Raw genomic sequence first — 57,671 nt, forward strand, 5'->3', positions numbered from 1 at the left:
ACGGTGGTGCCGTCCGCCCGGCGGCTGCCGCCGATGCGCGCGCCGCGCGGGCCGTGGCGGCCGGCGGCGCCGGGACGGCGGACGCCGGCGCCCAGGCCGTTGAGGCCGAGGACTCCGCCGACGGCCGTGCCCCGAAGCCGGGCGCCACTGCCGTGCAGGCCGACGGCCGTGCCGCGCAGGCCGGCGCCGATGCGCGGGCTGCCAAGACCGTCGCGGCGCCCGGGTGGGCGCCCGCTGATATGGGGGCTCCTGCCACCTTTGTGCTGCTGCGGCACGGGGAGACGCCGTTGACGCCGCAGAAGCGGTTCTCGGGGAGTGGGGGCACCGACCCCTCGCTCTCCGACACGGGGCGGGAGCAGGCCGAACGCGCGGCGGCCCTGCTGGCCCGGCGCGGGACGATCCAGGCGGTCGTGTCGTCGCCCCTCGCCCGGACCCGGGAGACCGCCGGGATCGTCGCGGCCCGGCTCGGGCTGGACGTGGAGATCGAGGACGGGCTGCGCGAGACCGACTTCGGCGCCTGGGAGGGCCTCACCTTCGCCGAGGTGCGCGAACGCCACCCCGACGACCTGAACGCCTGGCTGGCCTCCCCGGACGCCGAACCCACCGGCGGCGGCGAGAGCTTCGCCGCGACCGCCGAGCGGATCGCCGTCACCCGGGACAAGCTGATCGCCGCCCACCAGGGCCGCACGGTCCTGCTCGTCACGCACGTGACCCCGATCAAGACCTTCGTCCGGCTCGCCCTCGGCGCCCCGCCCGAGTCCCTGTTCCGCATGGAGCTGTCGGCCGCGTCCCTGTCGGCCGTGGCCTACTACGCGGACGGCAACGCCAGCGTCCGTCTCCTCAACGACACGTCCCACCTGCGCTGAGCCCCGCCGCCGCCCGGGCCAGTTCCTCGACCCGCCCCCAGTCGCCGCCCGCGACCGCGTCCGGCGGCAGCATCCAGCTGCCCCCGACGCACCCGACGTTGGGCAGCGCCAGATAGTCCGGCGCGGAGTCCGGCCCGATCCCGCCCGTCGGGCAGAACCGCGCCTGCGGCAGCGGCCCGGCCAGCGACTTCAGATACGCCGTGCCGCCCGCCGCCTGCGCCGGGAAGAACTTCATCTCCCGCACCCCGCGCTCCAGCAGGGCCACGACCTCGGACGTGGTGGACACCCCCGGCAGGAACGGCACGCCGGAGGTCCGCATCGCCTCCAGGAGCCCCTCGGTCCAGCCGGGGCTGACCAGGAACCGGGCCCCGGCCGCCACCGCCTGTGCGACCTGCCCGGGGCTGATCACCGTGCCGGCTCCGACCACCGCCTCCGGGACCTCCCGGGCGATGGCCCGGATCGCGTCGAGGGCCACGGGCGTCCGCAACGTCACCTCGATCGCCGGCAGCCCCCCGGCGACCAGCGCCCGCGCCAGCGGCACGGCGTCGCCGACGTCCTCGACGACGACCACGGGGACGACGGGCGCGAGGTCCAGCACGGAGGCGGGCAGGGCGGAGGAGCCGGAGGAGCCGGAGGAGCCGGAGGAGCCGGAGGAGTCGGCGGACGAGGTCATGGCGTCATCCTGCCGTTGTGGATGCAGCGTGCGCAAAGCGCGTTGCGTAGAGTGCAATGCGACTGGGTCAGTGGACCTCGTCCACCAGCACGTCCAGCGCCCACGCCTGCCCGGCCTTCGCCGGTGCCCCGGCCTCGACCACGTAGCCGAGGTCCCGCAGCGCCTCCACCAGCTCGGCGGGGGATCGCGGAGCCACCCCGGCGGACAGCAGACTCCGCACGATCCGCCCCTTCGTCGCCTTGTTGAAGTGGCTGACCACCTTCCGGGTCGGCGCGTGCAGCACCCGCACGGTCGCCGTCCGCTCCGCGACCTCGCCCTTCGGCTTCCACGCGGCGGCGTACGCGGCCGACCGCAGGTCCAGCACCAGCCCGTCCCCGGCCACCTCGGGAAGCACCGAGGCCATCGGCGTACGCCAGTGCGTGCCCAGCGCCCCGAGCCCCGGCAGCTTCACGCCCATCGAGCACCGGTACGACGGGATCCGGTCCGTCACCCGCACGGCACCCCACAGCCCGGAGAACACGAGCAGCGACCGCGCCGCGCGCCGCTTGGCCGCCGGGTCGAGCGTCGCCAGGCCGAGCGCGTCGTACAGCACGCCGGTGTAGATCTCCCCGGCCGGGCGCGCCCCCGCCGTCCGCAGCCCGGCGTTCTTCGCGACCTCGCCGCGCAGCCCCTCGCTGAGGCCCAGCACCTCGCGCGCCTTGTCCTCGTCGCCCGAGCACAGCTCGACCAGCTCGGTCAGGACCGCCTCCCGGGCCTCGGCGAGCCCCGGCAGGGACAGCGACTCCGGCTTCAGCGGCGCACCCCGCCCGGACGAGGCCTTTCCTTCGGACGGCGGCAGCAGGACAAGCACGCGTACTCCTTCGATCGAACTCCGCCGCCAGGGTACGGGGGACTCACACCCGGGCAGGGCCGAGGGCGCGGACCAGGCCGTCGGCGTCGTCGGCGTGGAAGCGGACGACCCTGACCTCGCGCCGCCGGCCGAGGAAGGAGACGTGGGTGACCGGCTCGGTCAGTTCGAGCGTGACGGTCGTCTGCGAGCCGACCTCGACGTTCAGCTCGCCGTCGGCCCGCTCGTGCGTCATGCGCAGCTCGCGCCGCACCGAGGCGATCCGGTCCAGCGGCACGCACAGGTCGACGTGCACGTACCGCCGTATCCGCAGGGTTCCGCGGTCCGTATCCAGCACGTGCGGGCGCACCACGGACGAGGCGTGCAGCCCGACGACCACGACCACGCCGTACACGTCCAGGAACAGGAACACGGCGTGCACGGCCGGGAGGTCCCGGAGCAGCACGGACAGCGCGACCGTCTCGACGACGCATACGAACGCGAAACCGGCCATCATCGCGCCCTGCCCGCGCGCGTACCCGTAGGCCGTCCCGCCCCTCGTCCCGTGCGTACGCCGGGCCGCCCACAGCACCAGGCTCACCAGCACCCGCACCTCGTGGCCCAGCAGCCTCCGGACGGCCCTCATCGCGGCCGCTCCGCTCGCCGCTGTCCGGCCAGGATCCGCAGCGCACGGCGGATCACCTCCGCCTGCGCCGGGGCCAGGTCGTCGTAGAACGCGCGCAGCACGCCGTCGTCCTCGCCGACCTCCCCGGCCTCCGGGAACAGCCCCGGCGGGATGCAGCCGGCCAGTGCCCGGGCCGCCCCCTCGACCCGCGGGTCGTCCGGCCGGGCGTCGGCGAGCGCGTCCAGCAGCGCGTACGCCTCACCGGCCCGTGCCACGGCCTCCGGACTCCCCAGCGCCTCCCCGATCGACGCCACCATCCGCTCGCGTGCGCCGGGTGGCATGGAGGTCTCCAGGAAGGCGATGATCTCGCGGTCCTTGGCCGCCATGGGGCTGTCCGTGAGATGCGCGGTCCCGGCGAACAGCGCGGCCAGCTCGGGCGAGACGGGCCCCTCCTTCGGCAACCCGCCCTCCGCCTCCAGCAGCGCCCGCAGCCGCCCGCGCCGCTCCCGGATGGCCTCCTCCTGCCGCGCCAGGTCCGCGTCCAGCTCGGTCAGCACCTCGGCGAGGTCCTTGCCGGCGTCGTCCGCGAGCACGTCCCGCACCTCGGCGAGCCCCAGCCCCAGCTCCGTCAGCCGCCGGATCCGCGCCAGCACGACCGCGTGCCGCAGCGTGTACTCCCGGTACCCATTGGCCCGCCGCTCCGGCTCGGGCAGCAGCCCCTGATGGTGGTAGTGCCGCACGGCCCGCGTGGTGACCCCCACGACGGCGGCGATTTCTCCGATCCGCATACCACCAGTCAAAACGTTGCCGCAACGACAGGGTCAAGCCCGCCCGATCGGACGAACCGCGGCGCTCTTGCCGCCCGTGTCCCCGGAATGCCCCCATGCTGCTGACGCCGAGCGAGCGAGGGAGAAGCGGTTACACCATGACACCGGACCCGTACACACAGAAGCTGCTGCTGGACTGGTTCGTCCGTCTGGACACGCCGGAGGGCTTCCGGGGGGAACTCGTCGTAGGGGAATTCGTCCTCACCCCGCTGCCGGACGGACACCACGAGCACTGCATCAGCCGGCTCACGCGCCAGCTCCTCCTCCGAAGCGAACCCGACGTCGAGTTCTCCGCGAACAAAGGGCTGAAGCTGGGGAACGCGCCCGGCTGCGCCCAGGACCACGTGATCCCGGACGGCACGATCGTCGCCGGCGCGCCAAGGATCTTCCGGGGGGCGCCTGCCTGGATGCCCTGTGCGGGAGTGACCCTTGTGCTGGAAGTGACCGGCGCCAGGTCGGAGATCGACCGGGTCGCCAAACGCCGCTGTTACGCCCGTGGCGGCATTCCGTTCTACCTGCTCGTGGACCGGGACGCCGGGGCGGCGACGCTGTTCAGTGAGCCGGAGCGCGACGACTACCGCCGTCTCGCCACCGCCGCGTTCGGTAAGTCGCTCGCTCTCCCGGAACCGTTCGCCTTCGAGCTGGACACCGCGGACCTGCTCTGATCCCCTGGGGCCGGGGGGTGTGTCATGGGGATACGGGAACGAGCCAGCTGGACCCGCGCCCGGCTGGGGCGGGGCGGGGTGCCGTTGGATCTGCTCACCGCGCACTTCGACCGGCACACCTACGCGCCCCACGCCCATGACGAGTTCACCGTCGGTGTCACCGTCGGCGGGGCGGAGGTCATCGCCTACCGGGGCGGGCACATCCACTCCTACCCCGGGTCGATCGTCGTGCTGGAGCCGGGCGAGATGCACACGGGTGGGCCGGCCGCCTCCGACGGCTACGCCTACCAGGCCCTCTACGCCGCCCCGGCCCTGCTCGCCGACGGCACCCTCGGCGGCCCGCCGCACTTCCGCGAGCCCGTCCTGCACGACCCGGAACTCGCCGCCGCCCTGCGCGCCGCCCACACCGACATCAGCGCCTGCCCCGACCCGCTGGAGGCCGAGTCCCGCCTGCCCTGGCTGCTCACCGCCCTGGCGCACCGCCACTCCACGGCCCGCGCGGCGAGCGACACCGTGCCGGGCGCCGGCCACATCGCCCGCACGGTGCGCGACCGCCTCGCCGACGAACTGCTGGACCCCCCGTCCCTCGCCGCCCTCGCCACCGACCTCGGCCTCTCCCGCTACCAGCTGCTGCGCGCCTTCCGCACGACCATGGGCGTACCGCCGTACGCCTGGCTCGCCCAGCACCGGGTGGCCCGCGCCCGGCGCCTGCTGGAATCCGGCCTGCGCCCCGCCGAGGTCGCCGGCCTCGTCGGCTTCGCCGACCAGGCCCATCTCACCCGCTGGTTCCGCCGTGTCCTGGGCGTGACCCCGGCGGCGTACCGCAACAGCGTTCAAGACACGGCGGGCTGAGACGGCCGAGACTCGTCCCATGACTGCACGCGGCTGGTTGCTGTTCGCCCTGATGGGAGTCGTCTGGGGCGTCCCCTATCTGCTGATCAAGGTGGCGGTGGACGAACTGTCCCCGTCCGCCGTGGTGTTCGCGCGCTGCGCGCTCGGCGCCGCCCTCCTGCTGCCCTTCGCCCTGCGCCAGCCGGGCCTGGCCCGCACCGTGCGGACGCACTGGAAGCCGATGCTGGCCTTCGCGGTCATCGAGATCGTCGGCCCCTGGTACACCCTGACCGACGCCGAACGCCACCTCTCCAGCTCCACCGCGGGCCTGCTGATCGCGGGCGTCCCCATCGTCGGGGTCCTCCTCGCCCGCTTCTTCGGCGCGGCCGAGTCGCTGGGCACCCGCCGGATCTCCGGCCTCGCGCTGGGCCTGGCCGGCGTGGGCGTCCTGACCGTCCCCCACCTGACCGGCGGCGACGCCTTCTCACTGGCGGAGGTCCTGGTGACGGTCGTCGGCTACGCCACGGCCCCCTTGATCGCCAGCCGCCACCTCAAGGACGTCCCGACCCTGCACCTCATCACGCCCTGCCTGGCCCTGGCCGCCCTGGTCTACGCCCCGGCGGCCGTCGCCTCGCGCCCCGCCACCCTGCCCTCACCCGAGACCCTCGTCGCCCTCGCGGCCCTCGGCGTGGTCTGCACGGCCGTCGCCTTCGTGGCCTTCCTGGAACTGATCAAGGAGGCCGGCCCGACCCGCGCGTCCGTTATCACGTACGTCAACCCGGCGGTCGCGGTGGCCGCGGGCGCCGTCTTCCTGGACGAGCACCTGACCCCGACGGTGCTGGCCGCCTTCGCCCTGATCCTGGCGGGCTCGGTCCTGGCCACGGCGGCGGCGCCGAAGCCCGCGCCACGCCGGGTACCATGGTCGACACGGCAGACGAGCCGGGCGGACGGCCGCGTGGAGTCCCCCTGACGGGGAGCTCCCCGAGGAACGTCCGGGCTCCACAGGGCAGGGTGGTGGCTAACGGCCACCCGGGGTGACCCGCGGGACAGTGCCACAGAAAGCAAACCGCCCAGCACCTCGGTGCTGGGTAAGGGTGAAACGGTGGTGTAAGAGACCACCAGTGCCTGAGGTGACTCAGGCAGCTAGGTAAACCCCACCCGGAGCAAGGTCAAGAGGAGCGCTGTGAAAGGCGCTCTGCGCGGACGACCGAGGGCTGCCCGCCCGAGTCCGCGGGTAGACCGCACGAGGCCGGTGGCAACACCGGCCCTAGATGGATGGCCGTCGCCCCGGCTCCCGCGAGGGAACCGGGGAACAGAACCCGGCGTACAGCCCGACTCGTCTGCCGCCCCTTATTTTTGCAGGTCAGAGGCCGTTTTCTCGGAGTGGCAAAGCCACTCGGGTCGATTCCGGGTCGGATTCGAACCGGACACAGGGGCGACAAGCTGACGATGTACGCCGTGTACTGCCCGTCTTGTCGCATCCATAAGGGACGGACGGGGCGTTTTGGGTACCGGGCAGTTCCATAGAGCAGTCGAGGATGGCTGCAAGACACCATCGCCCGACCGGGAAATACTGTCCGACATGTCGCCTCGGCGCGCCCTCGCCTGTAGCAAGCCGGCGTCTGGGTCTTGGAGCGCGTAGGCAGGGCGGCGGTTGCAGGCCTGGCGTACTCTCCTGGCCGGTGAGGTTTGACGGGGGAGGGGGAGAGCGCGTCCGAGTCGGCTCTTACTGCGTCACCCAGGGTGAAGATGCGTTGCCGTCGCGGTGAGAGCGGCGTGCTGACTCCCCTTCCCTCACGACCGACCAGCGGCACTCAGTGGCGGGGCTTCACCTGCTGCGTGCTGCGGTGCGCGGGCGAAAGCCTTGGTGCAGCCATGACCGTATCGAGCGGAATCGGTTCGCCAATGTTGCGGACCCGGTACCGTTCTCAAACCTCAAGGGCTCCGTGCCGTTCGAGGTGGCCCGCTCCCTGTTATGGGATCTGATGTACGACGACGATCTGGGGCGCGGGTACTTTCCGGGCCTGGTCGTGCGCGAAGCCGGGGAGATCACTGCGGTCGGCTGCTGACACTCGGATATCAGCGAGCACGTTTCCCTCTTCGGGGTGTACGTGACTCTCGTATGCTTGCGCCACGAGCCGCAATGGGTGGGGCACTTGAGGCGGCTGTTGTCGCCTGTGCTGTGCAGGGGTGCGGGCTTGTCCGGGGGGAGCTTCGGTGTACCTGGCACATGTGCGGGCCGAAAATTTTCGGATCTTCGGCCCGGCGCCGCAGCGGCAGGGAGACGACGACACGTCGCTGCGAATCGACTTCGGCCCGGGCATCAGCGTGCTGGTGGGGGAGAACGACAGCGGGAAGACAGCGATCGTCGACGCGATCCGGCTGTGCCTGCTCACGACGGCGGCTGACTTCTACCGCATCACCAAGGACGACTTCCACGCGGGACGCAACGGACGGGTGGACACGTTCACCATCACATGCGTGTTCCGGGGTCTCACCGTTCAGGAACAGGGAACGTTCCTGGAGCTGGTCACCACTGAGGAGAGCGGTGAGACGACTCTCTACGTCACCCTCAAGGCGCAGTTGATGGATCCGCTGCGGTCGAACCGAGTGTCGGTCACCACACGGACCGGGCCCGACGGCAAGGGGCCGGCGCTCGACGGCGCAGCCCGGGAACTGCTCAAGGCCACCTATCTCAGACCCCTGCGCGATGCCGAGGCCGAGCTGCGCTCCGGTCGCGGATCACGGCTGTCGCACATCCTCGCCAGCTATCCCGCCATCGCCAAGCAGACCGAAAACGACTTCGACGCAGACAACGACACAGCGACGACGCTGGTCGGCATCCTCAGCAGGGCCGAACACCACATCAGCGCCAACACCGCCGTGGCGGAGGCGCGCGACGCCATCAACACCGACTACCTGGAGAAGTTCTCGATCGGCTCCGACGTCCTGCGCGGAGAAATCGGAGTCGCCGGCGACGCCACCCTCCCCCGCGCACTGGAGCGGCTGGAACTGAAACTGTCCACGGGAGTGGGCGGAGCGGAGGAATGGACCAAGCGAGGACTCGGATACAACAACGCCCTTTTCATGGCAGCCGAGTTGCTGCTGCTCGGCAACAGCGAGACCGCGCCGCTCCTGCTGATCGAGGAACCCGAGGCTCATCTCCATCCCCAGCTCCAAAGCCGGGTGATGGAACTCCTGCAAGAACGCGCCGAGGAATCCAGCCCGCGGGTGCAGGTCATCCTCAGCACGCACAGCCCCCACCTCGCCTGCGCCGTACCGGTCCAGCACCTCACCCTCGTGGCGCGCGGCAAGGCCTTCAGCCTGGCCCCCGACTGGACACAGCTGGAGGCCGGCGACTACGCCTTCCTCTCCCGCTTCCTCGACGTGACCAAGGCGAACCTGTTCTTCGCACGCGCCGTCGCCATCGTCGAGGGGGACGCGGAAGCTCTGCTGCTGCCGGCTCTCGCCCAGGCAACCGGCCGATCCTTCAGCCGAGCCGGCGTCAGCGTGGTCAATGTTGGACACACGGGCCTGTTCCGTTACAGTCGCATCTTCCAGCGCAGCGGTGAGCAGATCCCCGTCGCCGTCGCCCGCATCCGCGACCGGGATCTGGTCCCGAAAAACACCCCGAAAGACATGCGCGGCGAACTGCGCAGCTCGGACGAGATGACCCCGGCGGAGATCGCCGCCCACCTCGTGCTCTTGAAGGCCGGGGACAGCGGCAACGTCCAGACCTACGTATCCGACCACTGGACTCTGGAGTACGACCTGGCGGCCGCGTCTTGGCCACTGGCCACCGTCATGCACCAGGCGATCCAGTGCGCCCGCATCTCTGAGCGGTCATGGCCCGCAGCAGACAAGTTGGACGAGACCGAGCGGCGAGCAACAGGCGAGGTCAAGGCCTGGGAAGCGGAAGGCATTGGGCTGCCCGAGGTCGGCTTGCGCGTCTACCGGCCCCTGCGCATGAAGAACGCGAGCAAGGCCATCGCCGCCCAGCACGCGGCTCGCCTGCTGAAGAACGTCACGCTGACGGACGACGATCTGCCGCCCTATCTGCGCGATGCCTTCAGCCACCTTTGCAGCGGGGCGTGACATGACGATTCCGTACGATCCTGCCTCCTTCGCCAAGGACCGGATCGAGGCAGCCGCCGCGCTCCTCGGACTCGACCTCCCGCACCAGGAACAATGGGACTTCATCCAGCAGATGATCTCCCTGGACCTCCAGGCCGCACCCGGCTCGGGCAAGACCAGCCTCGTGGGCCTCAAACTGGCGCTCTTAGCCCAAGGATGGAGGTCAGCGACGCGCGGCGTGTGCGTCATCTCCCACACCAACACGGCCAAGGACGAGATCACGGCCCGCCTCGACGCGGTACCGGCCGGCCGCAACCTGCTGCACTACCCGCACTTCATCGGCACCATCCAGTCCTTCGTCAACACCTTCCTCGCGCTGCCCGCCCTGCGCTCCATGAACGTCGAGATCCAGACGGTGGACGACGACGCCTACGCAGCAGCAGCACTCCGGCAACTGGACCGCCCCCGCTACCGAGTCCTCAAGGGCACATTGGAGCGCCAGCGAGACGGCCACCAACTCATCTCCGAGGCCCGCTTCGTCTGCGAAGGAAGCCAACTGACCGTGGTCACCACACGGCCGCTTCCCTTCTCCGCCGACACCAACAGCGGAAAACAATTCGACCACCTCAAACGCCGACTCGCCCGAGCCGGCGTCTTCCGTTACGACGACATGTTCGCGATCGCGGAACGCCATCTGCTGCGAAATCCGACCCTGGCTGAAGCCACGGCCACGCGCTTCCCCTTCGTCCTGCTGGACGAGATGCAGGACACCAGCTCCATGCAGCAACGACTGCTGGACAAGGTCTTCACCGACGGACACACCGTCGTCCAGCGCGTCGGAGACATCAACCAGCGCATCTTCGACGACCGCGGAGACACCCAGACCAGCCCCTCCGCCTTCCCCCTGCCCATGTCCGCCGAACTCCCAGTCAGCCGGAGATTCGGAAACAAGATCGCCGCCCTGGCCAGCGACCTCACCGTCCACCGCCCACAGCGCATCGAAGGCACAGGACACGAGGGCAGCATCGCCCTGCTGCTCTTCGACCAGGACTCTATCGACCAGGTGGTGCCCGTCTTCGAGCGCCTGGCTGGCTCTCTGGTCCCCCGGCACGTGCTCCTGCACAATCCCCCCAGGGTGCTGGGCGCCCGACGACACCCGGGCAGCTCCGCCAAGTTTCCCCAATCCCTGGCGTGTTACATCCCCGGCTTCCAGCTCCCCGGCCGCGGCGAGACTCGTGGCCTCCTCATCACGTCGGTCCGTACCGCGCGGGAGCAGCGCCGGCATGGTGACAGCCATGCGGCTGTCCAGCAGCTCTGGAACACGGTGCGTGGCGCCGTCCGCCCTTGCGCCCCAGAAGGTCTCCCTCCACTTGCCCGTCTCGACCGCCACCCCAGCACAGCCGGCGGACGCATCCGCGCATTGCTGAACTCGCTACTGACCGACCCACTGGACGATGAGCAAAGTTGGGGACGGCTGACGCGGCAACTGCTTGAGACGCTGCCCGAACTCACTCAAGCACCATGGGACGACCTCTCCGCTCTGCAAGATCCGACTGCCTACCTTCCCGAAGCAGAACCGGACGCACATCGCCACATCGACGACTCCGGCCACGTATCCGCAGTGGCCGGCACCATTCAGAGCGCCAAGGGTGAAACGCATGCCGCAACCCTCGTCCTTGAATGCCTAGACAGGACCGGCAAGAAGCACGACGTCTCGGAGGTACTGGCAGTGCTGGCCGGAGCCGGCGACATCGCCGGTGCTTCCGCGACAGTCCGCCGAGCGGCACAACTCATCTTCGTCGGAGCCACTCGCCCCACTCACCTGCTTGCCCTGGCTGCCTTGCGGGAGCGGGCTGAACCATACACCGAGGCTTTGGCCGAGCGGGGCTGGGCCATCCACCATGTCACGGATCCCTGGTTGTAGCAGAGCCTGGCCGCGAACGGCGGTGACCGTTCCCTTCTTCGTCCCAGCAGGGAGTCGTAGGTTGCTCTTTCACGCACCTTTCCTGGGGCCAGGAGCTACGCCCTGGCCCAGCTGCCCCGAGTGCTCCAGAACCCGCTGCTGGTACGGGCAGGACTGGCGCCCGCACCTCGCGCCGAGGCGCTGCGCAACGAGGCCTCCACGGTGATGCACCGGCTGGCGACGAGATCTGCCGAGTACCGCGGAGTCATCCACCGCCAACTGATGCGGGCACGCTGTGAACCGGACTCACATGCTGCGCGTAAGGGGGAAGGGAGGCGTGGTTCACCTTCGGTTGTCGAGATGGCTGGTAACAGTTCCACCAATCGGGGTATGTCACTGTCGGCGAGGTCGTGAATACGGGATGCTGTCAGTGTCATGGGGCACACTGGCAGAGCCAGACGCAGCCTTGGGGGGTATGCGATGAGTGTGACGATCAACGAGCAGTGGCAAACAGATCATGATGACGACGTTGTGATCGTGGTTTCTGATGAGGAGTACCAGGCCGCGGCGCAGCGCGCGTTAGATGAGATTGGCCTGACGTATGCTCAGCTTGAGGAGCAGGCGCGCAGCGGTTACTTCACGTCCGCACAGGCCCACGCGCTCTGGGTGTCGATCGGCGGCACGGTTGACCTCTGAGCTTGAGCGACAGGCTCGTGCATTTGCTCAGGAGTTACAGAAGACACTCAACGGGACTGTGTGTCAGCACGTACGCATTGCGGCCGTGCTCCGTCCTCGGTCCGGAGTTGGCCCCGTTTTCACTCTTGGCCACGGCCTGTCCCGCAGCAACCCGACCCAACCTCAGGCCTTTCCGCTGCGTGTCGACAACAAGAACCCTCGCGCTTGGATGAGTCTGTCTTTTCAGCTGCGTCTCGACGATGAGGGCTCGTTTCTGACGGTACATTCGTCATATTGTGCCATTTTTGCTGACCAGGGCCTGGAGTCGTGTCTCTGTCACTTTGACTACGAGCGCGAAAAGGACAGATACACCAGCGCGCACGTTCAGGTCTACGGTACGTCGCCAGCTCTGGAGGCGTTGAACGGCAAGGATGACCAGAAGCGCACTCTCGACAAACTGCATATCCCAGTCGGAGGTAAGCGTTTTCGGCCGTGCATCGAGGACGTCATCGAATTTCTGATCAATGAGCGGCTCGTCGATGCACACGTTGGCTGGGAACAGAGAGTCGAAGAAGGACGAGCCCGGTATCGGAGAAGCCAACTGAAAGCTGCCATGCGGCGCCATCCGGACGTCGTGGACGAGTACCTGCGGGAGAAGGAGCGTGCGGAGGACGGGAGCTGAAGTCGATCCGCACCTCAGCTCGGTGCGGTGCGGGGCTGAGGCGCGTTCGACGAACGCGACACGTTGTCATCTGGCGAAGCGGTCCCCTTCTTTCTGCTTCCGAGCTCGTCGGGTCTGCCGCCCTGCAGTTCTCGTCTTGCAGTCTTGGCGTCCAGAAGGCTTGAGCCGGGAGCGTGCCCCAGGGTCCCGGAGTGCCGTCTCCCCGCCGGAAGCGGGCGGCGGCTGAAGTGTGACGAGTTGAGACGGGGGCCTGAGTCTCGCGGCTCTCCCGGCCGACGGGTGCCCGTTCTTGGCCAAAGTGCCACACGTGGGTTTTTTGCCTGGTTCCTGTGTCCAGGCTTCAGCCCGGGACCCGGCGAGTGGACGCCGGCGTGACAGCTAGGGGGATAGCTTGATGGCGGTTGAGCCGACGGAGACCGCGTGGCGTATTCAGGCAGCTGTTGCCGATTGGACAGCCAAGGCTGATTCGAAGGCATCGTTTGCTCTGACGATGCAGTCCACGGCGTTGGCTGTCTTGGGTCTGCTGGCGAGCTCTAAGCGAGTGGCTGGTGATCTCAACTCCACCGTGCCGGGGCTGTTGTTGTGGATTGGTGTCCTGCTCATGGTGGGTGGAGTCAGCTGTGCGGCCTGGGCAATTTCACCCAACCTCCGCAAGGAGCGGCGAGGCCCGGAGGCCGACGACGACTTTCTGTACTTCGGACATGTACGGCACCTGAACCCGGAGGTGCTGGAAGCGGCGCTTCGGGACAAGGACCCGCTGCCGTCATTGGCCCGGCAGGTGGTGGTGATGAGTGAGATCGCTTGGACCAAGCACCGCCGGGTGCAGTGGTCGCTGATGTTGGGGGTGGCGGGCTGTGCCGCCTTCGGTCTGGCGACCGTCGTCGGATGAGGCGCTAGGAGGGCACCGCGATGAACTTCCGCTCAATGGTACCCGTCGACGTCTGGCGTGACCTGGTCGACCGCGGACGTCGACGGACCTATCCATCCAACTCCGTGCTCCTCGCGCAGGGCGAGTCGCCCGACTGCGTGATCGCATTGGTCGACGGTCTGGTGAAGGTCGTGCAGAGCAACGAAAGCGGCGACGAACTGACTCTGACGCTGCGCGGACCGGGCGAAGTCCTCGGGGAAATGGGCGTCTTACTCGGCCGTCCACGCTCAGCCACCGTTACCGCGGCGCGCCGCTGCACCGGAATCGTGCTGCCCGCCCACGCCTTCCGGGGCTACGTGGAGCGGCACCGTCTGGAGACAGTCATCTACCAGCTGACCGTGGAACGGCTGAACAGCCACGAACGCCTACGGGCAGACCTGGCGCACCTGCCCCCCACCGGACGCGTGGCCCGAGTCGTGAGTCACCTCGCGGACGAAGTCGGTTACCCCCAGGGAGAGGCCGGTCTGCTCGTGGAACTGGGCATGCCTCGCACAGAGCTGGCCACCATGGCGGCCATGCGCCGTTCGTCCGCACTTGTAGCCCTGGGCCAGCTCCAGTCAGCCGGCATCCTCACCCTCGGTCGTCGACGTCTGCTCATCACAGACATGGGCCATCTCAGGGCAGTCGCCCGGGGCGAAGAGCTCTGTGGCGTCAAAAGCAGTGAGGACGCCACGCCCGCGATGTGACTCACCGCACGCCCGTACCGTCCAATGCTGGACCGTTTCGTCCCTGCCTCTCCATGAGGGTGGCCTTCGCCGTCATTCGCGGTGAAACACACGCGACGAGAGGAGCGGTACGTGTTGCCGTCTTGGGAGCCGTTGTGGCCCTACCGGGCTGTCCTGGCCGTCGACGCCCGGAACTTCAGTGCGCTGGACAGCAAGGGCATGCAGCAGGTGAACGCCGATATCCCGCCGTTGCTGGCGCAGGCGCTCAGCGTCAGCAACGTGAGCGCTCACTGGGAGCGGCGGATGTTCGGCCAGCACACCGGCGACGGCTACGTCGCCGGCATGGACCCGGAGGTTCTGCCTGCACTGGTGGGCTGCTTCCCCGACGCGCTCCGGCACGCGCTTTCACGCCGACGTGCCGAGGCCCCCGCGGGTGTGCCTCTGCAATTGAGGGTCAGCATTCACGTGGGCCCCCTGCCGCCCAGCGGGCTTGGCGTGCCGATGGTGCACACCCACCGGCTCTTGGACGACGACGCGCTGCGGGGCCTGCTCAACCGCGCGAACCCGGAAATCACCAACACCGCAGTGATCATCTCGCAGCGAGTGTACGAGGACGTCTTCGAAAGCGGCTGCGTCAACGGCGACGTCCTGCCTGACCAGTTCGTCCGACACCTGGTGAAGGTGAAGAAGTTCCAGCAGCCGGCCTGGGTGCACATTCCCGGATTCGACTGGGGGCTCGCGGACCCAGACATCTTCGAGCGGCCCGGTACTACCGAACCGGACCGACAGCCGACGAAGGTTCCCACATCCGCGCCTTCACCTCAGTCGGCGCCTGCGGCACCTGGCGCGGTGACCTTCAGCCAGTACGGCCCCGACGGCGTCCAGGCCTACAACCACTACGGCGCCGGAAGGGGACAGGGATGACTGACCCGGAGCACGCACCACACCTCGGCACGCAGCCAGGCCCGGCACAAACCGAGCCGACCGAGTCGCAAGCTCATCCGGCAGCACCACCGGTAGCCACCGGCCAGCCGAACGGCGCCGCACAATCGGAGCCCGTCAACTTCAACCAGTACGGTGAGGGCGGCATCCAGGCGTTCAACGTGCACCTGAACGGCGACCAAGTCCTCCCAGTTCCCATCACCGGCACCGACCCTGCCCTCGCGGCGAGCGAAGACGGCAGGTTCATCCCGCCGCGAAACGCACCCCAGTGGGCACACGCCACCAAGCGTTTGGACGAATGCGGCATTGTCGTACTCTGCGCCCCGCCGGGAAGCGGTCGGCGAACAGCTGCTGTGAAGCTGCTACGCGCCGCGGGGGACGCCCGGCTGACTCTCTTCGACCTTGAACCTGAGTGGTCCAAGCCGTCGACCAATCCGCTGCCGAAGGGCTGGCACGCCGGGTACATCCTCGACCTCTCCGACATCCCCGAGCCGCCGGCCGACCGGTTCGGCGAGGACCTGGCCACGCTGGGAGCGCAGCTGCGGGAACGCGGCTCCTTCCTCGTCGTACTGGCCACGCCAGCGGATTGGTACGGCCATTGGACGGAGCCCACCCTCGCCTTCACCATCCCGCTGGAGTCTCCCGATGCGCGCCGCCTGGTGGAATCCGAGCTGAAGGCACTTCAGCGCATGGAGCGCCTGGTTTGGCTGAACCGCGCGGAGTTCACCGCCATCTGGTCCGCCAACCCGTCTGCACGCGAGGCACGCCGCCTGGCGCGCCTTGTCAATAGCGCACCCGATGAGGATGCCGTCTCAGCCCTCGTCGATGAGTTCGGCGACTGGCACACCACGGTCGAGGATCTGCTCAGCAAAGACCCGAAAAAGGACAGCGACCCGACACTGCTGTCCACCCGGGTCACGGTGTGGGCGGGCGCCCTGCTGCACGGTGGGCAGCGCAGCTCCGTCATCAAGGCAGCCGACGATCTGCTCACCCGACTCAATGTCTCGCGCGATGCCGCCCACGTCCTCACCGACGCCACCACATCGCGCAGACTGGAGGCCGCACAGATCTCCCGAGACGGCGACCGGGCCTACCACGACAAGACCAAACAGGGACTGCCGGAGGCTCTCCTGCGACACCTGTGGGATGAGTTCCCCACGCAGCACGAGCTGCTACGCAAGTGGGCCACCGACGTTGCCGCGGACCGCGGCACCCCCGAAGAAGATGCGCGGCTGGTTACTCGCGCACTGCTCCGGCTGGCGGTGCACCGCCACGACAGGGCCATCCTGGACGGCTTGGCCAACGGCCTCGCCGGTACTCGCCGCACTCTGGCGGTAGAAACCCTCACCACCGCTGCCGGCGACGCCGAACTCGGCCGCTACGTCAGGGACCGCCTGCGTCAATGGGTGGACACGACCAAGCCGTCGACAGACCGGGTCGATCTGGTCGTCGAGATCTGCGCCGGCAGGTGGGGAGTCGAACAACCGGCCCTTGCCCTGACACGGCTGGGCAAAGCGGCAGGCCACAAGGCCTTCGGTACACCTGCGTTGATCCACGCCTTCGAAGAGCTTGCCCGGCAGCGACCGAACGAGGTCCGCAAAGCCGTCGACCAATGGCTCAGCCACACAGGACTCGAAAGCGAGGACAGGCTGCGCCGGCAGACCCTGGGAGCTTTCCTGGCACTCGTCTCAAGCGACGTGGGAACAGACCTGATCCTCGATGATGCCCAGAAGCCAGAGGCCAGGCAGCGATTCGTCTGGGCATGGCAGGCACTGCTGGCCACAGACGACGCTACCAACGCGACCGAAGCGCACCTCGCGCGCTGGCGGGAGCGCTTCGAAGAAGACGCGGATCGCCGGGAAGCGGTCCTGGACCTTCTTGCTGACATCTTCACTCCGCCGCGCCTTCGCTCCGGCCTCGGACGGCTCATGGTGGCCGAAACGTCCACCCTCCACCCGTTCTGGCAGCAGGTACTCGAACAGGCCGCCCACCGAGACCTTGCGTCCCGGGAGGCATCGGCTCAGTGAAGCCAGGACCCGGCCCGTGGTGGAGCCGGCGGTACAGCCGGATCCGGTGCCAATGGCCCACATCTCTGCCCGGCATCCGATTCAACGCCAGCGGCACGCTCGCCTACCGAGCGGCGGCCCCCATCAAGGCGAGCGGCGCCGCCGCCGTCCGAGCCGCCGCCCGGCTGGCCTTGGACGCTGCCGGGCGCGGCATCACCACGGCTCATCTGCCCGAACAGCTCGACACCGCTCAAGGCAAACTCACCCTGGCAGTGGCTCAGTGGCACGCCGTCCACGACCGCCCTGGCCTCTGGCTGAGGGCACGCATCACCCTAAGGCTCAGCGAGCCGGATGCAGCCCGGGCCCAGACGTTCCAGGATGCCGTGCGGCAGGTAACGCTTGAACTCAGACAGGAGCAGGAACGACGAGAGCGGTTCACAGCAACCGTTCTGACCAAGCCAGATGCCGCGCGCACCTGGTGGCTCGAACGGCACCTTGACGACCTGAACGGTCTTGACTGGGACGCGTTCCGGGAGAAAGTGCTCCCGCTGGTCGGAGCGGCTGACGACACACACACGAAGGCCGAACGAATCGCCCGGCTACTCCTGTACGTCTGGGAGAAGCTGGGGGCCGACCCGGGACAGCATGCACGCTTCACCGCCACCGTGCGCACCGTCTTTGAACAGATGGGGTGGGCCGACGCTGTTCCCTGGCTGCCAGCGGAGGAGTCGGCTGCCGCTGCTCAGCCAGCAGAAAGCGGCGCCAAAGAGGACAAGCGAGACCAGGCCGCCGAGACGGGCGTGGGCCTATGAAGATATTCGCCCTGCGCTGGCTGCTAGACCCGGCAACCAGCCTCCTGGCCCTGCGTCTACGCGCTCAGGAACGCGGATGCATGTCGTACGACGCGGCCTGGCGGCTGGCCAGGGTGACACGTCACCCGGACGAAATAGTGTACCGCCACCACGGGCATCTTGCCGAAGACCCCCATGACGAAGCCAAATAAGCAGAAGGAGCAAGAGGGATCAACTGTTTATCCATCAGATCCTTGGCGGGCTGGAGCAGGCCTGACCTTCGAGCACAACAGGCCGAAACGAAGAGTGGGGCCTGGCAGTCCCTTCGGAAGCTCCCAGGCAGTTTTCGAGCCCAACGGTTCAGATCGCTTCAGTCTCTGGCGGCCGAAGGTCGGGTGGATAGCCCTTAGCACGGAGCCATGTGTCGAGGGCAAGAGCCACGATGTCCCCGTGCGGCACATCCGTGTCGGCGTTGTAGCGGCGAATCCGACGCTGAAGCTGGAGAACTTCTGGGACGGCGTAGTTGAGCTGGCCGCGCTTGGTGTGCCGGTTGCTGACGACTTCCAGAGTGTCCGGGTGCGGCGTAAGAGCGTCGTCGGTTGAATGGGGCTCGGCGTCGAGCGCGTCGGCGATCTCACGCAGTCGGCGGGCGTAGGGGGAGTGATCAGGCACGAGAGCTGCTCCGGTCGGCCCTGCTAGGCGGATAGCTATTCGCCTAGCAGGCTATTGGAATAGTCGGTAGGAGAGGCGGCCACACCCTGGCGTGGGGACGGCCGCCCCTCGTGCACACCGGTGAGATTCAGAAGCCGCGGGCGCTGAGCCACTCGTCCAGCGCGACCGAGACGATATCGCCGATGGGCAGGTGATCGAGTTCGTTGTCGAGCGCGAAGCGCTTGATCCGCTTCTTCAGCTTCAGGGCAGCGGGTACCGACGAGTCGAGGCTCTCTCGCGCGAGGCGTACGCGCCTACCTCGATGCTTTCGGACTCACCTTCGGCGCCTTCGATTTCGGCTTAGACCGTGATGGCGTCTGGCACTGGTATGAGTGCAACCCCAACGGCCAATGGGCCTGGTTCCCCGACCACATCACTGCTCCCATCAAGCACGCCATCGCCGACTGCCTACAGCATGGAGCCCCCGCATGACCGACCCTGCCGACCTGCGCCGCCAACTCGCCGCCGCCGTAGCTGTGGACGACCCGGCGTGGCGCACAGCCCTCGAAACGGTGCCCCGCGAACTCTTCCTGGGCAACGGCCTGTTCCAGTTCGACGGCCGCCAGTGGACCCCCGTGCACCGCGACCGGACCGATCCCGGAAAGTGGCTGAGGCTCGTCTACCAGGACACCACCTGGGTCACCCAGGTCGACGGCACCACCGCCGTCGAGGCCACCGGACCCGTCACCGGCCGACCCACCTCGTCCAGCACGCTGCCCTCCCTGATCGTGCGCATGCTCGACGTCGCCGGGATCAGCGAGGGTCACAAGGTGCTGGAGATCGGCACCGGCACCGGCTATTCCACCGCCATCCTGTGCAGCCGCCTCGGTGACAGCGACGTGTACTCCATCGAGTGCGACCCGGGCCTGGCCGTCGCGGCGGCCGACCACATCCACGCCGCCGGATATCACCCGACCCTGATCACCGGCGACGGCCTCGCCGGGCACAAGGACGACGCCGAATACGACGACATCGTGGCCACCTGCGCCGTCCGCCACATCCCCCCAGCCTGGCTGTACCAAGTACGCGCCGGTGGAACCATCACCACCACCATCAGCGGATGGATGCTAGCCTCCGGACTCGTCCGCCTCACCGTCCAGGACGACGGCACCGCCACCGGCCGCTTCCACCCCGACCAGATCAGCTACATGCTCGCCCGCCCCCACGAACGCCCACCCCGCCCCACCTTCCATCAGCATCCTGGCCACACGCGCGCCACCCGCGTGAACCCCGCACTCCTCGAAGACTGGACCGGGCAGTTCCTCGCTCAGCTCGCCGCACCGTCCGCCGAACTCATGACCACCGGCACGGGAGTGATCCTCGTGGACGTCGGCACCGGGTCACAAGCGTGGACCGAACCGGCCGGAGGCGGCTGGACCGTGCACCAGCACGGCCCTCTTCGCCTCTGGGATCAGGTGGAAGACGCTCTCACCATCTGGCAGGACGCGGGCTCACCCCCACACTCGGACCTCGGCCTGACCGTGGACTTGGACGGCACCCAACGCGTGTGGCTCGGAACACCCGACGGTCCTTCCTGGAACCTCCCGGTCTGACCTACCCATCACAAGAGCGTCCGTCACCAAGCCGGGGGCGGGTGCCGTCCAGACGGCACCGGGGCTGGGGCCACTCGTTACGTAGCCAACAAGGTAGCCATGTAAGCGCCCATCCTGCATGTTTGTGCAGGTCATAGCGCTGCGGTGACTCTCCCCGGCGTACAGCCCGACTCGTCTGCCGGCCCGCGCCTGGAGGGGGCCTCGCAGGCGTCCCGGATCAGGCAACTCGGGGCGATCGAGTGCCTTCTTCCTCCATCATCGGAGGATGCAGAAGCTAGAGGCGCACGAGATGCCCCTGCACAAGGTGTTCAGCAGTGACTACGACTTCCAGATCCCGGACTACCAGCGACCGTACGCCTGGCAGGAGGAACAGGCGTCCCAGCTGCTGATGGATTTGCAGGAGGCTCTGGATCGTAGTACGGACGAGCCGTACTTCCTCGGATCCGTCGTGCTCGTCAAGGAGGGCGGGGCACCGCAGGCGGACGTCATCGACGGCCAGCAGCGGCTCACCACACTGACCATCCTCCTGTCGGTCCTGCGCGACCTCACCGAGGACGCCGAACTCCGGGGTGATCTTGACCGGCTGGTGATGGAGCCGGGCGCCAAGATCCGTGGGCTCGCCCCGAGGCCGCGACTCACCCTGCGAAGCCGCGACGCGGACTTCTTCGAGAAGTACGTGCAGACGAAGGGCGCGCTGGGCACGCTGCTGACGCTCAAGGAGGAGGCCCTGCGCACCGACGCGCAGAAGGCCATCCTCCGCAACGCGGCGGTCCTCCACGGCAGCCTCACCGCGCTGACCGAGGAGCATCGGCTGGAACTGGCGCAGATGCTCGCCGAGCGGACCTTCCTGGTCGTCGTCAGCACTCCCGACCTCGACAGCGCCCACCGGATCTTCAGTGTCATGAACTCCCGCGGCCTGGACCTGTCGCCCACCGACATCTTCAAGTCGCAGATCATCGGCGACCTCGACGCGGAGGCGTCCGAGGCGTGCGCCACCACATGGGAAGACGCGGAGGAGATGCTGGGGCGCGACGACTTCGCCGAACTCTTCCTCCATCTGCGACTGATCTTCGCCAAGAAGCGGGCCGAACAGGAACTGCTCAAGGAGTTCCCGGGACAGGTGCTCAGCCACTACCTCCCGGACAGGGCCGAGGCGTTCGTCCATGACGTCGTCCGGCCCTATGCCGAGGCCTACGCGCAGATCAAGGAGGCCCGTTACGAGTCGGCTTCGGGCGCGGAAGCGGTCAACGCCTGGTTCCGCAGGCTCCACCAGATCGACAACTACGACTGGCGGCCGGCCGCCCTCTGGGCGCTGCGCCACCACGAGGACGACCCGGCGTGGCTGGACACGTTCCTGCGGGCGCTGGAGCGGCTGTCGGCCAGCATGTTCATCCGGCGCGTGTACACGACGCCTCGCGTCACCCGCTACGCCGAGTTGCTCCGGCAGCTCGACGAAGGCCAGGGCCTCGAATCCCCGGCCCTCGACCTGAGGGACGACGAGAAGGCGGACACCCTCAGCCTGCTCGACGGCGATCTCTATCTCGTCCGCAGGATCCGCAAGTACGTCCTGCTTCGCCTCGACGAGCTGCTGGCCCGGGGACAGGGGGTGACGTACGACCACCCCCTCATCACCGTGGAGCACGTCCTGCCTCAGAGCCCGGGCGCCGACTCCCAGTGGGTCGAGCTGTTCGACGAGGAGCAGCGTGCGCAGTGGACGCACCGCCTGGGCAACCTGGTCCTGCTGAACCGCTACAAGAACTCGGCCGCCCAGAACTACGACTTCGCAGCCAAGAAGGCCAAGTACTTCACCGGCCGCGGGGGAGTGGTCCCCTTCGCGCTGACCAGCCAGGTGCTCCACCACACCGAGTGGACCCCCGAACTGCTCAAGGCCCGGCAGGAGGAACTGCTGAGCCTGCTCGCTACCGAGTGGCGTCTGACGGAGCAACCGTAACCTCCCTCAAAAGCTCTGTGAACGACTCCGCCCACCCCGCCACCGTCTCCGCCGTGAACAGGTCCGTCGAGTACTCGAACGTGATCGTGAGCGCGTCCGCCTCCGGGGTGATCACCGCGTAGAGCTCGTTGCGGGCCACGCCCTGGACGGGGAGGGCGCGGACGGCCGTGTGCACCTCGCCGAGGTCCAGGGCCGGTGGCTCCGTCGTGATCACCGTGAACAGGACCGTCGGGAACAGGGCCTTCGTCAGGTCCGGGTCCACCAGGGACACCACGTCCGTCAGGGGGAGTTCCTGATGGTCCAGGGCCTCGAAGAGGGTGGTGCCCAGCTGGGCGGTCAGGGCGGCGAAGGAGTCCGCCTCGGACAGGCGGGCCCGCAGCAGGACCGCGTCGCCCACGATGCCGACCGTCTCCGCCCGGTCGCGCGGGAGGCGGTTGGCGCTGGACGCCGCCAGGACGACGTCGTCCGGTGCACCGCACACCCGGCCCAGCCAGGTCGCGAACGTGGCGGCCAGGACCGTGTAGGGCGTGGTGCCCAGGCGGGTCGCCGTGGCGGCGAGGCGCGCCGGGGTGTCGTCGTCGACGGTCCGGGTGTGCAGGGCGCCCCGGCCGGTCAGCGTGCCGGGGTGGGGACGGTCGTAGGGGAGGGACGGGCGCAGCGGGACGCCGGTGAGTTCCTTGCGCCAGAAGTGCTCCAGCTCCTCCCTGCGGTCGCCGGGCAGGCTGTGTTCCGCGCGGGCGAAATCGGTGAACTGATGCGTCACCGGCGGTAGTTGCGGCGTACCTCCGGTCCTGCGCGCGCGGTGGAACTCCGCCAGGTCCCGCCGGATCAGACCCAGGGACCAGCCGTCGCAGACCGCATGGTGGAAGACCGTCAGCAGGATCCAGTGGTCGTCCGCCAGGCGGGCCAGCGCGAAGCGGAACAGCGGCGGCTCGTCCATCGTGAACGGCAGGGAGATCCGGGCGGCGCACCAGTCGTCGGCCGCCCGTTCCCGGGGCGTGGCCGCCGTGCGCAGGTCGGTGACCGGGAGGTCCACCGGCACCTCGGCCAGGATCTCGACCTCGTAGGCGCCGTCAGCCCGGTGGACCGGCCTGGCGCGCAGGGCATGGTGCCGTGCCACCACGTCCTCAAGGGCCCCGCGCAGCAGCTCGGGGTCCAGGTCGCCACGCAGGTCGGTGCGGTGGGCGATGTTGTAGACGCTCGGGTCGGTGAGCGCGTGGTGGCGGCGCCACAGGCGGCGCAGGGTGGAGGGCATCGGCGCGGTGTCCACGACTCGCGTGCGGGTGGCGATGCCCCGGATCGTCGGGTCCAGGAAGAAGTCCGCCATGGTCAGGTCGATGTCCGCCGCCTCGCGCATCCGGTTCAGCAGGCGGATCGCGCTCAGCGAGTGGCCGCCGAGTTCGAAGAACGGCGTCGTGACCGGGACGTGCCGGGTGCCCAGTTCCTCGCACCACAGGTCGTGCAGCACCCGCTCCCGCTCCGTCGCCGGCTCCGAGCGCGCCGGCTCGGCAGGCGCGTCCCCCGGTTCCGGCAGGGCCGCGCGGTCCAGCTTGCCGGAGGCGTTCACCGGGAGGCGGTCCAGGGTCACCCAGCGCCGCGGCACCAGGTGGTCGGGGAGCCGGGCCGCCAGCGCGGTGCGCACGGCCGGCCAGGACGCCCCCTCCTCCAGGACCGCGTACGCCACCAGCTCGGTGTCGCCGTGGTGGTCGCGGCGCGCGAGCACCGCCGCGTCCCGGACGGCCGGCAGGGCCGTCAACGCGGCCCGTACCTCGGCCGGTTCGACCCGGTAGCCGCGGATCTTGACCTGGTCGTCCGCCCGGCCCCGGTACTCCAGGGTGCCGTCGGCGCGCCGGCGGGCCAGGTCGCCCGTGCGGTAACGCACCCCGCCCGCGCCGTCGTCGACGAACGCGGCCGCGGTCTCGGCGGGGCGGTCGTGGTAGCCGAGGGCCACCGGCACCCCGCCGACGTGGATCTCGCCGACCGCCCCGACCGGCACCGGCCGGCCCGCGGCGTCCCGCAGCGACAGGTGCGCACCCGGCACCGGCGTGCCGATCGGGGGCCACTCCTCACCCGCCGGATCCACGCGGTGCGACGTGACCACGATCGAGGTCTCCGTGGGGCCGTACTGGTTGTGGAGCGCGCAGAGCGGATGCGCGGCGAGGAAGCGGCGGAAGGCCGGGGTGAGACGCAGGGCCTCACCCGCCGAGAACAGCTCGCGCAGGGAGGGCAGTTCGGGGGCCGTCTCCATCAGATACGTCAGGGGCGTGCAGGGCATGAACAGGCGCTGCACCTCGTGGCGGCGCACCGTCCGCGCCACTGCCGCCGGGTCGTGCCGCACGGCGTCGTCGACGAGGACGAGTGCCGCGCCCGAGGCGAGCGTCGTGAAGATCTCCTGGACGCTCACGTCGAACGCCGGGGACGTCCACTGCAGGGTGCGCAGCGCGGGGTGCCGGGCGAGATGCCCGCGGACCAGGTTCGCCGGACCCCGGTGGGGTACGACCACGCCCTTCGGGCGGCCGGTCGAGCCCGAGGTGTGGATGCAGTAGGCCGGGTCCTCGGGGCCGGCGCCGTCCGGGACGGGGGTGGCGGGCAGGGTGTCGTCCGCCGACTCCACGCGCACCACCGGGAGTTGGGTGTCCGGGTGGGACGAGCCCTCGTCGGTGAGGAGCAGCACCGGCGCCGAGTCGGCGAGGAGCAGGGCCAGGCGCGGGGCGGGCAGGGACGGATCCAGCGGCACATAGGCCGCGCCCGTCTTCAGCACCGCCAGCAGGGCCGTGATCAGCCGCGGGCCGCGCGGCAGCAGGACCGCCACGCGCCGCCCCCGCGCGGCGCCCCGGCCGCGGAGCAGATGCGCCAGCCGGTTGGCCGCCGCGTCCAGCTCCCCGTAGGAGACGCGGGTGTCGTCGCCGAGCAGGGCGAGGGCGTCCGGTGTGCGGCGGGCCTGCTGCTCGAACAGCTCGTGCAGGGTGCCGGGCGGCGCGGCCGGCTCGGTGTGCTCCGGACCGGCCAGCAGCGCACGGTCGGCCGCGGTGAGGGCCGTGAGGTCCGCGAGCCGCGCCGAGGGGGTGTCGAGCGCCCTGCGCAGCACCTGCTCGACGTAGTCCACGAAGCGGCGCACCGTGGCCTCGTCGAAGAGGGCCGTGTCGTACTCGACCATGAAGCGCAGACCGCCCGGGTGACGGGTGAGGTAGACGCTGAGGTCGAACGGGGCACGCTCGCTCGGGACGTCCAGCAGGGTGGCGGTGAGGTACGGCGGGTCGAACTCCGCCCCGCCCTCGTTCTCGTACTCCACCATCACCTGGAACAGCGGGTTGCGGCCCGGGTCGCGGCGCGGATTGAGCGCGCCGACCAGCTCGTCGAAGGGGACGCCGCTGTGCTCGTACGCCGCCGTGCTGCTCTCGCGGACCCGGCGCAGCAGGGCCGGGACGTCCGGGTCGCCGGTGAGGTCCAGGCGCAGCGGAACGGTGTCGAGGAAGAGACCGACGTGGTCCTCGGCGCCCGGAGGGCGGGACGCCAGCGCCGTGCCGATCACCACCTCCTGCTGTCCCGCGAACCGGCCGAGGACCGCGCCGATCGCGCCGGTCAGCGTCATGAACAGGGTGGCCCGGTGCCGGGCGGCCAACTGCTGCAGACCGTCGGTCAGTTCGGCGTCGAGGGCGTGCGTGAGGCTCGCGCCCGCGCCCGACCTGACCGGTGGACGGGGACGGTCGGTGGGCAGGGTGAGTTCGGGTGCGCCGGCCAGGTGGCTCCGCCAGAAGCCGAGAGAGGCGGGGTCCGGCCGGGCGGCCGTCTCCGGCAGGCCGGGCAGCGGACCCGGTGCGGTGCCCCGGCCCTGACGGGCGCGGTAGTACGCGGCGAGATCACGCGCCAGCACGGCCGTGGAGGAGGAGTCGAAGACGATGTGGTGGGCCAGGAGGAAGAGCAGATGGCGGTCGGGGGACAGGCGCAGCAGCCGGGCCGCGACCAACGGGCCCCTGGACAGGTCGAGTCCGTGGTCCGCCGCGAGCGCCGACCGCAGGGCCTCCTGCTCCGTCGCACCGGTGAGGTCCTCCACCGGGCAGTCGAGCGGCATACGGTCGCGTATTTCCTGGTAGGGCACACCGTCCGTGTCGCCGAACACCGTGCGCAGGGCGGGATGCCGGTCCGCGACCCGCTCCAGCGCCCAGCGCAGGGCCGCGACGTCCAGGGGGCCGTCGAGGCGGATCGCCTTGGGTTCGTGGTACATGGCGGTGCCCGGATGGAGCTGCTCCAGGAACCAGATGCGGCGCTGGGCGGGCGTGAGGGGACGGCGATGCGGCCGGGGCCGCGGGACGGCTGCCCCGGCGGGCGGTTGCGCGTGCGGCTGCCGCGGGGGCAAGGACTCCGGGGACCGGCCCGTGCCGGGAGCCGTCCGGCGGACCCGGTCCAGCACCGGCAGCGCCGCAAGCACCTTCTCCTTCGGCACGCCGAAGTCCACGAAGCAGGCGATCTCGTCCGCCCCGGCCGCCAGCAGCCGCCCCACGGTCTCGGCGGCGGTGCGCTCGTCGCCGATCAGGGCGCGGGACGCGCAGTAGCGCTCGTAGGCGCGGCCCAGCAGGAACTCCACGTCCTCCTCGGGGGTGTTCTCCAGGTCCACCTGGAAGCCGAGGCTGTTGGTGACCTGGTCGAAGAGGGAGAGCGAGGACCGCAGATACGACAGGAACGGCCGGTAGGCCTCGGCCCGCGCCCGCTCCGCGTCCTCCTCCAGATACGTGTGCACGAGCACCACCACCCGCCCGGCCGCCGGGTCGAGGCCGTGCTCGGCACGGCAGCGCCGGTACAGCGCGATGTTCTCGGCCAGTTGCTCCACCGTCTGCGTCATCAGGTTGGTGACCACGCCGAGGTCCTCGGCGGCCGCCCGGCGGTAGCTGTCCGGGTTCCCGACGACGGCCACGTACATCGGCGGCCGCTCCTGCACGGGCCGCGGATGCAGGGTGATCTCCACGGGCGTGCCGTCACCCGCGGTCGTCTTCACCGGCTGCCCCGACCAGAGGTCCCGCACGGTCGCCAGGTGCTCGTACATCACTTCGCGGTGCCGGCCGAAGTGCTGCGGGGCGAGCGCGAAGTCGGTGGCGTGCCAGCCGCTCGCGAAGCACAGGCCCGTCCGGCCGCCGGAGATGTTGTCGACGACCGACCACTCCTCGGCGACCCGGGCCGGATGGTGCAGCGGCAGCACCACGGAACCGGCGTGCAGCCGGACCCGGCTGGTCCGGGCGGCGAGGGCGGCGGCCAGGACGGAAGGGTTGGGGAACAGCGCGCCGAAGGAGTTGAAGTGCCGTTCGGGAAACCACAGCGCGTGGAAGCCGTGCCGGTCGGCGAAGTCGGCCGCGGCCATGATCAGGCCGTACTTGTCGTGGTCGGTGTCCTCGGGGTAGTCCCCGAAGAAGTAGAGACTGAAGTCGGTGTTGCCGGCGGCGGGAGAGGGGGTGGCTGAGGGCCCCGGGCGCGGGCTGGGAACCGGAGCGGGGCTGACGGCGGTGGTCCGGGGCGGTGCCGTCCCGGCGGTGCTCTGCGGCGGTGCCGTTGTGGCGGTGGTCTGCGACGGTGCCGTCCCGGAGGGGATCCGCGGGGGTGCCGTGCCGGCGGTGGTCGTCGCGAGGACGTCGAGCTGGCGGGAGATCATCCCGCCGACCTGGTCGACGAGTTGCTCCGCGAGCCGTAGCTGCTGCCCGAACAGGGCGGTCAGGCCGTCCGGCGACTGCGGCGGCTGCGGCGGCTGCGGCGACTGCGGCGAGTCCGGCGACTGCGGTGAGGCGTGCGCGGCGGCGGACGGCACCGGCTCCTGGGCGACGACCGGCTCCTGGGCGACGACCGGTTCCTGGACCATCGGCCTCTGCACGACGGGCTCTTGAACAACCGGCTCTTGCACGACCGGCTGCTGAACGACCGACTCCTGAGCGACCGGCTCCTTGACGACCGGCTCCTCAACGACCGGTTCCGCCACCACCGTCTCCGGCGCGCGGCGTGTCGGCCGCCCTTCGTCGCCCCGCAGCTCCGCGACCCGCTCGGCCAGCCTCCCGGGTGTGTCGGCCGTGTCGAACACCTCGCGGACCGGGACGCGGACGCCGTACCGCTGCTCCAGTTCGGTCGTCATGCTCATCAACGACAGCGAGTCGGCGCCCAGTTCGAAGAAGGAACGGTCCGGTGTCACGTCGGCGACCGGACGGCCGAGCCGGTCCGCCGCCGACTGCCGTATGAAAGCGAGGATCTCGTCGTCCGGCTCCGCGGCACGCTCGGGAGCCGCGGGCGCCGCGCCCCCGAACGGCACCGTACGGCGCCGCAGCGGATGCCCCGGCAGCGGCACCCGGCCCCCGTCGCCCGTGAGCGCCCGCCAGTCCAGGACGGCGCCCCTGCGGTACAGCGAGCCGAGGGCCGTCAGGAAGCCCTGTGCCTGCTCGGCGGCCGTGTCCCCCGCGCCCTGGCCGGTCAGCCACCGGCTGTCGGGTACGCAGTGCCGCCCCAGGCCCGTGAGGGTGCGCCCGGCGCCGATCTCCACGAAGTCCCGGCAGCCCTGCTTGACGGCGGCGGCCATGGCGAGGTCGAAACGGACCGGCTGCCGGGCCTGGCGGCACAGGTACGCCACGTCGACCGTCCAGCCCGCCCGGCGCAGCTCCCCGTCGGCCGTGGTGACCAGCGGGGTGTGCAGCGCGCGGTACGTCACCTGTTCCGCGACCGCGCGGAACGCCTCCAGCGCGTCGTCGATCTCCGCCGAGTGGAACGCCCGGTCGACCGGCAGTGCCCGCCAGTGCACGCCCTCCTGGTCGAGCAGCCGCGCCGCTTCCTTCAGCGCCTGCGGCGGGCCCGACAGCACCTGGGCCCGCGGGCCGTTGACGGCGGCGAGTTCGACACCGGCGGCCGCGGCGACGCGGTGCGCCGTGGCGGCGTCGGACCGGACGGCGAGCATGCCCCCGGCCGGACATCGGTCCCGCATCAGCCGTCCGCGCCAGGCGGTGAGCCGCAGCCCGTCCTCCAGGGAGAGGGCTCCGGCCGCGTACAGCGCGGCGTACTCGCCGACGCTGTGGCCCAGCAGCAGCCCGGGCCGGATGCCGGCCGCCCGCCAGGCGTCGGCCAGTGCCGCGTGATGGGCGAAGAGGGCGGCCTGCGCGGTGTCGGTGGGCCAGGTCTCGTCCTGTTCGCCGGCACCGTCCGGGCCGGCGGTGAGCAGCGCGGTGAGCAAACTGCCGCCGAACTCCCGGACGTGCAGCTCCTCGCAGCGGTCGAGGGTGGCCCGCGCCGCGGGGTGCGCGGCGTACAGGCCCCGCGCCATGCCGCGGCGGGCGCTGCCCTGGCCGGTGAAGGCGAAGGCGACCGGGCCGAGCGGGACGGGATCGGGGTCCCGGCGCTCCGCCAGCGCGCGGGCGAGTTCACCGGCCGTACGGCCGGCCACGGCGGTGCGTGCCGCGCGGTGCGGCCGGCCGAGGGCCAGGGTGGCGGCCACGTCGGCGGCCGGCAGGTCCGGGTGGGCCAGGAGCCGGTCGCGGAGCGCGGCCGTGAGCTCGTCGAGGGACTCGGGGTCGCGGGCCGAGACGGGCACCAGGACGGGCAGGTCGGGAACCGGCCGGGGGCGGGGAGCCGGGGCCTCCTCCAGGACGACATGGGCGTTGGTGCCGCCGACACCCAGCGCGCTGACCCCGGCCCGGCGGGGCACGCCGTCCGGGACCTGCCACGGCTCCAGCTCCCTGACGAGCCGCAACGGGCCGTCGTGCAACGGCAGTTCGGGGTTGGGCCGGGTCAGGTGCGGGGTGGGTACCAGCATGCGGTGGCGCAGCATCAGGACCGTCTTGATGAGCCCGGCCATGCCCGCGCAGCTGTCGAGGTGCCCGATGTTCGGCTTGACGGAACCCACCGCGCAGAAGCCCGGAGCGCTGTCGCCGTCCGGGGTGAGCGCCCGGGCCAGTGCCGTCAGTTCCACCGGGTCGCCGAGCCGGGTCCCGGTGCCGTGCGCCTCCACGTAGGAGACCGTCTGCGGCGGCACGTCCGCCCTGCGCAGCGCCTGGCGCACCACCTCGGCCTGCCCCTCGACGCCGGGGGCGGTGAAGCCGACCTTGGCGGCGCCGTCGTTGTTGACCGCGGAGCCCAGGATCACCGCGTGCACGGTGTCGCCGTCGGCCAGCGCCCGGTCCAGGCGCTTGAGCAGCACGGCGGCCACGCCGTTGCCGCCGACCGTGCCGTCGGCCTCCGCGTCGAAGGCCCGGCAGCGGCCGGTGGGGGACAGGATCGAACCGGGGTGGCTGTGATAGCCGGTCTCCTGCGGCAGGTGCACGGCCGCCGCACCGGCCAGCGCCAGGTCCGTCTCGCCGCCGAGCAGTGCCTGGACCGCCAGGTGCACGGCGACCAGGGAGGTGGAACAGGCCGTCTGCACGCCGATCGCCGGGCCCGTGAGGCCGAGCCGGTAGGCGACCCGCGTGGCGAGGAAGTCCGGCTCCCGCCCGATGGCCGACTGCATGCCGGCGGCAGGGTCCGCCGGGTCGTACGGCGTGCCGGCCGCGGGCCGCTCCTGGTGGTCGTAGAGGTTCATGCCGGATCCGGCGAACACGCCCACCCGCACGCCCGGGGCGGTCGCCGCGTGGCCGCCCTCCTCCAGGGCCTGGTGGCAGCACTCCAGGAACAGCCGGTGCGCGGGGTGCGTGAGCCCGGCCTCCCGCGGGCTCAGCCCGAAGAAGTCCGCGTCGAACTCCTCGACGCCGTCCAGGACTCCGGAGGCGGGCACATGGCCCGGGGCGCGGCGCTGCTCGGGGGAGACCCCGGCCGCCGCGAGCTCCCGCTCCCCGAACACGCGCACGCTGTCCACGCCGTCCCGCAGATGCGCCCAGAACTGCTCCGCCGTAACGGCGCCGGGGAAGCGCAGGGCCAGCCCGATGACGGCCACGCGGCGGTCGGAGCCGTCGGCGTGCTCGGGGTGGTCGGCGTGGTCGGGGTGATCTGGGTGGTGGGGGCGGTCGGGGTGGACGCCGCCGGGCGCGGCACCGGGCACGGGCGCGGCGGGGGCGGTCCCACTCGCCGGGTGCGGGGCAGGAGCGACCGGAGCCGGCTCGTCACCGAGCTGCGTGGCGGACACGGGCGTCGGGGTCGGCTCCGTGGTCAGACCATTCGTGAGGTGGGCCGTGAGTGCCGTGGCCGTCGGGTGCTCGAAGAACGCCGTCTGCGGTACGGGCGTGCCGAGGCGCTCCGTCAGCCGGTTCCGCAGCCGCACCAACAGCACCGACGTCAGGCCGAGTTCGTAGAACGGCGCCTGCGGATCGGCCGGACGCCCGAGCACGGCGGCCAGCTCCTCCTCCACAGCCCGGGTCACCTCGGCGGCCCGGGTCACCTCCATGGCCCGGGTCACCTCGGCGGCGGCCCGGGTCACCTTCGCCGCCCGGGTCACCTTCGCCGCCCAGGGCGCCGCGTCGGCATCGGGCATCTCCGTGGCCTGGGACCCCGCGAAACCGGCGTCCTCCGGGTCCGGTCGCTGCCCCGGCGCGATGGGGTCCGCCCCACCCGGGCCGCCCTCGTCACGGCTCAGCCGGTCCCGGAGTTCCGCGCGGCGCACCTTGCCCGCGGGCGTCCGGGGGAACTCGCCCTCCGGGACGGGCAGGACATGGGCGGCGGTGAGCCTCAGGCGGGTGAACAGCGCCGCCCTCACCTCCGCGGCGATCCGGTCGTCCTCGGCGGCGCCGCGGCTGACGAAGAACACCGCCAGTTCCTCCGTGCCCCGCTCAGCGGACGGGATGCCGCACGCGGCGACCTCGCCCTGCCGGACCCCGTCGACGGCGGCGGCGGTCTCCTCCACCTCGTGGCAGTAGACGTTCAGGCCGTTGAGGATGATGACGTCCTTGCGCCGTCCCGTGATGACGACCTGGCCGTCGTCGAGGAAGGCCAGGTCGCCGGTGTCCAGCCAGTCCGGCCCGGCCGGGTAGGCGGCGGCGTCCGCTTCGGGGTTGCGGACGTAGCCGGGGGTGAGGCGGGCGGGGGAGTGCACCTGGAGCCGGCCGATCCGGCCCGCCGGGACGAGGTCGCCGCGGTGGTCGACGACGCGCAGCGTGACGCCGTGCGCGGGCGAGCCGCAGGCGACGAACGTGACGCAGTCCGCCTCGGGCACGTCCTCCCCGGCCCGCACCAGGTCGCCGCCCAGGCTGCTCTTGAGCAGGCGGTGCACGGTGCCCGGCCGGTCCAGCCGGCCGTAGGTGACGGCCGTGACCGTCTCGGCCATGCCCCACACCGGGGCGATGTGCTCCGCGCGCACCCCGTACGGGCCCGTCGCGTCGAGGAAGCCGCGCAGCACCGGCAGCACGACCCGCTCGCCCCCGCACACCAGGGACTTGAGGCCGCTCAGGTCCCAGTGGCGGTCGGGCCGCTCGGCCAGCGCGTCCGCGACCAGCCGGTAGGCGAAGGTCGGCGCCCAGCCGTGCCGCGCCCGGTGGTCGTGGAGGAGGTCGAGCCAGCGCAGCGGGTCGGCGAGCACGTAGTCGGTGGGGGCGTGGACGTTGGTGCAGCCGGTGAACACGGCGAGCAGGTGGTACAGCAGGAAGGCGCCGCTGTGGTCGACGGGCAGCCAGTTCACCATCGTGTCGTCGGGGCGGACGTCGAGGATCCGGCGGCTGCTCGCCGCGAAGTCCGCGAGCCCGGCGTGGGTCAGGCGCGCCGCCTTCGGGACCCCGGTGCTGCCGGACGACAGCATCAGCAGGGCCGTGTCCGACGGGTCGGGCTCGACGTGGTCCCGCGCGGGCGGCGCGGCGAGGCACTCCCCGGCGAGGGCGATCCGCGGGGCGGGCACGGCGTGGGCGAGGGCCGCAGCGCCGGGCGCGTCGGTCAGGACCAGCGGGCCGTCGAGTAACGCGCTTGCCTGCCCCAGGCGTTCGAAGGCCGGGGAGCCCGGCGCGGGGTGCTCGGCGATGGCCACCGGGAGGGCCCCGCCCAGCACACAGGCCCAGAAGGCGGGGAAGAACGCGTCCAGCGGCAACCCGCACAGCACCACCGGGTCACCGCGCCGCACCCCGTGCTCGCGCAGGCCGGTGAGCATCCGGCGTGCCGCGTCCAGCAGTTCGGGGTACGACCGGGAGCCGGTCGTGCCGTCGGCGGCGACGGTGACGACGGCTCCGCCGTGCGCCGACCCGGCGGCGCCCAGCAGCGCGCGCACCGCGTCGACCGGGTCGTCCCCCGTCCGCTCGGGCTCAGGACCCCGGCAGACGGCCTGCTCCCGTAGACGTTCCATGCGTGTCTTCTCCCTTGTCTCCGCTGGTGGGCGCTGGTGCGCCGGTCGGCGAACGGTCCGTGGTCCCGCGTGCGCGGTGCGTCCGTACGGTGAGCAGCAGGGCCACCGCCCCGCACACCGCCGCCCCGTGGAAGACGCCCACGACGGCGAGGGCGGGCAGAGTCTCCAACGCGGCTGCGGCCGTGATCGTGCCCAGCGCGAACCCGGACTGCTCGGCGGTGGCGGACAGGCCGAACAGCCGGTCGCGCTGCCGGTCGGGGGCCGCCTGGAGGCGCGAGGTGTAGACGATCTCGGTCCAGCCGTCCGCGAACCCCGCCGCGAGGGCCGCCGCGATCAGGGCCGGGGCGGGTGGGCCGGTGAACGCCGCGACGAAGCAGAGGGACATCGCGCAGGTGCCCGCCGCGAAGGCGCGTTCCCCCCAGGTCGTCCCGTGCGTCCGGCGTTTGAGGACCTGGTGGGCCAGGAGCGTGCCCACGGCCCACGCGGACCAGAACCGGGTCATGAACAGCGCCGGTTCGGACGGCTCGGCCGCGCCGGCCGCCAGCGGCAGCGCGACGTTGTGCGAGGCGGACGCCAGCGCGTCCAGACCGCGCAACGCGATCAGCCCGAGCAACGGCCCGGCCAGACCGACGAGATGACGCCCCAGCCACCCCCCACGAGCCGCCACCGCCCCGCGCCCCTCGCCGCGAGCCGTCACCGCCTCGCGCTCCTCGCCGCGAGCCGTCACTGCCTCGGGCCGCTCGCCGCGAGCCGTCACCGCCCCGCGCCCCTCGCCACGAGCCGTCACCGCCTCGGGACGCTCGCCGCGAGCCGTCACCGCCTCGGGACGCTCGCCGCGAGCCGTCACCGCCTCGGGACGCTCGCCGTCGGCCGGTTCGCCCGCTCCGGTCGGCTCGCGCGCTCCGTCCGGCCCGGGCGGCGGGCTCGTCGCGCCCGCCGGTCCGGCCTCCCCGTCGGCGTCCGTGCGTGGTCGCAGCGCCAGTACGGCCGCCGCCGACACCGCGAAGCTCGCGCCGTTGACCGCGAACGCGACACCGAACCCGCCCAGGGCGATGACCGGGGCCGCCGACGCGAAGCCCAGCACCGTGGCGACGGAACGGGCCGTCACCAGCACGCCGTTGGCCCGGGCACGGCTCTCCTGCCCGACCATGACCGGGACCGCGCTGCGCAGGGCCACGTTGAAGAGCGTGTTGCCCGCGCCCAGCACGAGCACCGCGCCGAGCAGCACTCCGGGCGAGACGTCCCGGGCCCCCAGCGCCAGCACCACCATGGCGAGCGTCTGGGCGAGGTCGGTCACCACCATGACCGTGCGGCGTGTCAACCGTGCCGTCACCGCCCCGGCGGCGAGCCCGGCCGCGACACCCGACAGCAGCCGTACGGCCATCACCGCGCCCACGCCCAGGGCGGTGCCCGTGACCTCGTACGAGAACAGGCTGAGCGCGATCAGATTGAGGTACGTCCCGTAGGCCGACACGGCGTGCGCGACCACCAGGGACCGGAACCTCCAGTCCACCCCCGTCACCGAACTCCTCACCTCTCGACCGGCCTGGCGCCAGCCGCCCGGCCACCCGAGCGTTCGGTCGATCATTGCAGAAGTGTTCGAGCCGGCGGGCGGAAATCCGTATTCCTGGCGTCCTGACGGGAAGTTTTCCCGGCCGCCCGTTCCCTGCCGCGAACCCCCGAAGTGAACAATGGATTCCGCGATCTCCCGCGCGGAAGCGCGAGGTTACAGTACTCCGCGAAATGTAATCAGGCTTGTGCCGCTCAGTCGCCTACGGCTAGAGTCGGACCGATCACGTATGAAATCCCCAAGGCTCACGAGGCCGGGGGGCATGGTTGAAACGTGAACGGGGAACGGGGGAAGTTCTTCCATGGTCGGCATGTGCTTAGAACCAAGAACCACCAGTATCCCGGAGGCCACCGACCGCGCGTGGTGGTAACGGCGTGTTCGGATCACTCATAGACCGGTTCGCGGTCAATCGAAGCGGCGCCGGGCTGCTTCTGGTCGGCTTCATCGATGCCACGGGAACAGGCCTTTATCTGGCCGGTTCCGCACTTTTCTTCACGAAGATCGTGGGCCTCAGTCCCGCCCAGGTCGGTTTCGGACTTTCCCTGGCCGGAATTCTCGGAATCCTGGGGCCCATTCCCTTCGGCAGACTGGCCGACCGGTGGGGCCCGCGGCCCGTGCTGATGCTGCTGCACGCGTGCTGCGCGGTGGGCTTCGCCGCCTACTTCTTCGTCGACGGCCTGGTCTCGTTCCTCTGCGTCGTCGGTCTGCTGGGCATCGCCGAGCAGGCGGCCCGGCCCATGGGCCAGGCGCTCGTGGAACTGGCCGTCGGCACCGACCGGCGCGCCGAGATGGCGGCCCGGATGCGCGTGGTCTACAACGTCGGCTACACGGTCGGGGCCCTGCTCGCCGCGGTGGCCCTGCAGATCGGGACGCGGACGTCGTTCCTGACCATCATGCTCGGCGACGCGCTCTCCTTCGCCCTGTCCGCCACCCTGCTGGCCTTCCTGAAGTTCCGGCCCCACGTGCGCGCCCGCCGCACCGGCACCGGCCCCCGCCTGCTGTTCCCGGCCATCCGGGACCACTGGTACGCGGCCGCCGCCGGGGTCAACGCCCTGCTGATGCTGCACATGGCCCTGCTCAGCGTGGGCGTACCGCTGTGGATCACTCTGCACACCCGGGCACCGGACTCCCTGGTCGCCGTCCTGCTCGTCGTCAACACCGTGCTGGCCGTGCTGTTCCAGGTCCGCGTCGCACGGGGCACCGAGAAGGTCACCGAGGGGGCGAGAGCCCTGCGCAGAGCCAGCGTGGTGCTCGCGCTGTGCTGCGCCTGTTTCGCCACCGCCGCCTACGCGGAGTCGACGGCGCTCACCATCGGCGTCCTGCTCGTGGCGATGGTCCTGCTCACCGGCGGTGAACTGCTCCAGTCCGCAGGCCAGTGGAGCCTGTCCTTCGGGCTGGCGCCCACCCGGTCCCGCGTCGAATACCTCGCCACCTTCCACCTCGGATCCAGCGTCCAGGTGGCGGTCGGGCCGGTCCTGATGACGGTGGGCGTCATCGGAAACGGAACGGCCGGCTGGGCGGCGCTCGCGGCGGTCTTCCTCCTGGCGGGCCTCTGTGTGCGCCCGGTGGTCTCCGCCGCGGCCCGGCGTCCGCACCTGCGCGACGAGACGCCGGACGAAGACGGGACGCCGGGCGAAGACGGGACGCCGGGCGAAGACGGGACGCCGGGCGAAGACGGGACATCGGGCGAACCGGAACTGGGTGTCCGCAGCCAGTAGCAGTAGCGCACCACCCCATCCATGGAACGGCCACGTGCCGGCACCGGGACTTCGCCGTGCCGCATCGGTTCCAGGCAGTCCAGACAACTCCAGGGGGTACCCGCATGCACGAGCACGACAGTCCTCATTACGGCTGCATAGGCGTGGGAGTCGGCCCGGCCAATTTGAGCCTCGCCTCCCTGCTGCACGGCGACCAGAGCATCCCCAGTCTTTTCCTGGAGCAGAAGGAGTACTTCAGCTGGCACGACGGTCAGCAACTCCCGGGAACCACGCTCCAGGTGTCCATGCTCAAGGATCTGGTGAGTCTCGCCGACCCGACGAACCGATTCTCCTTCCTCTCCTATCTGCACGCCCACGGAAAGATCTACCACTTCATCAACGCGCAGTTCGACGCCATGCCACGGCAGGAATACCGGAACTATCTGCGCTGGGCGAGTGAACAGAACGAGAACGTCCTCTTCAACGAGAAGGTGCTTTCCGTCGATTTCGACGGGGATTCGAGCGGGACTTTCGTCGTGGAGACGGACCGCCGGAGGCTGACCGCCGACAACATCTCCGTCGGCATCGGCACCTCCCCGTGGATCCCGCCGGTGGCACCCGCCGGTCCGCACGACGACCAGTTCCATGTCTGCGACATCGTCGACAAGGGCCGCGGGCTCGGCGGCAAGCGGGTCTGCGTGGTCGGGGGCGGCCAGTCGGGAGCGGAGGTCTTCCTGGACCTGATCTCCCGGCCGGAGGGCGAGCGGCCCCGCCGGGTCTCGTGGGTCTCGCGCCGCCGCAACTACTTCCCGATGGACGACTCCCCGTTCACCAACGACTTCTACATGCCGAGCTACTCGGACTACTTCGCCCGCCTGGACCGCACCACCCGCGAACAGCTCAACGCGCAGCACGTCCTGACGAGCGACGGCATCTCCGAGGCGACCCTGCGCGAGGTGTACCAGCAGATCTACGTGCACCGGTTCGTCGAGGGCGACCGGGACCTGGTCGCGCTGTACCCGGGGCACTCGGTGGCGAAGGTCGAGCGGGGCGCGGTCGGGGACTGGTCCGTGGAGATCCGCAGCGGCGACCACCCGGGCACGGCCACGCGGTTCGAGACCGACGTCGTCGTCTGGGCCACGGGGTTCCGGCCGGCCACCCCGGCCTTCCTGGAACCCCTCGCCGGGCGGCTGGAGCGGGAGGGCGAGGAGTACCGCATCGACGACAGCTTCGCCGTGCGCTGGGACGGCCCCGGCGACCGCAACATCTTCGTGCACAACGCGGCGCAGGGGCAGCGCGGCCTGGCCGACCGCAACCTCAGCCTCGTCGCCTGGCGCAGCCAGCGCATCGCCGACCGCATGCGGGGCGTCCGCACGGACGAACCGGCCGACTCCTTCCTCGACTGGGCCCCGAAGGCCCACCCGTCGGAAGCGGCGCAGGGGGTGGGCGGATGAACGGCCTCCCGGACCGGTCCCCCGGAACCGCCCCGCCGACGCCGACACCGACGCCGACGCCGACACCGACACCGACACCGACACGGAAACACGTACAACCGAACGCCACCGCACTGAGCAGAGGCATCGCGGGCTTGTCACCCGCGGCCGTGGTGTCCGTGGCATCGCACCTGTGCGGGCGCTCGAGCGGCGCAGGAACTGCCGGGTCAGCTGGGGGCGTCGGGGACCTGTCGCCCGCGGCCGTCGTATCCGCGGCGGCGGGCGAAAGCGGACGGTTGAACGGGACGGGCCCCGCCGTAGCCGGTCGTGGCGTCGGCGGCCCGACCGCCGGGGCCGGTGCGTCCGCGGCGTGTTCGGGCGGGCTGTCGGGCGGGACGGGCCCCGCCGCGTCCCGCAGTGGCGGCCGTGTCGCCGTGACCCGTGGGTGCGCCCCGGCGGCGCAGGGGGTGGCTTCGTGAGGGATGTCGACATCGCCGTGGTCGGCGGCGGGATCATCGGGTGTCTCGTCGGGCGTGAGGTGACCGGCCGGGACCCCCGGGCCCGGGTCGCGCTGTTCGACCGGGACGTCGTGGCCTCCGGGGCCAGCAGGCGTTCCGCCGGGCTGCACTTCCCGCGCGGCGCCACCGACCGGGTCAGGCGGCTGTCCGCGCACAGCCAGGCCGCCTACGCCCGGCTCGCGGCCGAGGACCCCGCGCTGCCGATCCACCCGCTGCGCATGCACATGCTGTCGGCCGACCCCGCCCGCATCGAGCGGACCTACCTGCCCACCGCCCGGGCCGTGCCCGCCGGGCAGGTCCCCGGCGGCCTGGTCGCCGTACCCGAGGGCACCGGCGTGTGGACCGGCCAGGGCTGCCAGTACGCCGACGTCGGCGCCCTCACCGAAGCCCTGGCGCGCACCCTGCGCCCCCGTCTCGCCCTGCGCGAGGCCACCCGGGTCACGGCGGTGACGCCCGGCCCCGCCGACGTGACGCTGCGCCTGTCCACGGGCGAGGCGCTGACCGCCTCCCGGGTGGTGCTCGCGCCCGGCCCCTGGCTCGCGGACCCCGCCTGGGAGCCGCTGGTGACACCGCTCGGCGCACGGGTCAAGAAGATCGTCGCCCTGCACGTCGACCGCGCACCCGCCCCGGACGACGGCGTGATCGTCTTCGAGGACGAGGACGCCTTCCTGCTCCCGCTGCACCACCGCGGCCACTGGCTGTTCAGCTACACCTGCCAGGAGTGGGACGTGGATCCCGACACCCTCGCGACGGGCCTGTCCGCCGGCGACCTCACCGAAGCGCTCGCCTGTCTGAACCGCTACGCGCCCGCCCTCGCCGGACGGACCACCTCCGGCCGGGTCTTCTGCGACGCCTACAGCCCCACCCGCGAGCCGCTCGTACGGCCGCTCGACGACGCCGGACGCGTCGTCTTCGCGGGCGCCGCCAACGGCTCCGGATACCGCCTCGCCCCCGCGATCGCGGCCGAGGCCGCCGACCTCCTGCACATCGCCCGCCCCGAGGGACAAAGGAACGCAGCGTGAAGATCACCCACTACGAACCCGCCGCGCTGTCCGCCGCGTTCGGCATCGACATGAGCGCGGTCCCCGGCTTCGGCCCCGGAGCCGGCTGGGGCCGCGTCCCGGCCGGCGGCGCGAGCGACCCGCACCAGCACGACGAGATCGAGGTCTTCGTCATCGTCCAGGGCACCGGCGACCTCCTCGTCGACGGCGAGCGCACCCCGGCCGCCCCCGGCACCGTCGCCCTGTTCGAACCGTTCGAGACCCATGTCATCGAGAACACCGGCAGCGAGGACCTCGTCTTCTTCGACCTGTACTGGCGCGACCCCCCGCACGCCGCCCGGGCCGCCCTCGCGGGCGCCGCGGAGCGAAGGCGGTTCGGGCAGCGGCCCGTGTTCGTCTTCTCCACCCCGCCCACGCCCAACGGCGACCTCCACCTCGGCCACCTGTCCGGCCCCTACCTCGGCGCCGACGCCTTCGTCCGCTTCCAGCGCCTGAACGGCGTCGAGGCCTGGCACCTGACCGGCAGCGACGACTTCCAGAGCTACGTCGCCGAACGCGCCCGGCGCGACGGCCGCGCACCGGCGGAGACGGCCGCCCACTTCTCCGCGGAGATCGCCGCGACCCTCGCGCTGATGGACATCCGGCCCGACCAGTACACGGTGACGAACGCCGACCCGTCCTACCCCGACGGGCTGCGGGCGTTCTTCTCCCGCCTGGTCGACTCGGGCTCCGTCGGCCCGCGCAGCACACCCGCCCTGTTCGACGCGGAGACCGGCGACTACCTCTACGAGGTCGACGTCTCCGGCGGCTGCCCGGGCTGCTCCGGGCCCACCAGCGGCAACATCTGCGAGGAGTGCGGCGAGCCCAACCTGTGCGCGGACCTCGCCGAGCCGCGCACCCGGCGCACCGGGGCGGCCCCGCGCCACGGCGAGGCCACCCGCTACTGCCTGCCGCTGCACGAGTTCCGCGACGACATCGCCGCCCACCACGAACTCGGCCGCGTCCCGCCCCGGTTGCGCGAGCTGGCCCAGCGGGTGTTCTCCGGCGACCGGCTCGACCTGCCCCTGACCCACCCGTCCGACTGGGGCGTGCGCCCCGCCGAGGACGGCGCCGGCGACCAGGTCGTCTGGGTGTGGCCGGAGATGTCGTACGGGTTCCTGCACGGCATCGAGACGCTCGGCCGCGGCCTGGGCAAGGAGTGGCGGGCCGACGCCCCCGAACAGGACTGGAAGATCGTCCACTTCTTCGGCTACGACAACAGCTTCTACCACTCGCTGCTCTACCCGGCCCTGTACAAGCTGGCCTTCCCGGGCTGGGAGCCGGACATCGACTACCACGTCAACGAGTTCTACCTGCTGGAGCACCAGAAGTTCTCCACCAGCCGGCGGCACGCGGTGTGGGGCAAGGACGTCCTCACCGAGGACAGCGTCGACGCGGTGCGCTTCTTCCTCGCCCGCACCCGCCCCGAGGGCCGCCGCACCAACTTCGACCCCGCCGCCTACGAGACGGTCCTCGCGGACACCCTGATCGGCACCTGGCAGCGCTGGCTGAACGCCCTCGGGACCCGCCTCGACACCGGGTACGGCGGGCAGGCGCCCGACGCCGGGGTCTGGACGCCGGAGCACACCGCGTTCCTCGCCCGGCTCGGCGTCCGGCTGACGGCCTTCACGCAGAGCCTCGGCCAGGACGGCTTCTCCCTCAACCAGGCCGCCGGCGAACTGCACGGCATCGTCGAGGACGTGATCCGCTTCACCGAGGGCGCGTACCTGGCGGCCGGCCCGGCCGAGAAGGACCGCACGCGCACCGCGATCGCCCTGGAGCTGGCCGCGGCCCGGCTGCTGGCCCGCTGCGCGGCCCCGGTCATGCCCCGGTTCGCCGGGCGGCTCGCGGCGGCGCTCGGCCTGACCGGCCCGGAGGTCTGGCCCGACGTGCCCGAACTGCTGCCCGCCGGCACGAAGGTGACGCTGAGCGACGCCGTCTTCTTCCGCGCGCCCGAGCGGAAGAAGACCGCCGATGACTGACCCGACGACCACACCGGCCACCACCACCAACAACACCGTCACGGACACCGACGTCGTGACCGTCACGGGCACCGACGCCGCGACCGCCACCGTCACCGACGCCGTGACCGACACCGTCACCGTCATGGGCACCGACACCGTGACCGCCACCGACACCATCACCGACGTCGTCAACACCCTGGCCCTCAGGCGCTGCACCGACACCCGGCACCGGTTCCACCACCGCGGCCCCGACGGCGAGTTGCGCTCCCTGACCCTCGCCGAGCTCGACGCCCGTGCGGGCAACGTGGCACGGCATCTGCACGCCCTCGGCGTCCGGGCCCGGGACCGCGTCGGCATTCTCGCCCCCAACAGCCTGGCCTGGGTGCTGCTGGACCTGGCCGTGATCCGGCTCGGCGCGGTCACGGCCGGTTTCGAACCGGGCCGCTTCGACCCGGAGCGACTGCCGCGGGACTACGGTCTGAAGCTGCTGTTCACCGAGGACGGGGACGAGCACTCCGGCGCCGTGCGCGCCATCGGAGCGGTCGACGGCTGGGCGGAGGACTTCGCCCCGGACACCCCGGCCCGTCACCACGAGGGCTACGACCCGGCCGACATCCTCGCCATCAAGTTCACCTCGGGCAGCACCGGCGTGCCCAAGGGCCTGGAGACCACCGTCGCCAGCGTCAACAGCTCCCTGCACGAGGTGCAGCGGATCTTCGCCCACGGCGACGGCGACAACCTCCTGGTCTTCCTCGGCAACTGGTTCCTGCAACAGCGCTTCTGGATCTACTCGGCGCTCGCGCACGGCCATGACGTCACGCTGGCCCGGCTCGACGACGCCCTCGACACGGCCCGCCGCACCCGCCCCACCGTCGTCATGGGGGTGCCCGGCTTCTACGAGGAGATCCGCCGGCGCCTGGAGGGCATGGAGCTGCCCGCCGACCCGGGCAAGCGCCAGGAGATCCTCCAGGCGGAGTTCGGCGGCCGGGTCCGCTACCTGTGGACCGGTTCCGCCCCGGCGAGCCGGGCGGTCCTGGAGTTCTTCAACGACGCCGGAGTGCCGCTCTACGAGGGCTACGGCCTCAACGAGACGTGCATCGTGGCGAAGAACCACCCCGGCGCCTTCCGCCTCGGCAGCGTCGGCAGGGTCCTGCCGAACAAGACGGTCCGCTTCGACCGGGACGGCGTCCTGATCGTCGGCAGCCGCCACCCCGTCAACCACCGCTACACCTGGTGCGCGCCCGGCACCAACGAGAAGATGTTCCTGCCGACCGGCGAGGTGCGCACCCACGACATCGGCCATCTGGACGAGGACGGGTTCCTGTACATCCACGGCCGCGTCGACGACGTCGTCACCGTCAGCAGCGGCTACAACGTCCTCGCGCCCCTGGTCGAGGAGTGCCTGCGCGGCCACCCGGCGGTCCGCGACTGCGTGCTGTACGGCAACGGCGAGGAGTTCCTCACCGCCGTGGTGTCCCTGGCGGCCCCGCCCCCGGACCCCGCCGAGCTGAGCCGCCACGTGGCCCGCGTCAACGCGGAGCTGCTGCCCGACCAGCGCGTGCACGCCGTGCTGGTGGCGCCCGAGCGCTTCTCCACCGGCAACGGGCTGCTGACCGGCCAGCTCAAACCCAAGCGCGGTGCCGTGCACGAGCGGTACGCGCGGGAACTGTCGCAGATCCACGCCCGCACCCCCGGCCCGACGGCCGACCGGCCCCTGGTGGTCGTCGCCGCGGAGCCCACACGAAGGAGCACGACGTGAGCTGGAACAACCTGCCGGACGCGGTCCTGGCCAACTCCCGCGTGGAACTGCGCCGGATCCGCGTCACCGACCGCGCCGCGTTCGAATCCGTCGTCTACGACGAGGAGATCTGGCGCTACTTCGTCACACGCATCGAGACACCGGCCGACCTCGACACCTTCCTGGAGACCGCCATCCGGGACACCCTGACCGGCACCCGGATCGTCTTCGCGATCGTCGACCGCGACAGCGGCCGCATCCTGGGCTCCAGCGCGTACGGCAACCTGGCCCCGGCCGACCGCCGCCTGGAGATCGGCTGGTCCTGGGTCGCCACCGCCGCCCGCCGCACCGGCGTCAACCGGGCCGCGAAACTCGCCCTGCTGGACCACGCCTTCGACGTCCTGGAGTGCGAGCGCGTCGAGTTCAAGACGGACGTGCTCAACACCGCCGCCCGCACCGGCCTCGCGGCGCTGGGCGCCCACGAGGAGGGCGTGCTGCGCAGCTTCAACTACATGCCGGGCGGCCGGCGCCGGGACGTCGTCTACTACAGCATCCTGCGCGACGAGTGGCCCGCCCTGCGCAAGGAGCGGTTCGCCGCGCTCACCGAAGGAACCGGGGCCTGACCATGTCCGTCCACGACCACGGCACCCCCGCGGCCACCCTCCCGCCCGCCGAGGACCTGTTCCTGCACGCGGCCGGGCAGCGCCTGGCGGCCACCAGGGTGTACGCACCGGACGGCGCCGCGCCCGACGTCGTCCATCTGCACGGCTTCGGGACCACCGCCTCCCGGCACGCCGTGCGCTATCTCCTGGACGACCTCGCCGCGCACGGCCACTCCTCGCTGACCTTCGAGTACTCCGGCAACGGGGAGAGCACCGGCGAACTGGAGCGGGCGACCCTGCGGCAGCGCCGGAACGAGTCCCTCGCGGCGGCCCGGCTGCTCGACGAGGACCGGCGCCCGGTGCTCGTCGGCACCAGCATGGGCGCCCACCTCGCCGCCTGGACCGTGCCGGACCTCCGGCCGCGCGCCCTGGCCCTGTTCTGCCCCGCCGCCTACCCGGACAGCGAGGCGGACGTCCGCTTCGGCCAGGAGCGTGCCAAGCCCGGCCCCTACGCCGACTCACCGGCCTTCGCCGGGATCCGGGCGTTCGACGGCGACCTGCTGATCGTCGCCGCCGAGCACGACCAGGTCGTGCCCGGGTCCGTCATCGACGCCTACTTCTCCCACGCCGTCCAGGCACGCTCGCGCCGGCTGATCCGGCTCGGCTGCGACCACTTCATCCACCGGTGGCTGCCCGCGCAGGCGGAGCAGCGGCGCGAGGTGCTGGGGGCCCTTCGCGCGCTCGTGACCGGCAGCCTCCGATGACCACCGGCCGGCGGACCACCGCCGCAACTCTGGGGAGGAATCCCGTGCAGCACATCGAGCCCAACATTCTCCGGCGGCACGACCTGGAAAGCCTCGCGGCCGTCGAGCGCGCCTTCCACACCGGGCCGCTCTCCCGGGCCGTCGGCGACGCCCCGCAGCTGGAGCGGCGCAGCGGCCTGACGGCCGAGGAGTTCCGGCGCGAGTACCGCGAGCCGCAGCGCCCCGTCGTCCTGGAGGGCCACGCCGCCGACTGGCCGGCCGTGCAGACCTGGTCCTTCGACCACCTCGCCGACCGGGTCGGGGACGTCCGGGTCGTCGTGGACAGCTACAACACCAAGGCCGCCCGTGAGGCGACCGTCGCCGAGTTCGTGGCGATGCTGAAGGACAACCGGCACCAGGGCGCCACGCCGATCTACCTCCAGGAGTGGTACTACCAGACCACCGCTCCCGAACTCGCCCCGGACATGCCGGAGATGGAGATCGCCCGGTACGACTTCCGGCGCGACCTCTACGGCGAGGACGCCTCCACCAACCACCAGCTGTGGCTGGGCCAGCAGGGCGGTGTCACCCGGCTGCACCAGGACTCGTACTCCGTCGACGTGATGCACGCCCAGATCGTCGGCGACAAGCTCTGGTACGTGATGGGCCCCGACGCCGTCCTGCGCGAGGACACCGAGGCGGACTGGACGAGGCTGGTCGAGACGCCCGAGACGCAGCTGATGCAGTTCGTGCTGAAGCCCGGCGACGTGCTCTACCTGCCGGCCAACTGGTACCACCGCATCCAGCTGCTGAGCGACTCCATCGGCCTGGGCCGCAAATGCCTGGACGAGGTCAACCTCCAAGCGCACATCCGCCAGCGCATGACCGAGCTGCTCGCGCTGGCCCTCAACCCCGACGAGGTCAAGCGGACGCACCCCGAGCTGTTCGACGTGGTGCTGATGCGCAGCCGCGCCTGGGCCAAGCGCATGGACATCGACCTGTCCCGGCTGCGCCCGTAGCCGCGCAGCCGTCCCGACCAGGCCGTACGACGAGGAACGAGACGATGACGGACAAGCACGTACTGCTGGTCGGCGGACCGGGCAGCGAACTCGACAAGCTGGACCGGCTCGGCGTCCGCTTCTCCATGATGCAGATCCCGGAGCGGGTCACCGCCCGGCAGTACACGGACGCGGCGCACTACGCCGTCCTCGACTACCGGGACTTCGACGAGGTGCTGGCCGTGGCCCGCGCCTGGCACCGCGTCGACCCCTTCGACGCGGTCGCCTCCTTCACCGAGTACGGGCTCCATCCGGCCTCCCGGGTCGCCCGCGAGCTGGGGATCCCGGGGGACAACCTGACCGCGGTGGAGCTGACCCGCGACAAGGCGCGCACGCGCGAGCTGCTCGACCGGCACGGACTCAGCCCCGTACGGCACCGGCTGTGCGCCGCTGCCGAGGAGGCCCGCGGCTTCCTGCGGGAGCTCGGCGGCGGGCCGGTGGTGCTCAAGCCGCGGGACGGCGGTCTCAGCGAGGGGGTGTACCTGGCGGCCTCCGAGGAGGAGCTCACCGAGCGGTGGGCGTGGTCGCGCCGGTTCACGGACGGGCCGCTGCTCGTGGAGGAGTTCCTCACCGGGCCGGAGTTCAGCGTCGAGTCCGTCTCGGTGGGCGGCCGGCACGAGATCGCGGCCGTCACGGAGAAGGTGACGACCGAGCTGCCGCGCTTCGTGGAGACCGGGCACCAGGTGCCCGCCCGGCTCGACGCGGCGTCCCGGACGGCGATCGAGGAGCTCGTCACACGGTTCCTCGACCTCATCGAGCAGCGGGACGGCCCCGTCCACACCGAGCTGCGGCTCACGCCCTCCGGGCCCCGGCTCATCGAGGCGCAGACCCGTGTCGGCGGCGACCAGATCTGGGAGCTGTGCGAACTGGTCAGCGGCGTCGACCTGATGGCCGAGACGTTCTGCGCGCTGCTCGGCCTGCCCCGCCCGCCCCGCACCCCGGTCGCGGGCGCCGCCGCGATCCGCTTCTTCTCCTACGAGAACGTCCGGGTCCTCGGGGTCGACGGCCTCGCCGAGGCCGCCGCCGCCCCCGGCGTGCACCGCCTGCACTGCACGCTGGAGGCGGGCCGGGACCTGGGCGCCCTCACCTCGTCCACGGCCCGTCAGGGCTATGTGCTGTGCACGGGAACCGACACGGCCGCGGCGACGGCGGCGGCGGAGCGGGCGCACGACCTGGTCAAGGTCGTCACCCAGCCGCTCTGAAGCGGTACGGCGCCGCCGCGCGCCGGGGAGGGGCGGTCACCGGCGCGCCGACGCCAGGGACCGCTCCGTCACCCGCTCCAGATGCCGCGTGAACACCTCCCGCGCCTCGGGCGTCAGGGTCCGCAGCGCCACCAGCGCCGTGATGACGACGTCGCACAGCTCCGCCTGCACGTCGTCCCAGCTGTGTGTGACACCCTTGCGCGGGTTCTGGCCGGTCACGCCGATCACCGCCTCGGCGACCTCACCGACCTCCTCGTTCAGTTTCAGCAGGCGCAGCAGCAGGCCCTCTCGGCCCTCGGCCGGGCGGTCGGTGTCGAGCCAGGCGCACAGGGCGTCGACGGTGGCCCACAGGTCGGACGCGGGCGGGGCGGGGCGCGGGTGATCGCTCATGGGCGGCAGCCTGCCACGCGGGTCTGACAGTGCCCCCGCCACGCCCCGGTGGGCTCCCGGGCCGCCTGCTCCACGCCTCCGTGGGCTCCTGCGCCGCCTACTGCATGCCCCCGTGGGCTCCTGCGCCGCCTACTCCATGGACTCCTCTTCGAACAGGGCGTCCTGCTCGCCCTCCTTGGCCTTCCGCAGCCGCCGGGCCCGTGCCCCGACGATCAGGGCGGTGCCCGCCGCGGTCGCCGCGAAGGCCGCCGGGATCATCCAGCCCCGGTTCACCGTGTGCCCGAGCGCGTGGTCCAGGGAGAAGCGGCCCGGCCCCGTGACGGCCAGGCCGGCCGCCGTCAGACCGAGCGTGGCGGCGTACTCGTAGCCGCCGCCCTGGTTGAAGAACCCGTTCGGGGTGTGCACCGCAGCGGCTCCCGCCATGGCCCCGGCCGCCGCCGCGCCGGCCGCGGGTGTGGCCAGGCCCAGGGCCAGCAGTACGCCGCCGCCGGTCTCCGCGAGCCCGGCGGCCGTCGCGCTGGCCTTGCCCGGGGCGTAGCCCACGGACTCCATGAACTGGCCGGTGCCCTCCAGGCCGTGGCCGCCGAACCAGCCGAACAGCTTCTGCGCGCCGTGGGCGGCCAGCACACCCCCCGTCCCCAGCCGGAGCAGCAGCAGGCCCAGATCACCTCGGTGGTTATGCCTCACGTGCCTCACGTGCCTCACGTCGTCTCCCGGAGCAGACAGCAGGAACAGGGGGAACACCTCTCGTCGCGTTCCCACCGTCGCACCTCCGGCAGACCACGACACCCCGCGGATGCGCCGGGGGCGCCGTTCGGGTGGCACGGGTGGCGTCGCCGGGCGGCCGGGACGAGGCTGAGGCGTATGACGATTCAGACCACGCGCCTGAGCGACCCGGCCGTCCGCGCCTTCGTGACCGCCGTGAACAACCACGACCGCGAGGGCTTCATGGAGCTCCTCGCGCCGGGCGCGACCATGGCGGACGACGGATCCGACCGCGACCTCGCCGACTGGGTCGACCGGGAGATCTTCTCCACCCACGGGCACATGGAGGTCGACAACGAGTCCGACGGCGGCCGGTCCCTCCTCGCCCGCTACAGCAACGACACCTGGGGCGAGATGCGCACCCGGTGGAGCTTCACCGTCGACGAGGACGGCAGGATCTCCCGCTTCGAGACCGGCCAGGCCTGACGCGGCAGTCGTTCCACGCACCGGTGCGCACCCCGCGGTCCCTCGCGGGGTCCACCCCCACCCGGTCCCGTGGAACGACTGCCGCCTCCACCCCCCTGAATGTGGCCAACGGAAGCTCTCTGCTCCAAGTGTGAAGCTTTGGTGTAGGAGATTTGAGCATAGGCCCCCCACCGGCTGCAATAGGTCGGACGTTCATATTCCGTTTGTGCAAGTTGACGAGTTGACGAAGTCGGCCGTCCGCTCAGCCGCGCCCGACGTACGGCATCGTCGTGGCCAGCACGGTCGCGAACTGCACGTTCGCCTCCAGTGGCAGCTCCGCCATGTGCCGCACCGTGCGGGCCACGTCCGCGACGTCCATGACCGGTTCCGGGGCGACCACCCCGTTGGCCTGCAGCGCCCCCGTCTGCATCCCGGCCGTCATGTCGGTCGCCGCGTTGCCGATGTCGATCTGCCCCACGGCGATCCGGTACGGCCGCCCGTCCAGTGACAGCGACTTGGTCAGGCCGGTCAGGGCGTGCTTGGTCGCCGTGTAGGCCACCGACCGCGGCCGGGGCGTGTGCGCGGAGATCGAGCCGTTGTTGATGATCCGCCCGCCCTGCGGGTCCTGCTCCTTCATCTGCCGGTACGCCGCCTGCGCGCACAGGAACGCCCCGTTGAGGTTGGTGTCCACCACGTGCCGCCAGGCGTCGTAGGGCAGTTCCTCGACCGGCACCCCGCCGGGCCCGAACGTGCCCGCGTTGTTGAACAGCAGGTCCACCCGCCCGAACCGCCCGACGGTGGCGGCGAACAGCTCGGTGACGTCCTCCGGGCGTGAGACGTCCGTCCGTACGGCGAGCGCCGCGCCCCGCGGGACCAGGGCCGCCGTCTCCTGAAGCGCCTCCGCGCGCCGGCCCGCCAGCGCCACCGACCAGCCCGCGCGCAGCAGTTCCACGGCGACCGCCCGGCCGATGCCGGAGCCCGCCCCGGTCACCACCGCGATTCCGTTCTCCTTCGCATTCATGGGCCCGCAGCGTACGGGAGGGCCCGCCATGCGGAACTCATCCATCCGTCATGTGAGTGCGGTGTACGCGTCAATCAGGTGTCGTCCCCGGCCACTCCAATGCCCTCTGCAGCCATTCGCCAGGGGAGGACCGGATGACACCCGCAGCACACCCGTCCCAGCACGCCCCCGAACTCCGCGCGGCCGCCCGCCACATCGGCCGCCGACGCTTCCTCACCACCACCGGCGCCGCCGCCGCGCTGGCCTTCGCGACCAACCTGCCCGCCCCCGGAGTCGCGGCCGCCGCCGAACTCGACGCGGCGCGCATCACCGACGACCCCTTCACACTGGGCGTCGCCTCGGGCGATCCCCTGCCGGACTCGGTCGTCCTGTGGACCCGCCTCGCGCCCGTGCCGTTCCAGGCCGACGGCGGACTGCCCGCCGAACGCGTCACCGTGCACTGGGAGCTGGCCCACGACGAGCTCTTCCGCCGCGTCGCCCGGCGCGGCACCGCCACCGCGCACCCCGAGTTCCACCACACCGTCCACGTCGAGGCCGGCCACCTGGAGGCCGGCCGCGTCTATTACTACCGCTTCCGCGCCGGCCGCTGGACCAGCCCCACCGGCCGCACCCGCACCGCCCCCGGCCCCGGCAGCCGCGTGGCGTCCCTCACCCTCGCCGCCGTCTCCTGCCAGGCCTACCACGACGGCTACTACACCCCCTACGCCCATCTCGCCGCCGAGGACGTCGACCTCGTCTTCCACCTGGGCGACTACCTCTACGAGTACGCCGTCGACGCGGTCGGCGGCCAGCGCAAGTACACCGACCGCACCCTGCCCGACGTGTTCCGGCGCGAGACGCTGACCCTGGAGGACTACCGGCTGCGGTACGCCCTCTACAAGTCCGACCCGGACCTGGCCGCCGCACACGCCGCGCACCCCTTCGTCGTCACCTGGGACGACCACGAGACCGAGAACAACTACGCCGGCGGCATCCCGGAGAACGACGTCCCGCCGGAGGAGTTCCTGCTGCGCCGCGCCTCCGCCTACCGCGCCTACTGGGAGAACCAGCCCCTGCGCCGCCCCCAGCGCCCCGCCGGACCCGACATGCGGCTGTACCGCCGCCTGACCTGGGGCCGGCTCGCCCAGTTCGACGTCCTGGACACCCGCCAGTACCGCTCCGACCAGGCCTACGGCGACAAGGCGCACGTGCCCGGCCCCGAGTCCGACGACCCGGCACGCACCATGACCGGCGCCACGCAGGAGCGGTGGCTGCTCGACGGCTGGCGCTCCTCGCGGGCGCTGTGGAACGTCGTACCGCAGCAAGTGCTGTTCGCCCGGCGGCACATGGACGCCACCACCCCGTCCCGCGTGTCGATGGACGCCTGGGACGGCTACAGCGCCTCCCGCCGCCGCGTCCTGGACGGCGCGAAGGCCGCCGGCGTGGAGAACCTGATGGTGCTCAGCGGCGACGTGCACTCCGCCTACGCCTTCGACATCAAGGACGACTTCGACGACCCGGCCTCCGCCACGCTCGGCACGGAGATCGTGGCGACCTCGATCTCCAGCGGCCGGGACGGCGCCGACAAGCCCGCGACGTGGGACACCTACATGTCCGCCAACCCGCATCTGAAGTTCTTCAACGGCCGGCGCGGCTACGTCACCGTCGAGCTCGGACGGCAGGCGGCACGCGCCGACTTCAGGACGGTGCCGTACGTGACCCGGCAGGGGGCGCCGGTCACGACGGCCGCGTCCTTCGTGACGGAGGTGGGCAGGCAGGGGCTCAGACCGGCGTGAGCTCCGCGGCGCGGCCCCCGTCCGGGGTCTCGCCCGGAGTCTCACCGGGGTAGCGGACGCCGACGCGGTCCCGGATCGCGTCGAGCGTCCGCATCACGGCGAGGGTGCCGTCGAGCGGGACGAGCGGCGACTCGGTCTCGCCGGCGCGCACGGCCCGCATGACCTCCAGCGCCTCGTGGCGCATGCTGTTGCGCGGGCCGTCCGCCGGGTCGGCCGTGAACTCCTCGGCGTCGCGGCCGTCCCGGTGCAGCACGAAACCCTCCGGGAAGAAGAAGCCGTGCGGGATGTCGATGCGGCCCCGGGAGCCGGTGACCGAGGCGGCGGTGGCCGTACCGCCCACGATGGAGCAGTGCACCGAACCGAGAGCGCCGCTCTCCCAGGAGAGCACCGCCGCCGTCTGGAGATCGACGCCCTCGTCCGAGAGCACCGCTCGCGCCGCGATGTCCGACGGCTCCCCGAGCAGCAACTGCGCGAACGACACCGGATACACGCCCAGATCGAGCAGCGCGCCGCCGCCCAGCTCCGGGTTGCGCAGCCGGTGCGAGGGCGGGAAGGGGCCCGCGAGGCCGAAGTCGGCCTGCACGCTGCGCACTTCACCGATCGCCCCGTCGTCCACCAGCGCCTTCAGCCGCCGCACCAGCGGGTTGCAGTACATCCACATCGCCTCCATCAGGAAGCGCCCGTGCTCCCGCGCCAGCGCGACGAGTTCCTCCGCCTCGCGCAGGTTCAGTGTGAACGGCTTCTCGCACAGCACGTGCCGCCCGGCCGCCAGGCACAGCCCGGCAGCCGCCCGGTGCGCCGTGTGCGGCGTGGCGACGTAGACGACATCGATGTCCTCGTCCCGCGCGAGCGCGTTCCAGTCGCCGTAGGCCCGCGCTATCCCGAACCGCTCCGCGAACGCCTGCGCCGACTCCTGCGAGCGCGAGGCCACCGCCACGACCTCCGCGTCCGGCAGGTCGACCAGATCCGCGGTGAACGCGGCCGCGATCCCTCCGGTCGCCAGGATCCCCCACCGCACCGTGTCCACCGTCATGCCCGCCCGCCTCCGCCTCGTGACCCCTAGCAGTCCGTACGAGCTGAGAGCATAGGTGGCGACCGACGCGAACAGGGAGGGACTCATGCCCGAGGGTGGGGCGTCCATATCGAAGACCGCGCAGGGGGCCGCGACCGGGACGGAACCCCCCGACCTCACATCGCACCGCCGCACCGGGCTCCTGGTCACCTTCCTCCTCGGCAGCCTGACCGCCGTACCGCCCCTGGCGATGGACATGTACCTCCCGTCGCTGCCGGAGGTCACCCGCTCCCTGCACGCGCCCGCCGCGACCGTCCAGCTCACCCTCACCGCCTGCCTGGCCGGCATGGCCCTCGGGCAGCTCGTCGTCGGGCCGATGAGCGACCGCTGGGGGCGCCGCCGCCCGCTGCTGGCCGGGCTCGCCCTCTTCGTCGTCGCCACCGTCCTGTGCGCGCTCGCCCCCACCGTCGAACTCCTCGTCGCCTTCCGGCTGGCCCAGGGCCTCGCGGGCGCCGCCGCGATCGTCATCGCCCGGGCCGTCGTGCGCGACCTCTACGACGGCATGGCCATGGCCCGCTTCTTCTCCACCCTCATGCTGATCTCCGGGGTCGCACCGATCGTGGCGCCGCTGATCGGCGGGCAGGTGCTGCGCGTGACGGACTGGCGGGGCGTGTTCGCCGTCCTCACGGTCGTCGGCGTCCTCATCGGCGTCCTGGTCTGGACGAAGCTCCCCGAGACCCTGCCGCCCGCCGAACGGCACAGCGGCGGCGTCGGCGAGGCCCTGCGCGCGATGCGCACCCTTTTGGCCGACCGCTCCTTCGCCGGCTACACGCTCACCGGCGGCTTCGCCTTCGCCGCCCTCTTCGCCTACATCTCCGCGTCTCCGTTCGTCATCCAGGAGATCCACGGCGCCTCCCCGCAGACGTTCAGCCTGCTGTTCGGCCTCAACTCGATCGGGCTGGTCGTCGTCGGCCAGATCAACGGCAAGGTCCTGGTCGGCCGGGTCAGCCTGGACAAGGTGCTGGGCGTCGGCCTGGCGATCGTCATCACGGCCGCGACCGCGCTGCTGCTGATGTCCCTGGGCGTGTTCGGCGAGGTCGGGCTCGCGCCCGTGTCCGTCGCGCTGTTCGTGCTGATGTCCGCGATGGGCATCACCCTGCCCAACACCCAGGCGCTCGCCCTGATGCGCACCCGGCACGCCGCCGGCTCCGCCTCCGCCCTGCTCGGCACGTCCTCCTTCCTCGTCGGGGCGATCGCCTCCCCGCTGGTCGGCGTGGCCGGGGAGGACACCGCCCTCCCGATGGCCGTCGTCCAACTGGCCGCCGCACTGGTGGCGCTGGCCTGCTTCGTGGGAATGTGCCGACCCTGGAGGGCCCGCGCGAGTGTGGAGGGAGCGGACCGCTGAGCGCACCGAGACTGCGCGACGGCACGCCGGAGCGGGCCGGACTCGACCCCGCGGAGCTGCGTCACCTCGTCCGTGAAGTCCACGTCCTCACCACCGGGCGGCGTCCCTGGGCACCGGGCGCGGTGCTGGTCGTGGGCCGCGGCCCGGTCATCGCCGTCGAGGAGGCGGCGGGCTGGGCCGTCCGCTACGCGGCCTACGACGAGACCACCGACGCCGGTGTGGAACTGCCCCCCGAGGAGCGGGTCCCGATGACCGTCGGCACCCCCTTCGACCTGGCGTCCCTGACCAAACTGTTCACCGCGGTCGCCGCCGTGCAGCAGATCGAGCGCGGCACGCTGGGCATCGACGCGAAGGTCGGCGCGTACCTGCCCGACTTCACGGCGGCGGCCCGGCACGGCATCACCGTCCGCCAGCTCCTCACCCACACGTCTGGGCTGCGCCCCGAACTCCCCCTCTACGACTGCGCCGACGACGCCGAACGCCTGGCGGCCCTGCGCTCGGAGGCCCCGGTCGGAGCACCCGGCACCCACCGCTACTCCGACCTCAACATGCTCCTCCTCCAGCACGTCCTGGAACGCCTCACCGGCCGCACCCTCGACGTCCTCATCCACGACGGCATCACCCGGCCGCTCGGCATGACGGCGACGGACTTCGGGCCGTGCCCCGGGGCGGCGGCGACGGAGGACCAGCGGCGGCCCTGGGCCAAGGCGGACCGGGGCATGCTGCGGGGCGAGGTGCACGACGAGAACGCCTGGGCGCTCGGGGGAGTGGCGGGCCACGCGGGCCTCTTCTCCACGGGCCGCGACCTCGCGGTGTTCTGCCGCACCCTCCTCGCGGGCGGCTCCTACGGCCCCGCCCGCATCCTCGGCCCCGACTTCGTCGAACTCCTCTTCACCCCACCGGGCCTCGGCTTCACCCTCGACCAGCCCTGGTTCATGGGCGACCTCGCGGGCCGCGGAGCGGCGGGCCACACGGGCTTCACGGGCACGTCCCTGATCCTCGACCCGGCGACGGACACGTTCCTCATCCTCCTGACGAACGCAGTCCACCCCCGCCGAAGACGCCCGGACAACGCCCCGAGAGCAGCGGCGGCGACCCGGGTGGCGAGGGCTGTGCGTTGATTGCGCTCGCGAGAGTCAACGGCATTGCGCAATAGGCAGGATGCTCGAACATCAGACCGGGATGTAACGGTTCAGTCCGTCTTCTCTACGTGCCTCGCATGATGTGACTCCGAGGGGCAATAGGGATCGGTAGGATCACCTGCCCGGTGGACTCCTCGCGATATGAATGAGCGGCGGCATCGGGCTTCAAGTCGGGCAGTATTCAAGGAATAGGGGTGGGGGCCCATGGTGAGCAGATGGCGCGCGCGCAGGAATGCGCCTTTCGCCTGGCACTCGGATATCGCCACGCACTTCCCCGATTGTGATCAGGTCATGAAAAGAGTCCTGGTCACCAACCAGAAAAGGTCGCGCTTCCTGGGGCGGTCGTCCGCGATCTGGTTCCGCCTCGTCGGGGGCATCGAAATCATCCTGGGCGTCACCCTGCCGCTCTTGTTCGTCTATGACCAGACCAGCACGAACACGGGCCTGCTGGCCACGGTCAGCGTGGTGGTCGCCGTAAGTGCAGCCCTGAAGTCCTTCTTCGGCTGGCAGAACAGCTGGGGAACGTACAGGAGTCAGAGCATCCTTCTCGCGTCGATTCTGGGGGAGTGGGAACTGGAGCTGATCGGCCTGATCTACGGTGACTCGGCCAACAAGCAACTGGATGCGCTCGACAAGACGCGTGAAGCCGTGAAGCAAATCTTCAGCACGCTCAATCAAGAGCACGAAGCGTTCTTTTCGGCTATCCAGTCACCTGAAAAGGTGGTCGAGGCGATCAGGCGCAGCAAGCAGAACCCCGGCCAGGCCGCTCTCCCCTAAGACGGCCCGCCGGCTCCACCAACCGGGCCACCTGCTCGGTGAATTGCAAGCGTCTCCCCATCAGCGCAGGATCCCAGGGAGAGCGCGCTGCTTCGCCGCTACCTTTGCCCGTTCCCGTTCCGCTCCCGGATCGCGATTCGGGCCAGCTTCGTCAGCATCATGCCGTTGCGGACCGCGACCAGGTAGTCGACGGGGAGGCCGTGCATGCGGGTGCCGGGGCCGCGGAGGGGGTGCCAGTCCAGGGTGAACAGGGTGTGGCCGCCCCAGGGGAGCAGGTGCATGGCGATGCGGGCCGCGCCGAACGGGTCGGCCTTGGCCTCCAGTTCCAGGCGGCGGCCCGGCTTGCAGATGCGGACGACGCAGGTGTCGTCCAGGGTGAGGGGCCCCGCCCCGACGCGGACCTTCAGCCGGGCGCCCTCGGCGGGCCAGTGCGCGTCGGCCGCGAGGATCCGGCGCGTACCCGTCACCCACTCCCCGTAGCGGTGGCCGTCCGACAGCAGGTCCCAGACCTCCGACGGCGAGCTCAGGATGAGACGGCGGTTCCGGGCCATGGGCACACTCCGGGGGCAGCGGGGCAGCGGGGCAGCGGGGCAGCGGGGCAGCGGGGCAGCGGGGCTCGACGTGGGAAGGGGTTCCAGCGTGCTGCGCGGCAGGCCGCGTGCGCAGTCCGGCGGGGCCGGACGGGGGAGTCCGGCGGCGGCGGGACGAGGGAGTCCAGCGGGTCGGACGGGGAGTCCGGTGGGGGCCGGGCCCCTCGTAGAATCGCCGGGTGAACGTCCCCGTGCCCGCTGCCGACTCCCTCCGCGCCGCCCTCGCCGGTCTGCTCGACGGGCTGCCGCCCCGGCAGGCCGCGCAGGCCGTGGAGCGGCTGATCAGCAACTACCGGGGCACCACCCCGACCGACGCGCCGATCCTGCGGGACCGGGCCGACGTCGCCGCGTACGCCGCCTACCGGATGCCGGCGACGTTCGAGGCGGTGCGGTCGGCGCTGGCGGCGTTCGCCGGGGCCGCGCCCGGATGGACGCCCGGATCGCACACCGACGTCGGCGGCGGCACGGGCGCCGCGGCCTGGGCTGTGAGCGCCACCTGGGAGGGGGAGCGGCCCGTCACCGTGCTCGACTGGGCCGAGCCGGCCCTCGCACTCGGCCGGGAGATCGCCGCGGACCGGCCCGCCCTGCGCGACGTCCGCTGGCAGCGCTCCCGGATCGGAGCGGCGCTCTCCCTGGAGAGCACTGATCTCGTCACCGTCTCGTACGTCCTCAACGAGCTGACCGCCCCCGACCGCACCGCCCTCGTCGACGCCGCCGCGGCCGCCGCCCAAGCCGTCGTGATCGTCGAACCCGGCACCCCCGACGGCTACGCCCGGGTCATCGAGGCCCGCGACCGGCTGATTGGCGCCGGCTTCCGCATCGCCGCCCCCTGCCCGCACAGCGCCACCTGCCCCATCGCCCCGGGCACGGACTGGTGCCACTTCTCCGCCCGGGTGAGCCGCTCCTCCCTGCACCGCCAGGTCAAGGGCGGCTCCCTCGCCTACGAGGACGAGAAGTTCAGCTACGTCGCCGCCGCCCGCTTCCCCGTCGAACCGGCGCCCTCCCGGGTCGTGCGGCGCCCCCAGATCCGCAAGGGCCAGGTCCTGCTGGACCTGTGCGAGACGGAGCCGTCCCTGCGCCGCGCCACCGTCACCAAACGCCACGGCGACCTCTACAAGGCGGCCCGGGACGCCGACTGGGGAGACCCCTGGCCGCCCGCCACCCCCGCCGGCTGAGTCGGCCCAGCCGCTCGGCGCGCGGCAACGCCGACCGACGGGTCCCGCCCCGGGAGGATCCCGCCCGAGGGGCGCTCTCACCCCGGGCGGGAGCCGACCGACGAGTCCAGGTCCCGCAGGATCCCGCCCCTGCAGGATCCCGCGCGCCAGGGGGCGCCCTCCCTCCGGACCGGGAGGCTCACGAGGAGCCCTCTTGTGCGCTGCCCTCCTGTCGTTGCTGCTGCCGTTTCTCCTGGAGCTTGC

43 protein-coding genes, 1 other RNA gene and 1 pseudogene (1 of these 45 running past the window's edge) are annotated in these 57,671 nt (G+C 71.5%); 32 read left to right on the forward strand and 13 right to left on the reverse strand.

The window, feature by feature from the left end; translation table 11 throughout:
- The coding region (locus tag CHR28_RS33225; RefSeq protein ID WP_179272643.1) for a bifunctional RNase H/acid phosphatase at window positions 1-866 on the forward strand (866 nt) is incomplete at its 5' end.
- Here the strand turns inward: CHR28_RS33225 and eda are convergent.
- The 4 genes from eda to CHR28_RS33245 all read right to left on the reverse strand — a co-directional run bounded on the left by eda (window position 841) and on the right by CHR28_RS33245 (window position 3,778).
- Window positions 841-1,539: a bifunctional 4-hydroxy-2-oxoglutarate aldolase/2-dehydro-3-deoxy-phosphogluconate aldolase gene (gene eda, locus CHR28_RS33230; protein WP_094057450.1), complete on the reverse strand. Its 699-nt coding sequence runs from the start codon at window positions 1,537-1,539 to the stop codon at window positions 841-843. The two genes, CHR28_RS33225 and eda, sit on opposite strands and share 26 nt — an antisense overlap.
- A 67-nt stretch (window positions 1,540-1,606) precedes the next feature.
- On the reverse strand, window positions 1,607-2,389 hold the full coding sequence (yaaA, locus tag CHR28_RS33235) for a peroxide stress protein YaaA (protein WP_094057451.1): 783 nt from the start codon (window positions 2,387-2,389) through the stop codon (window positions 1,607-1,609).
- A gap of 43 nt (window positions 2,390-2,432) precedes the next feature.
- Window positions 2,433-3,011, reverse strand: a complete 579-nt coding sequence (locus CHR28_RS33240) for a hypothetical protein (RefSeq protein ID WP_094057452.1) — start codon at window positions 3,009-3,011, stop codon at window positions 2,433-2,435.
- Window positions 3,008-3,778, reverse strand: coding sequence for a MerR family transcriptional regulator (locus CHR28_RS33245; RefSeq protein WP_094057453.1), 771 nt, complete (start codon window positions 3,776-3,778; stop codon window positions 3,008-3,010). The genes CHR28_RS33240 and CHR28_RS33245 overlap by 4 nt, the downstream gene beginning before the upstream one ends.
- A gap of 137 nt (window positions 3,779-3,915) precedes the next feature.
- Here CHR28_RS33245 and CHR28_RS33250 point away from each other — a divergent pair, with 137 nt between their 5' ends.
- From CHR28_RS33250 to CHR28_RS33320, 14 genes and pseudogenes are all read left to right on the forward strand, one after another.
- The gene (locus CHR28_RS33250) at window positions 3,916-4,482 is read left to right on the forward strand and encodes a Uma2 family endonuclease (protein WP_094057454.1); all 567 of its coding nucleotides are present in this window, start codon (window positions 3,916-3,918) and stop codon (window positions 4,480-4,482) included.
- A gap of 24 nt (window positions 4,483-4,506) precedes the next feature.
- Window positions 4,507-5,334 carry a helix-turn-helix domain-containing protein gene (locus CHR28_RS33255; RefSeq protein ID WP_094057455.1) on the forward strand — a complete coding sequence of 276 codons (828 nt, stop codon included), beginning with the start codon at window positions 4,507-4,509 and terminating at the stop codon, window positions 5,332-5,334.
- A gap of 52 nt (window positions 5,335-5,386) precedes the next feature.
- Window positions 5,387-6,133: pseudogene (locus CHR28_RS39050) on the forward strand (DMT family transporter); the annotation flags it as partial.
- A gap of 115 nt (window positions 6,134-6,248) precedes the next feature.
- An RNA gene (gene rnpB, locus CHR28_RS33270) (RNase P RNA component class A) lies at window positions 6,249-6,656 on the forward strand.
- A gap of 474 nt (window positions 6,657-7,130) precedes the next feature.
- A complete protein-coding gene (locus CHR28_RS37575) occupies window positions 7,131-7,382 on the forward strand; it encodes a hypothetical protein (protein WP_143655939.1) in 252 nt (83 codons plus the stop codon).
- A 148-nt stretch (window positions 7,383-7,530) separates the two neighbouring features.
- Window positions 7,531-9,408 (forward strand): ATP-dependent nuclease, encoded by a 1,878-nt coding sequence (locus CHR28_RS33275; RefSeq protein ID WP_143655940.1) that lies wholly within the window; start codon window positions 7,531-7,533, stop codon window positions 9,406-9,408.
- 1 nt (window position 9,409) lies between these two features.
- Complete coding sequence (locus CHR28_RS33280; protein ID WP_179272644.1) at window positions 9,410-11,311, forward strand: UvrD-helicase domain-containing protein; 1,902 nt, start codon at window positions 9,410-9,412, stop codon at window positions 11,309-11,311.
- Between the two features lie 459 nt (window positions 11,312-11,770).
- A complete protein-coding gene (locus tag CHR28_RS33290) occupies window positions 11,771-11,986 on the forward strand; it encodes a hypothetical protein (RefSeq protein WP_256984557.1) in 216 nt (71 codons plus the stop codon).
- Between the two features lie 208 nt (window positions 11,987-12,194).
- Window positions 12,195-12,647 carry a hypothetical protein gene (locus tag CHR28_RS33295; protein ID WP_094057460.1) on the forward strand — a complete coding sequence of 151 codons (453 nt, stop codon included), beginning with the start codon at window positions 12,195-12,197 and terminating at the stop codon, window positions 12,645-12,647.
- A 394-nt stretch (window positions 12,648-13,041) separates the two neighbouring features.
- Window positions 13,042-13,536: a Pycsar system effector family protein gene (locus CHR28_RS33300; RefSeq protein ID WP_256984558.1), complete on the forward strand. Its 495-nt coding sequence runs from the start codon at window positions 13,042-13,044 to the stop codon at window positions 13,534-13,536.
- Between the two features lie 20 nt (window positions 13,537-13,556).
- Window positions 13,557-14,261, forward strand: coding sequence for a Crp/Fnr family transcriptional regulator (locus tag CHR28_RS33305; protein WP_094057461.1), 705 nt, complete (start codon window positions 13,557-13,559; stop codon window positions 14,259-14,261).
- Between the two features lie 111 nt (window positions 14,262-14,372).
- Window positions 14,373-15,164 (forward strand): hypothetical protein, encoded by a 792-nt coding sequence (locus tag CHR28_RS33310; RefSeq protein WP_094057462.1) that lies wholly within the window; start codon window positions 14,373-14,375, stop codon window positions 15,162-15,164.
- The gene (locus CHR28_RS33315; RefSeq protein WP_143655941.1) at window positions 15,161-17,209 is read left to right on the forward strand and encodes a hypothetical protein; all 2,049 of its coding nucleotides are present in this window, start codon (window positions 15,161-15,163) and stop codon (window positions 17,207-17,209) included. Before CHR28_RS33310 ends, CHR28_RS33315 begins: the two co-directional genes overlap by 4 nt.
- Window positions 17,206-18,000, forward strand: a complete 795-nt coding sequence (locus CHR28_RS33320) for a hypothetical protein (protein ID WP_094057464.1) — start codon at window positions 17,206-17,208, stop codon at window positions 17,998-18,000. Before CHR28_RS33315 ends, CHR28_RS33320 begins: the two co-directional genes overlap by 4 nt.
- Before the next feature lie 339 nt (window positions 18,001-18,339).
- Here the strand turns inward: CHR28_RS33320 and CHR28_RS33330 are convergent, their stop codons facing one another.
- Window positions 18,340-18,651 (reverse strand): hypothetical protein, encoded by a 312-nt coding sequence (locus CHR28_RS33330; protein ID WP_094057466.1) that lies wholly within the window; start codon window positions 18,649-18,651, stop codon window positions 18,340-18,342.
- A gap of 467 nt (window positions 18,652-19,118) precedes the next feature.
- Between CHR28_RS33330 and tgmC the strand changes: the two genes are divergently transcribed.
- Both tgmC and CHR28_RS33345 read left to right on the forward strand, forming a co-directional pair.
- On the forward strand, window positions 19,119-20,243 hold the full coding sequence (gene tgmC / locus CHR28_RS33340; protein ID WP_094057467.1) for an ATP-grasp peptide maturase system methyltransferase: 1,125 nt from the start codon (window positions 19,119-19,121) through the stop codon (window positions 20,241-20,243).
- Between the two features lie 265 nt (window positions 20,244-20,508).
- Window positions 20,509-22,194, forward strand: a complete 1,686-nt coding sequence (locus tag CHR28_RS33345) for a DUF262 domain-containing protein (protein ID WP_094057468.1) — start codon at window positions 20,509-20,511, stop codon at window positions 22,192-22,194.
- Here the strand turns inward: CHR28_RS33345 and CHR28_RS38630 are convergent.
- A complete protein-coding gene (locus tag CHR28_RS38630) occupies window positions 22,163-33,406 on the reverse strand; it encodes a non-ribosomal peptide synthetase/type I polyketide synthase (protein WP_256984559.1) in 11,244 nt (3,747 codons plus the stop codon). The two genes, CHR28_RS33345 and CHR28_RS38630, sit on opposite strands and share 32 nt — an antisense overlap.
- Complete coding sequence (locus CHR28_RS38635; RefSeq protein WP_256984560.1) at window positions 33,366-34,994, reverse strand: MFS transporter; 1,629 nt, start codon at window positions 34,992-34,994, stop codon at window positions 33,366-33,368. Before CHR28_RS38635 ends, CHR28_RS38630 begins: the two co-directional genes overlap by 41 nt.
- A 356-nt stretch (window positions 34,995-35,350) precedes the next feature.
- Between CHR28_RS38635 and CHR28_RS33375 the strand changes: the two genes are divergently transcribed.
- The 9 genes from CHR28_RS33375 (at window position 35,351) to CHR28_RS33415 (ending at window position 46,971) form a co-directional block, all read left to right on the forward strand.
- Window positions 35,351-36,694 carry an MFS transporter gene (locus tag CHR28_RS33375; RefSeq protein WP_094057469.1) on the forward strand — a complete coding sequence of 448 codons (1,344 nt, stop codon included), beginning with the start codon at window positions 35,351-35,353 and terminating at the stop codon, window positions 36,692-36,694.
- Window positions 36,695-36,798: 104 nt separating this feature from the next.
- A complete protein-coding gene (locus CHR28_RS33380; protein WP_094057470.1) occupies window positions 36,799-38,127 on the forward strand; it encodes a lysine N(6)-hydroxylase/L-ornithine N(5)-oxygenase family protein in 1,329 nt (442 codons plus the stop codon).
- 454 nt (window positions 38,128-38,581) lie between these two features.
- Window positions 38,582-39,646 (forward strand): NAD(P)/FAD-dependent oxidoreductase, encoded by a 1,065-nt coding sequence (locus CHR28_RS33385; protein ID WP_094057471.1) that lies wholly within the window; start codon window positions 38,582-38,584, stop codon window positions 39,644-39,646.
- Entirely contained in the window at window positions 39,643-41,646 is a 2,004-nt protein-coding gene (locus CHR28_RS33390) for a class I tRNA ligase family protein (protein WP_179272645.1), read from the forward strand. The genes CHR28_RS33385 and CHR28_RS33390 overlap by 4 nt, the downstream gene beginning before the upstream one ends.
- Entirely contained in the window at window positions 41,639-43,387 is a 1,749-nt protein-coding gene (locus CHR28_RS33395) for an AMP-binding protein (RefSeq protein ID WP_256984561.1), read from the forward strand. Before CHR28_RS33390 ends, CHR28_RS33395 begins: the two co-directional genes overlap by 8 nt.
- Entirely contained in the window at window positions 43,384-43,989 is a 606-nt protein-coding gene (locus CHR28_RS33400) for a GNAT family N-acetyltransferase (protein WP_094057472.1), read from the forward strand. Before CHR28_RS33395 ends, CHR28_RS33400 begins: the two co-directional genes overlap by 4 nt.
- A gap of 2 nt (window positions 43,990-43,991) precedes the next feature.
- Complete coding sequence (locus CHR28_RS33405; protein WP_094057473.1) at window positions 43,992-44,732, forward strand: alpha/beta hydrolase; 741 nt, start codon at window positions 43,992-43,994, stop codon at window positions 44,730-44,732.
- A gap of 44 nt (window positions 44,733-44,776) precedes the next feature.
- Window positions 44,777-45,730, forward strand: a complete 954-nt coding sequence (locus tag CHR28_RS33410) for a cupin-like domain-containing protein (protein WP_179272646.1) — start codon at window positions 44,777-44,779, stop codon at window positions 45,728-45,730.
- Window positions 45,731-45,774: 44 nt separating this feature from the next.
- The gene (locus tag CHR28_RS33415) at window positions 45,775-46,971 is read left to right on the forward strand and encodes an ATP-grasp domain-containing protein (RefSeq protein WP_094057475.1); all 1,197 of its coding nucleotides are present in this window, start codon (window positions 45,775-45,777) and stop codon (window positions 46,969-46,971) included.
- 36 nt (window positions 46,972-47,007) lie between these two features.
- On the opposite strand, the gene CHR28_RS33420 is transcribed toward CHR28_RS33415, so the two are convergent.
- The gene (locus tag CHR28_RS33420; RefSeq protein WP_094057476.1) at window positions 47,008-47,361 is read right to left on the reverse strand and encodes a MazG-like family protein; all 354 of its coding nucleotides are present in this window, start codon (window positions 47,359-47,361) and stop codon (window positions 47,008-47,010) included.
- A gap of 129 nt (window positions 47,362-47,490) precedes the next feature.
- Window positions 47,491-48,048 carry a DoxX family protein gene (locus CHR28_RS33425; protein ID WP_094057477.1) on the reverse strand — a complete coding sequence of 186 codons (558 nt, stop codon included), beginning with the start codon at window positions 48,046-48,048 and terminating at the stop codon, window positions 47,491-47,493.
- Window positions 48,049-48,225: 177 nt separating this feature from the next.
- Between CHR28_RS33425 and CHR28_RS33430 the strand changes: the two genes are divergently transcribed.
- Window positions 48,226-48,552, forward strand: coding sequence for a hypothetical protein (locus CHR28_RS33430; protein WP_094057478.1), 327 nt, complete (start codon window positions 48,226-48,228; stop codon window positions 48,550-48,552).
- A gap of 241 nt (window positions 48,553-48,793) precedes the next feature.
- Here the strand turns inward: CHR28_RS33430 and CHR28_RS33435 are convergent, their stop codons facing one another.
- Window positions 48,794-49,552 carry an SDR family oxidoreductase gene (locus CHR28_RS33435; protein ID WP_094057509.1) on the reverse strand — a complete coding sequence of 253 codons (759 nt, stop codon included), beginning with the start codon at window positions 49,550-49,552 and terminating at the stop codon, window positions 48,794-48,796.
- Window positions 49,553-49,686: 134 nt separating this feature from the next.
- Between CHR28_RS33435 and CHR28_RS33440 the strand changes: the two genes are divergently transcribed.
- A complete protein-coding gene (locus tag CHR28_RS33440) occupies window positions 49,687-51,327 on the forward strand; it encodes an alkaline phosphatase D family protein (RefSeq protein ID WP_094057479.1) in 1,641 nt (546 codons plus the stop codon).
- Here the strand turns inward: CHR28_RS33440 and CHR28_RS33445 are convergent.
- Window positions 51,314-52,360 (reverse strand): Gfo/Idh/MocA family protein, encoded by a 1,047-nt coding sequence (locus CHR28_RS33445; protein WP_094057480.1) that lies wholly within the window; start codon window positions 52,358-52,360, stop codon window positions 51,314-51,316. The two genes, CHR28_RS33440 and CHR28_RS33445, sit on opposite strands and share 14 nt — an antisense overlap.
- A gap of 85 nt (window positions 52,361-52,445) precedes the next feature.
- Here CHR28_RS33445 and CHR28_RS33450 point away from each other — a divergent pair, with 85 nt between their 5' ends.
- The 3 genes from CHR28_RS33450 (at window position 52,446) to CHR28_RS33460 (ending at window position 55,663) form a co-directional block, all read left to right on the forward strand.
- On the forward strand, window positions 52,446-53,744 hold the full coding sequence (locus tag CHR28_RS33450; protein ID WP_094057481.1) for a multidrug effflux MFS transporter: 1,299 nt from the start codon (window positions 52,446-52,448) through the stop codon (window positions 53,742-53,744).
- Window positions 53,696-54,865 carry a serine hydrolase domain-containing protein gene (locus tag CHR28_RS33455; protein WP_094057482.1) on the forward strand — a complete coding sequence of 390 codons (1,170 nt, stop codon included), beginning with the start codon at window positions 53,696-53,698 and terminating at the stop codon, window positions 54,863-54,865. The genes CHR28_RS33450 and CHR28_RS33455 overlap by 49 nt, the downstream gene beginning before the upstream one ends.
- A 225-nt stretch (window positions 54,866-55,090) precedes the next feature.
- Window positions 55,091-55,663, forward strand: a complete 573-nt coding sequence (locus CHR28_RS33460; RefSeq protein ID WP_094057483.1) for a DUF4231 domain-containing protein — start codon at window positions 55,091-55,093, stop codon at window positions 55,661-55,663.
- 98 nt (window positions 55,664-55,761) lie between these two features.
- Here the strand turns inward: CHR28_RS33460 and CHR28_RS33465 are convergent, their stop codons facing one another.
- Window positions 55,762-56,214, reverse strand: coding sequence for an SRPBCC family protein (locus CHR28_RS33465; protein ID WP_094057484.1), 453 nt, complete (start codon window positions 56,212-56,214; stop codon window positions 55,762-55,764).
- Window positions 56,215-56,432: 218 nt separating this feature from the next.
- Between CHR28_RS33465 and CHR28_RS33470 the strand changes: the two genes are divergently transcribed.
- Window positions 56,433-57,428, forward strand: a complete 996-nt coding sequence (locus tag CHR28_RS33470; RefSeq protein ID WP_094057485.1) for a small ribosomal subunit Rsm22 family protein — start codon at window positions 56,433-56,435, stop codon at window positions 57,426-57,428.
- Between the two features lie 178 nt (window positions 57,429-57,606).
- Here the strand turns inward: CHR28_RS33470 and CHR28_RS33475 are convergent, their stop codons facing one another.
- Window positions 57,607-57,671: the 3' portion of a DUF6243 family protein gene (locus tag CHR28_RS33475; RefSeq protein ID WP_179272647.1), read on the reverse strand. 142 nt of this gene lie beyond the right edge of the window; only the last 65 of its 207 coding nucleotides appear in the window; the start codon falls outside the window, past its right edge — the gene reads right to left on this strand; the stop codon is at window positions 57,607-57,609.

This window comes from Streptomyces sp. XY006 (assembly GCF_002237655.1).
In the GTDB taxonomy this organism is placed as follows: domain Bacteria; phylum Actinomycetota; class Actinomycetes; order Streptomycetales; family Streptomycetaceae; genus Streptomyces; species Streptomyces levis.

Excerpts from the sequence above, each read along its gene's own strand:
- CHR28_RS33305 (WP_094057461.1), top strand. The coding sequence starts at position 13,557 with ATGAACTTCCGCTCAATGGTACCCGTCGACGTCTGGCGTGACCTGGTC.
- CHR28_RS33420 (WP_094057476.1), bottom strand. The coding sequence starts at position 47,361 with ATGAGCGATCACCCGCGCCCCGCCCCGCCCGCGTCCGACCTGTGGGCC.
- CHR28_RS33295 (WP_094057460.1), top strand. The coding sequence starts at position 12,195 with ATGAGTCTGTCTTTTCAGCTGCGTCTCGACGATGAGGGCTCGTTTCTG.
- CHR28_RS33290 (WP_256984557.1), top strand. The coding sequence starts at position 11,771 with ATGAGTGTGACGATCAACGAGCAGTGGCAAACAGATCATGATGACGAC.
- CHR28_RS33450 (WP_094057481.1), top strand. The coding sequence starts at position 52,446 with ATGCCCGAGGGTGGGGCGTCCATATCGAAGACCGCGCAGGGGGCCGCG.
- CHR28_RS33240 (WP_094057452.1), bottom strand. The coding sequence starts at position 3,011 with ATGAGGGCCGTCCGGAGGCTGCTGGGCCACGAGGTGCGGGTGCTGGTG.
- CHR28_RS33465 (WP_094057484.1), bottom strand. The coding sequence starts at position 56,214 with ATGGCCCGGAACCGCCGTCTCATCCTGAGCTCGCCGTCGGAGGTCTGG.
- tgmC (WP_094057467.1), top strand. The coding sequence starts at position 19,119 with ATGACCGACCCTGCCGACCTGCGCCGCCAACTCGCCGCCGCCGTAGCT.
- CHR28_RS33460 (WP_094057483.1), top strand. The coding sequence starts at position 55,091 with ATGGTGAGCAGATGGCGCGCGCGCAGGAATGCGCCTTTCGCCTGGCAC.
- CHR28_RS33345 (WP_094057468.1), top strand. The coding sequence starts at position 20,509 with ATGCAGAAGCTAGAGGCGCACGAGATGCCCCTGCACAAGGTGTTCAGC.
- CHR28_RS33405 (WP_094057473.1), top strand. The coding sequence starts at position 43,992 with ATGTCCGTCCACGACCACGGCACCCCCGCGGCCACCCTCCCGCCCGCC.
- CHR28_RS33430 (WP_094057478.1), top strand. The coding sequence starts at position 48,226 with ATGACGATTCAGACCACGCGCCTGAGCGACCCGGCCGTCCGCGCCTTC.
- CHR28_RS33280 (WP_179272644.1), top strand. The coding sequence starts at position 9,410 with ATGACGATTCCGTACGATCCTGCCTCCTTCGCCAAGGACCGGATCGAG.
- CHR28_RS33435 (WP_094057509.1), bottom strand. The coding sequence starts at position 49,552 with ATGAATGCGAAGGAGAACGGAATCGCGGTGGTGACCGGGGCGGGCTCC.
- CHR28_RS33255 (WP_094057455.1), top strand. The coding sequence starts at position 4,507 with ATGGGGATACGGGAACGAGCCAGCTGGACCCGCGCCCGGCTGGGGCGG.
- CHR28_RS33245 (WP_094057453.1), bottom strand. The coding sequence starts at position 3,778 with ATGCGGATCGGAGAAATCGCCGCCGTCGTGGGGGTCACCACGCGGGCC.
- CHR28_RS33315 (WP_143655941.1), top strand. The coding sequence starts at position 15,161 with ATGACTGACCCGGAGCACGCACCACACCTCGGCACGCAGCCAGGCCCG.
- CHR28_RS33395 (WP_256984561.1), top strand. The coding sequence starts at position 41,639 with ATGACTGACCCGACGACCACACCGGCCACCACCACCAACAACACCGTC.
- CHR28_RS38630 (WP_256984559.1), bottom strand. The coding sequence starts at position 33,406 with ATGGAACGTCTACGGGAGCAGGCCGTCTGCCGGGGTCCTGAGCCCGAG.
- CHR28_RS33380 (WP_094057470.1), top strand. The coding sequence starts at position 36,799 with ATGCACGAGCACGACAGTCCTCATTACGGCTGCATAGGCGTGGGAGTC.
- eda (WP_094057450.1), bottom strand. The coding sequence starts at position 1,539 with ATGACCTCGTCCGCCGACTCCTCCGGCTCCTCCGGCTCCTCCGGCTCC.
- CHR28_RS38635 (WP_256984560.1), bottom strand. The coding sequence starts at position 34,994 with ATGATCGACCGAACGCTCGGGTGGCCGGGCGGCTGGCGCCAGGCCGGT.
- CHR28_RS33415 (WP_094057475.1), top strand. The coding sequence starts at position 45,775 with ATGACGGACAAGCACGTACTGCTGGTCGGCGGACCGGGCAGCGAACTC.
- CHR28_RS33445 (WP_094057480.1), bottom strand. The coding sequence starts at position 52,360 with ATGACGGTGGACACGGTGCGGTGGGGGATCCTGGCGACCGGAGGGATC.
- CHR28_RS33300 (WP_256984558.1), top strand. The coding sequence starts at position 13,042 with ATGGCGGTTGAGCCGACGGAGACCGCGTGGCGTATTCAGGCAGCTGTT.
- CHR28_RS33440 (WP_094057479.1), top strand. The coding sequence starts at position 49,687 with ATGACACCCGCAGCACACCCGTCCCAGCACGCCCCCGAACTCCGCGCG.
- CHR28_RS33250 (WP_094057454.1), top strand. The coding sequence starts at position 3,916 with ATGACACCGGACCCGTACACACAGAAGCTGCTGCTGGACTGGTTCGTC.